This window comes from Amycolatopsis panacis (genome assembly GCF_003600245.1).
GTDB classification, from domain to species: Bacteria; Actinomycetota; Actinomycetes; order Mycobacteriales; family Pseudonocardiaceae; genus Amycolatopsis; species Amycolatopsis sulphurea.
Window position 1 is genome coordinate 1 of the sequence record NZ_QZFV01000077.1, and the last position, 57,671, is coordinate 57,671.

Annotated in this window: 44 protein-coding genes and 3 pseudogenes (1 of these 47 running past the window's edge); 13 read left to right on the forward strand and 34 right to left on the reverse strand. The window is 69.8% G+C overall.

The window, feature by feature from the left end; all coding sequences use genetic code 11:
- Positions 1–452: 452 nt before the first annotated feature.
- The 3 genes from kdgD to D5S19_RS13400 all read right to left on the reverse strand — a co-directional run bounded on the left by kdgD (position 453) and on the right by D5S19_RS13400 (position 3,836).
- Positions 453–1,388: a 5-dehydro-4-deoxyglucarate dehydratase gene (gene kdgD, locus D5S19_RS13390; protein WP_120023674.1), complete on the reverse strand. Its 936-nt coding sequence runs from the start codon at positions 1,386–1,388 to the stop codon at positions 453–455.
- Between the two features lie 158 nt (positions 1,389–1,546).
- Positions 1,547–2,455: a LysR family transcriptional regulator gene (locus tag D5S19_RS13395; protein WP_120023731.1), complete on the reverse strand. Its 909-nt coding sequence runs from the start codon at positions 2,453–2,455 to the stop codon at positions 1,547–1,549.
- Between the two features lie 52 nt (positions 2,456–2,507).
- On the reverse strand, positions 2,508–3,836 hold the full coding sequence (locus D5S19_RS13400; protein WP_120023675.1) for an MFS transporter: 1,329 nt from the start codon (positions 3,834–3,836) through the stop codon (positions 2,508–2,510).
- A 143-nt stretch (positions 3,837–3,979) separates the two neighbouring features.
- On the opposite strand from D5S19_RS13400, the gene D5S19_RS13405 reads away from it, so the two are divergent.
- From D5S19_RS13405 to D5S19_RS13415, 3 genes are all read left to right on the forward strand, one after another.
- The gene (locus D5S19_RS13405) at positions 3,980–4,870 is read left to right on the forward strand and encodes a carbon-nitrogen hydrolase family protein (RefSeq protein ID WP_233573878.1); all 891 of its coding nucleotides are present in this window, start codon (positions 3,980–3,982) and stop codon (positions 4,868–4,870) included.
- A 60-nt stretch (positions 4,871–4,930) separates the two neighbouring features.
- Positions 4,931–5,602, forward strand: coding sequence for a GntR family transcriptional regulator (locus tag D5S19_RS13410; protein ID WP_120023677.1), 672 nt, complete (start codon positions 4,931–4,933; stop codon positions 5,600–5,602).
- Between the two features lie 117 nt (positions 5,603–5,719).
- Positions 5,720–5,968, forward strand: a complete 249-nt coding sequence (locus D5S19_RS13415) for a hypothetical protein (protein ID WP_120023678.1) — start codon at positions 5,720–5,722, stop codon at positions 5,966–5,968.
- 4 nt (positions 5,969–5,972) lie between these two features.
- Here D5S19_RS13415 and D5S19_RS13420 read toward each other — a convergent pair whose 3' ends face one another.
- From D5S19_RS13420 to D5S19_RS13455, 8 genes are all read right to left on the reverse strand, one after another.
- A complete protein-coding gene (locus D5S19_RS13420) occupies positions 5,973–7,076 on the reverse strand; it encodes a pentapeptide repeat-containing protein (protein WP_120023679.1) in 1,104 nt (367 codons plus the stop codon).
- A 40-nt stretch (positions 7,077–7,116) separates the two neighbouring features.
- Positions 7,117–8,367, reverse strand: coding sequence for an alpha/beta fold hydrolase (locus D5S19_RS13425; protein WP_120023680.1), 1,251 nt, complete (start codon positions 8,365–8,367; stop codon positions 7,117–7,119).
- Complete coding sequence (locus D5S19_RS13430; protein ID WP_120023732.1) at positions 8,364–8,612, reverse strand: hypothetical protein; 249 nt, start codon at positions 8,610–8,612, stop codon at positions 8,364–8,366. Before D5S19_RS13430 ends, D5S19_RS13425 begins: the two co-directional genes overlap by 4 nt.
- Positions 8,609–9,250 (reverse strand): VOC family protein, encoded by a 642-nt coding sequence (locus D5S19_RS13435; protein WP_120023681.1) that lies wholly within the window; start codon positions 9,248–9,250, stop codon positions 8,609–8,611. Before D5S19_RS13435 ends, D5S19_RS13430 begins: the two co-directional genes overlap by 4 nt.
- Positions 9,251–9,653: 403 nt before the next feature.
- A complete protein-coding gene (locus D5S19_RS13440; protein WP_120023682.1) occupies positions 9,654–10,361 on the reverse strand; it encodes a TetR/AcrR family transcriptional regulator in 708 nt (235 codons plus the stop codon).
- Positions 10,362–10,383: 22 nt separating this feature from the next.
- Positions 10,384–11,106: a maleate cis-trans isomerase family protein gene (locus D5S19_RS13445; protein WP_120023683.1), complete on the reverse strand. Its 723-nt coding sequence runs from the start codon at positions 11,104–11,106 to the stop codon at positions 10,384–10,386.
- The gene (locus D5S19_RS13450; protein ID WP_120023684.1) at positions 11,103–12,734 is read right to left on the reverse strand and encodes a (2,3-dihydroxybenzoyl)adenylate synthase; all 1,632 of its coding nucleotides are present in this window, start codon (positions 12,732–12,734) and stop codon (positions 11,103–11,105) included. Before D5S19_RS13450 ends, D5S19_RS13445 begins: the two co-directional genes overlap by 4 nt.
- Positions 12,731–14,245: an FAD-dependent monooxygenase gene (locus D5S19_RS13455; RefSeq protein ID WP_120023685.1), complete on the reverse strand. Its 1,515-nt coding sequence runs from the start codon at positions 14,243–14,245 to the stop codon at positions 12,731–12,733. Before D5S19_RS13455 ends, D5S19_RS13450 begins: the two co-directional genes overlap by 4 nt.
- A gap of 144 nt (positions 14,246–14,389) precedes the next feature.
- Between D5S19_RS13455 and D5S19_RS13460 the strand changes: the two genes are divergently transcribed.
- The 4 genes and pseudogenes from D5S19_RS13460 to D5S19_RS13475 all read left to right on the forward strand — a co-directional run bounded on the left by D5S19_RS13460 (position 14,390) and on the right by D5S19_RS13475 (position 20,394).
- Positions 14,390–16,489, forward strand: coding sequence for a hydantoinase/oxoprolinase family protein (locus D5S19_RS13460; protein ID WP_120023686.1), 2,100 nt, complete (start codon positions 14,390–14,392; stop codon positions 16,487–16,489).
- A complete protein-coding gene (locus D5S19_RS13465) occupies positions 16,486–18,789 on the forward strand; it encodes a hydantoinase B/oxoprolinase family protein (protein WP_120023687.1) in 2,304 nt (767 codons plus the stop codon). The genes D5S19_RS13460 and D5S19_RS13465 overlap by 4 nt, the downstream gene beginning before the upstream one ends.
- A 323-nt stretch (positions 18,790–19,112) precedes the next feature.
- Positions 19,113–19,547 carry a VOC family protein gene (locus D5S19_RS13470; protein ID WP_120023688.1) on the forward strand — a complete coding sequence of 145 codons (435 nt, stop codon included), beginning with the start codon at positions 19,113–19,115 and terminating at the stop codon, positions 19,545–19,547.
- A 332-nt stretch (positions 19,548–19,879) separates the two neighbouring features.
- A pseudogene (locus tag D5S19_RS13475) lies at positions 19,880–20,394 on the forward strand (fasciclin domain-containing protein).
- A gap of 233 nt (positions 20,395–20,627) precedes the next feature.
- Here the strand turns inward: D5S19_RS13475 and D5S19_RS13480 are convergent.
- On the reverse strand, positions 20,628–20,960 hold the full coding sequence (locus tag D5S19_RS13480) for a VOC family protein (protein WP_120023689.1): 333 nt from the start codon (positions 20,958–20,960) through the stop codon (positions 20,628–20,630).
- A gap of 111 nt (positions 20,961–21,071) precedes the next feature.
- On the opposite strand from D5S19_RS13480, the gene D5S19_RS13485 reads away from it, so the two are divergent.
- Complete coding sequence (locus tag D5S19_RS13485; protein WP_120023690.1) at positions 21,072–21,581, forward strand: winged helix-turn-helix transcriptional regulator; 510 nt, start codon at positions 21,072–21,074, stop codon at positions 21,579–21,581.
- A 42-nt stretch (positions 21,582–21,623) separates the two neighbouring features.
- Here the strand turns inward: D5S19_RS13485 and D5S19_RS13490 are convergent, their stop codons facing one another.
- Positions 21,624–22,583: a LysR family transcriptional regulator gene (locus D5S19_RS13490; protein WP_120023691.1), complete on the reverse strand. Its 960-nt coding sequence runs from the start codon at positions 22,581–22,583 to the stop codon at positions 21,624–21,626.
- A gap of 92 nt (positions 22,584–22,675) precedes the next feature.
- On the opposite strand from D5S19_RS13490, the gene D5S19_RS13495 reads away from it, so the two are divergent.
- A complete protein-coding gene (locus tag D5S19_RS13495; protein ID WP_120023692.1) occupies positions 22,676–23,653 on the forward strand; it encodes a M64 family metallopeptidase in 978 nt (325 codons plus the stop codon).
- A 197-nt stretch (positions 23,654–23,850) separates the two neighbouring features.
- Here the strand turns inward: D5S19_RS13495 and D5S19_RS13500 are convergent, their stop codons facing one another.
- From D5S19_RS13500 to D5S19_RS13550, 11 genes and pseudogenes are all read right to left on the reverse strand, one after another.
- Positions 23,851–25,224, reverse strand: coding sequence for an alkaline phosphatase family protein (locus tag D5S19_RS13500; RefSeq protein ID WP_120023693.1), 1,374 nt, complete (start codon positions 25,222–25,224; stop codon positions 23,851–23,853).
- Positions 25,221–26,297 (reverse strand): metabolite traffic protein EboE, encoded by a 1,077-nt coding sequence (eboE, locus tag D5S19_RS13505; RefSeq protein WP_120023694.1) that lies wholly within the window; start codon positions 26,295–26,297, stop codon positions 25,221–25,223. Before eboE ends, D5S19_RS13500 begins: the two co-directional genes overlap by 4 nt.
- A complete protein-coding gene (locus tag D5S19_RS13510; protein ID WP_120023695.1) occupies positions 26,294–27,157 on the reverse strand; it encodes a TatD family hydrolase in 864 nt (287 codons plus the stop codon). Before D5S19_RS13510 ends, eboE begins: the two co-directional genes overlap by 4 nt.
- Positions 27,158–27,159: 2 nt before the next feature.
- Complete coding sequence (locus D5S19_RS13515) at positions 27,160–28,572, reverse strand: EboA domain-containing protein (RefSeq protein WP_120023696.1); 1,413 nt, start codon at positions 28,570–28,572, stop codon at positions 27,160–27,162.
- On the reverse strand, positions 28,569–29,417 hold the full coding sequence (locus D5S19_RS13520) for an SCO3242 family prenyltransferase (RefSeq protein ID WP_120023697.1): 849 nt from the start codon (positions 29,415–29,417) through the stop codon (positions 28,569–28,571). Before D5S19_RS13520 ends, D5S19_RS13515 begins: the two co-directional genes overlap by 4 nt.
- Positions 29,414–30,571 (reverse strand): inositol-3-phosphate synthase, encoded by a 1,158-nt coding sequence (locus tag D5S19_RS13525; RefSeq protein WP_120023698.1) that lies wholly within the window; start codon positions 30,569–30,571, stop codon positions 29,414–29,416. The genes D5S19_RS13520 and D5S19_RS13525 overlap by 4 nt, the downstream gene beginning before the upstream one ends.
- Before the next feature lie 28 nt (positions 30,572–30,599).
- On the reverse strand, positions 30,600–31,751 hold the full coding sequence (locus D5S19_RS13530; RefSeq protein WP_120023699.1) for a Gfo/Idh/MocA family protein: 1,152 nt from the start codon (positions 31,749–31,751) through the stop codon (positions 30,600–30,602).
- A gap of 34 nt (positions 31,752–31,785) precedes the next feature.
- Positions 31,786–31,953 (reverse strand): annotated as a pseudogene (locus tag D5S19_RS13535) (sugar ABC transporter substrate-binding protein); the annotation flags it as partial.
- Positions 31,952–32,374 (reverse strand): annotated as a pseudogene (locus tag D5S19_RS13540) (ATP-binding cassette domain-containing protein); the annotation flags it as partial. The pseudogenes D5S19_RS13540 and D5S19_RS13535, both read right to left, overlap by 2 nt.
- Positions 32,371–33,594, reverse strand: a complete 1,224-nt coding sequence (locus tag D5S19_RS13545) for an ROK family protein (RefSeq protein ID WP_120023700.1) — start codon at positions 33,592–33,594, stop codon at positions 32,371–32,373. The gene D5S19_RS13545 and the pseudogene D5S19_RS13540, both read right to left, overlap by 4 nt.
- A 516-nt stretch (positions 33,595–34,110) precedes the next feature.
- Positions 34,111–35,313: an ROK family transcriptional regulator gene (locus D5S19_RS13550; protein ID WP_120023701.1), complete on the reverse strand. Its 1,203-nt coding sequence runs from the start codon at positions 35,311–35,313 to the stop codon at positions 34,111–34,113.
- Between the two features lie 183 nt (positions 35,314–35,496).
- Between D5S19_RS13550 and D5S19_RS13555 the strand changes: the two genes are divergently transcribed.
- Positions 35,497–36,042 carry a GNAT family N-acetyltransferase gene (locus D5S19_RS13555; RefSeq protein WP_120023702.1) on the forward strand — a complete coding sequence of 182 codons (546 nt, stop codon included), beginning with the start codon at positions 35,497–35,499 and terminating at the stop codon, positions 36,040–36,042.
- A 312-nt stretch (positions 36,043–36,354) separates the two neighbouring features.
- A complete protein-coding gene (locus tag D5S19_RS13560) occupies positions 36,355–37,194 on the forward strand; it encodes an LLM class F420-dependent oxidoreductase (RefSeq protein ID WP_120023703.1) in 840 nt (279 codons plus the stop codon).
- A 429-nt stretch (positions 37,195–37,623) separates the two neighbouring features.
- On the opposite strand, the gene D5S19_RS13565 is transcribed toward D5S19_RS13560, so the two are convergent.
- Positions 37,624–38,850 (reverse strand): metal-dependent hydrolase family protein, encoded by a 1,227-nt coding sequence (locus D5S19_RS13565; protein WP_120023704.1) that lies wholly within the window; start codon positions 38,848–38,850, stop codon positions 37,624–37,626.
- 146 nt (positions 38,851–38,996) lie between these two features.
- Between D5S19_RS13565 and D5S19_RS13570 the strand changes: the two genes are divergently transcribed.
- Positions 38,997–40,493 carry a S10 family peptidase gene (locus D5S19_RS13570; RefSeq protein ID WP_120023705.1) on the forward strand — a complete coding sequence of 499 codons (1,497 nt, stop codon included), beginning with the start codon at positions 38,997–38,999 and terminating at the stop codon, positions 40,491–40,493.
- Positions 40,494–40,548: 55 nt separating this feature from the next.
- On the opposite strand, the gene D5S19_RS13575 is transcribed toward D5S19_RS13570, so the two are convergent.
- The 5 genes from D5S19_RS13575 to D5S19_RS13595 all read right to left on the reverse strand — a co-directional run bounded on the left by D5S19_RS13575 (position 40,549) and on the right by D5S19_RS13595 (position 47,517).
- A complete protein-coding gene (locus D5S19_RS13575; protein ID WP_120023706.1) occupies positions 40,549–42,438 on the reverse strand; it encodes a S9 family peptidase in 1,890 nt (629 codons plus the stop codon).
- Complete coding sequence (locus D5S19_RS13580; RefSeq protein WP_120023707.1) at positions 42,438–44,369, reverse strand: S9 family peptidase; 1,932 nt, start codon at positions 44,367–44,369, stop codon at positions 42,438–42,440. Before D5S19_RS13580 ends, D5S19_RS13575 begins: the two co-directional genes overlap by 1 nt.
- Positions 44,370–44,384: 15 nt before the next feature.
- A complete protein-coding gene (locus D5S19_RS13585; protein WP_158605526.1) occupies positions 44,385–46,211 on the reverse strand; it encodes a S9 family peptidase in 1,827 nt (608 codons plus the stop codon).
- Between the two features lie 152 nt (positions 46,212–46,363).
- Entirely contained in the window at positions 46,364–46,867 is a 504-nt protein-coding gene (locus tag D5S19_RS13590; protein ID WP_158605527.1) for a GbsR/MarR family transcriptional regulator, read from the reverse strand.
- A gap of 194 nt (positions 46,868–47,061) precedes the next feature.
- The gene (locus D5S19_RS13595; protein ID WP_158605528.1) at positions 47,062–47,517 is read right to left on the reverse strand and encodes a hypothetical protein; all 456 of its coding nucleotides are present in this window, start codon (positions 47,515–47,517) and stop codon (positions 47,062–47,064) included.
- A 278-nt stretch (positions 47,518–47,795) separates the two neighbouring features.
- Here D5S19_RS13595 and D5S19_RS13600 point away from each other — a divergent pair, with 278 nt between their 5' ends.
- Positions 47,796–49,544, forward strand: a complete 1,749-nt coding sequence (locus D5S19_RS13600; protein ID WP_120023711.1) for a hypothetical protein — start codon at positions 47,796–47,798, stop codon at positions 49,542–49,544.
- Here D5S19_RS13600 and D5S19_RS13605 read toward each other — a convergent pair.
- From D5S19_RS13605 to D5S19_RS13620, 4 genes are all read right to left on the reverse strand, one after another.
- The gene (locus D5S19_RS13605) at positions 49,519–51,435 is read right to left on the reverse strand and encodes an NB-ARC domain-containing protein (protein ID WP_120023712.1); all 1,917 of its coding nucleotides are present in this window, start codon (positions 51,433–51,435) and stop codon (positions 49,519–49,521) included. The two genes, D5S19_RS13600 and D5S19_RS13605, sit on opposite strands and share 26 nt — an antisense overlap.
- A gap of 73 nt (positions 51,436–51,508) precedes the next feature.
- Positions 51,509–52,513 carry a glycosyltransferase gene (locus D5S19_RS13610; protein ID WP_147397383.1) on the reverse strand — a complete coding sequence of 335 codons (1,005 nt, stop codon included), beginning with the start codon at positions 52,511–52,513 and terminating at the stop codon, positions 51,509–51,511.
- Between the two features lie 963 nt (positions 52,514–53,476).
- Positions 53,477–56,827, reverse strand: a complete 3,351-nt coding sequence (locus D5S19_RS13615) for a TM0106 family RecB-like putative nuclease (protein ID WP_120023714.1) — start codon at positions 56,825–56,827, stop codon at positions 53,477–53,479.
- Positions 56,828–56,887: 60 nt separating this feature from the next.
- Positions 56,888–57,671: the 3' portion of a ribonuclease Z gene (locus tag D5S19_RS13620; RefSeq protein WP_120023733.1), read on the reverse strand. Its footprint extends 125 nt past the window's final position; 784 of the gene's 909 nt are visible here — the last part of the coding sequence; its start codon lies beyond the right edge, outside the window; its stop codon occupies positions 56,888–56,890.

Below are 57,671 nucleotides of genomic sequence, written 5' to 3' on the forward strand. Positions count from 1 at the left end.
GTGGGTGCGCCGAGGGATGGGGGGTGCGGCGGGGTGGTGCGCCGAGGTGGGCTGCTGAGGGATGGGGGTGCGGCAGGATGGCGAGCACCGGGGTGGCGGGTGCGGCGGTATGGCGAGCCTCGGCCTGGCGGAAGGTAGTGAAGGGCACCTTCACGGACTCAGAGTCCGTGAAGGTGCCCTTCACGGACCCGTCGGCGTCCCCGGACCGCCCGGCCACGGGCTCGATGCCCGTGAAGGGAACCTTCACAGTCTCAAAGTCCGTGAAGGGTCCCTTCACAGCGCCGCCAGCCGCACCGGACCGCCGCGCCACCGGTCCAATGTCCGTGAAGGGTCCCTTCACAGCACCACCAGCCGCACCGGACCGCCGCGCCACCGCCACCGCCGCCGGCCCAAGGTCCGTGAAGGGAACCTTCACAGCACCACCACCGTCCCCGGACCGCCCGGCCATCGGCTCAGGCGGCCCGGCCGAGGACGGTCCCGGCCCGTTCGACGATCGCCGCCAGGCGGGTCCGTTCGTCCTGGTTCAGGCTGGTCAGCGGGGGGCGGACCGGGCCGGCCGGGAAGCCGGTGACGTCCATGCCCGCCTTGACGATGCTCACCGCGTAGCCGGGTTTGCGGTCGCGGATCGCGGTGTAGGGCAGCACCACCTCGGCGAGCAAGTGCCGGACCCGCGCACGGTCGCCGGCCCGCACCGCGGCGTAGAAATCGAGCGCGAAGCCGGGCAGGAAATTGAAGATCGCCGAGCTGTAGGTCGTCACCCCCAATTCCAGATACGGCAGGGCGAAGGTCTCCGCGGTCGGCAGGCCGCCGATGTAGACCAGCCGGTCGCCGAGCAGCGCGTGGATCCGGGTGATGGCCTCCAGGTCGCCGACGCCGTCCTTGAAACCGACCAGGTTCGGGCATTCCGCGGCGAGGGTGGCCACCGTCTCGGGCGCGTAGATCGCGTTCGCCCGGCTGTACACGACGACCCCGAGCGAGGTGGCCGCGCAGACCGCGCGCACGTGCTCGGCCAAGCCCTCCTGCGACGACTCGGTGAGGTACGGCGGGAACAGCAGCACGCCGTCAGCACCGGCCTCCTCGGCGTCCTTCACCAGGGAGATCGCGTGCGCGGTGCCGTACCCGGCGGGGGCGAGGATGGGCGTGCCCGCCGGGGCGCTGGCGACCGCAGCCCGGACCACCGCGCCGATCTCGGCGGGAGTGAGCGAGAAGAACTCGCCCGTCCCGCCCGCGGCGAACAGTCCGGCGACGTCGTACCGACCGAGCCTCGCGATGTTCTCCCGGTAACCGGATTCATCGAACAGCAACTCGCGAGTGAAATGGGTCACCGGGAACGACAACAGCCCGGAACCGAGTTTCTCGGCCAGTTCGGCCGGGGTGAACGCGGGCATCGGCTTTGCTCTCCTCTGCGATCGGCAAGATTGTCCGCGGAAGCCGGACCGGGCACGGATCCGCGTGTTCGGCTGAGCCTAGATAAATGAAGCGAATGCCGTCCAACACCATTTTCAGCGCTACCGATACAAGGAATGAATCACCGGGATCGGGCACGTCAACCGGCTACCGGCACACCGTGCAGAGGCGGGCGCAGCGTGTCCAGGGCGGCGGCCAGCGCGGGGTTGCCGTTGTCCCGCCGCCAGGCGATCGCCAGCTCGACGCGGCCCCAGTCGGGCAGCCGGACCGGGCGGAACTCGACCCCGGGGTAGCGCACCTCGGCCGCGGTCTCGGGCACCAGCGCCGCGCCGAGACCGACGTTGACCAGGGCCAGCATCGAGTGGATCTGGGCGAGGTGGTGCGGATAGTGCGGGGTGGCCCCGGCGTCGTGGAAGATCCGGGTGATCAGATCATGGAAATACCGCGCCTCCGGCGGCCGGTACATGATCAGATCACGTCCGTCGAAATCGGCCGGGGTCAGCGGTTCCCCGCTGCGCGCGAGGTCGCTGCCGCGCGGAATCGCGGCGACCAGCCCCTCCCGGTGCAGGATCCGTGACTCGATGTCGTCACGGCGCACCGGCGGGCGGATCATGGCCAGGTCCAGCTCCCCGTTGGAGAGCGCGTCCAGCTGGACCCCGCTGACCATCTCCCGCAGGGAGATCTCCACCTCCGGCAGCCGTTGCTGGATCGGCAGCAGGACCTGCCCGAGGTTGCGATACGCACTCGCCGCGGTGAATCCCATGGACAGCCTGCCGCGCCGGCCGGTGCACACCAGCCGGGCGGTCTCGGCCGCCCGCTCCGCGCCGCGCAGCAGCCGGCGCGCCTCGTCGAGGAACGCCGCACCCGCCCGAGTCAGCCGGACCGAGCGACGCGAGCGGTCGAACAGGACGACCTTCAGTTCCTGTTCCAGCAACGCGATCTGCCTGCTCAACGGCGGCTGGGTCATCTGCAGCCGATGGGCGGCGCGGCCGAAATGCAATTCCTCGGCGACCGCGACGAAACAGCGCAGCTGGGCGAATGACATCATTTCCGGATCCTCCGATCCCCCGTGATCACGCAGTGCGGCGACGGCCGGAAAATCACTTCCGTAGATCACTTTCCAGCCGCGCCGAATCGGCTTTGCGGGCGGCGCCGTGGCGGAGCGCCATCGCGAGCGCGGCGGCGAGCACGAGCAGCACCACGACAATCCACAAACCCGAAGCGGGATCGCCGGTCGAGTTTTCGGCCAGCCCCATCAGATAGGGGCCGGCGAAGCCGCCGAGGATTCCGCAGGAGTTCACGAAGGCCAGCCCGCCCGCCAGCGCGGCACCGGTGAGCCGGGAGGACGGGAAGGTGAAGATCGTGGAGTTGACGCACCAGAACACGAAGCCGGACCCGCACAGTCCGAGCAGCCCGAGCACCGGACCGGCGAGCAAGCCCACCAGGAAGCCGCCCGCCATCACCAGCAGCGCGATCGCGATCAGCAGCCGGGCGCGGCCGGCCGTGGTGGCCAGCCTCGGCAGCACCAGCGCGCCGATCCCGGAGGCGAGCCAGGGCAGCATCGCGAGCAGCCCGGTCTGGAACGGGCTCAGCGACCCGGCCCGCCCGATGATCCCGGGGAGGAAGTAGGCCACCGCGTAGATCGCGACCTGGTGGCAGAAATAGACCACGATCGCCAGCACGATCTGGGGGTCGCGCAGCACCTGCCGGACCGGGTGCCGCGCCGGCTCGGGACCGGCCTCGGCGTCGAGCCGCGCCTGCAGATCACGCGCCTCCTCCGCACTGACCCAGGAGGCTTTCGCCGGGGAATCGGGCAGTACGCGGAGGATCACGAAGGCGAGCACGACGGCGGGCGCACCCTCGGTGAGGAACAGCCACTGCCAGCCGTGCAGCCCGCCCGCGCCGTCGATGCTCAGCAACGCCCCGGCGAGCGGGGAGCCGACGATGTTGGCGATGGAAGCGCCCAGCAGGAAGTACCCGTTGGCCTTGGCTCGCTCAGCGCGCGTGAACCAGTACGTGAAGTACAGGATGACGCCGGGGAACAGCCCAGCCTCCGCCGCGCCGAGCAGCAACCGCAGCACGTAGAACGAGACCTCGCCCCGCACGAAGGCCGTCGCCGCGGACAGCAGGCCCCAGGTGATCATGATCCGGGCGATCCACCATCGCGCGCCTACCTTGCGCAGCACCAGATTGCTCGGCACTTCGAGCAACGCGTAGGTCAGGAAGAACAGACCGGCGCCCAGTCCGTAGGCAGCCGCGGAAATCCCGAGATCGGCCTGGAGACGGTCCTTCGCGAACCCGATGTTGGTCCGGTCCAGGAAGCTGATCACGTACACCAGGCAGAGCAGGGGCACGATTCGGCGGAAGGCGCGCTTCGAGAACTCGCGGCGCTGCTCGTCGGTCCGTGCGGCGGTACTCAACTCGGTCACCTTTCCGTGGGCCTGCTGGTGACGGACTGGGGCATCCCGCCCGCGCTCCGCGCGACGCGAAGGAGCATCTTCGCGACTGTTACATGCTGCATGCAGCACGTCAATCCTTGACATGTTGCATGCAGCACTCCAGAGTGGTAACGGTGAGCCGTCCAGCCCACTCCGATCCAGGCACCACGCGGGTGGCCGTGGTCCAGCGAGGCAGCGCGCTCGGCGATCTCGCGGCCAATCTGGCGGTGGCGGTCCGCGAAATCGGCCACGCCGCCGCGCAGGGCATCGAGCTGCTCGTCTTCCCCGAATGCTTCCTGCACGGCTATCTGTTCGAGACCGCCGAGGACGTGCATCGCGTGGCCGTGGCGCTCGACGACCCGGTGCTCGACCCGCTCCACTCCGCCATAAGCCGGACCAGGTTGTCCGTGGTGATCGGCCTCTTGGAACACGGCGCCGACGGCCGCGTCTACAACACCGCGCTGGCGCTCGGCCCGGCCGGGCGGCTGGGCCACTACCGCAAGCAGCACTTGCCGTTCATGGGTGCCGACCGGTTCGTCGCGCCGGGGGACGACGGCGCACCGCGGGTGTTCGACATCCCGGCCGGCCGGATCGGCCTGATGATCTGCTTCGATCTGCGGTTCCCGGAATCCGCCCGCGAACTCGCGCTCACCGGGGCGGATCTGATCGCCATGCCGGCCGCGTGGCCGGACACGGCGACCACGCTGGCCGACCTCGTCCCCCGGGTGCGGGCCTGGGAAAACCACGTCTTCCTGGCCATCGCCGACCGGCCGGACGAGGAGGCGGGGATGCGGTTCCTCGGCCGGAGCCAACTCGTCGGTCCGGAGGCCGAGGTGGTGCTGGACGCCGGTGCCACGCCCGGCACGTTCGCCGCGGACCTGGACCTCACCCGTGCCCGCACGAAGACCATGACGTTCATCCCCGGCGAGTACGAGGTGCGCATCTTCGGCGCACGCCGTCCCGGATCCTACGGCGCGCTCACCGACCCCGACCTACCCGCGCAAGGGAGGGAGCACCTGGCTTAAAGCAACCGCAAGTGCCGCTACGCTCTGCTTCATCCCGTACCACAGACGTGAAGGATCCCGTTGAGGCCACTCACCGACGACGTTCCGCTTGTGCAGCGCGTGCACGACGAACTGCGCGCCGCGATGATCCGCGGTGAGCTGGAACCGGGCAAGCTCTACTCGGTCGTCGAGATCTCCCGGCAGCTGGGCGTTTCCCGCACGCCGGTGCGCGAGGCCCTGCTCGGGTTCGCTTCCGAGGGCCTTGTCTCCTTCGAGCGCAGCAAGGGCGTGCGCATCCTCGAAGCGTCGCTCACCGATATCCGCAATCTCTTCGGGCTCCGGCTGCTGCTCGAAGTCCCGTCCGCCGCACTTGCCGCCGCGTCCGAGGACAGCGCCCAGCTCGACGCGATGCACCGGGCATTCCAGGCCATGGAAGCAGCCTGCGCCGCCGACGACGAAGCCGCCTTCCAGGACCACGACACGACTTTCCACGACGCGCTGCTCCGCGCCGCGGGCAACGCGCAAGTCGCCGACGCAGTCCGCCGCGCCCGGGGGCAGGTGCACGTACAGCGCCTCTCGACCACGCGCACGCGCAGTCTCGGCGAAGTGCTGGAAGTACATCGGAGAATCCACGATGCGGTCCGCTCGGGCAATGCGACCGAAGCCTCCGCGGCCGTCGAAGCCCATCTCACCGAGACACGGGACATTCTGCTCGCCCAGATCTCCGGCACCCGGAAGTCCACTGTGGACTGAAGGATGCCCGGGCTTGTCGACCTGCCCGGAAATGCCGGTGGAAAACGGATTCCTGACTCCCGAATCCTGATCCCCGCACATCTGCCAGGCCCGCGCGAGGCCTGGCAGGATCGGGCCATGACTTCCGAAGCCGATCTCGTGACCCGCGCACTGCGGCGGGTCCGCCCGTCCGTCTACCGGCTCGGCGGCACCCCGGATAGCCCGACGCTGCTGCTCACCGTCGCGGCGAGCGCGAGTGGGCGGCGCAACGCCGCGGACCGCGTGGTGGCCGCGCTGGCCGACAGCGGGTTCGCCCTCGACGCCGGCGATCCGGTCGGCGAACTCGCGGACGGAACCGAACTTCCGATCCGGCGCGCGAGGACGTGACCGGTCAGCTTTTCTTGCCCGCGAACAGAGAGATGTCGATACCGTCGATGTGGGCGCCGTTGACCTTGCCGAAGGTGATGTCCGCGATGGCCGCATCCTCGAAGGTGGACCACTTCTCGAACTTCGCGCTGTAGAAGCTCGCCTTCGGGCGCAGGACGGCCGAGACGAACGAGGCACCGCCCTTGAACTTCGCCAGGCTGAAGTCGGCCCGGGTGGAGAAGGAACTCTGGTGGAACCAGCTGCGGCGGCTGAAGACCGCTTTACGGAAGGACGCCCACTCGAATTTCGATTCGTTGAACCGCGATTGGCCTTCCACCAGCAGGCCTTCGAAGACCGCGTGCCCGGAGAAGGACGCCCCGGTGAAGTCCAGCTCCCGCACCCGGCAGTCGCGGAAATCCAGCCCCACCAGGCGGGCGTACCGCAGGTCCAGGTCGATGTCCGCCCAGAAGGCCACCGGGGGCTCGGCCTCCTGCCTCGGCCAGCGCAGGTGCTTGGAGACGATCCGTTGCGCCGTCAGACGGACCTCGGACTCGGCCGGGTCCGGTTTTTCGTCCAACGGCGCCCGCAGGTACGCGCAGATCACGTTCACGACGGTCTGCCGCTGCGCCGGATTCTCCTGCGCCACACGTTCGAGCGCATACAACCCGCCGTGCCGGACAGCGGGTTTGTCCGCACCGAGTTGTTCGACCGCCTTGACGTAGAGATCCGTGATCCGGCGCTCGGCGGCGTCGTGCTCGGTGGCGGCCGCGACCCGCTCCAGATGGCGGCGGTTCTCCTCGGCGAGCCGCTCCTGAAAGGCGAACGATCGGTCCGTCGCCTGCTGATCCACCGCTTTCTGGTTGAGCGCGATCTCCTGGGTGCGCTGCCGCCGCGCCGCCAGCCAGAGCGCGGCCGCGCCCCCGGTCCCGAGCACGATCGTGCCCGCCGTCTTGACCGCTTCCAGCCGTTCGACGTGCTGCCCGTCGCCGAACAGCACGAGCAGCAGGACGGCGAGCCCCACCCCCAGCGTCACCAGGCCGGCCGCGAACCAGCCGATCGTACGGTTGGACAACACCGGATACCGGCTGCCCGACGCCCGTTCGTGTTCAGGTGACTCCCCCGTTCCCATCCAGGCATCTTACTGACCGCACAACCCCTGTCGCGGCCCGTTACCGGGCGAGGGGAAATCGGCTGCCCAGCCAGTCCACGATCTGCGCGGCGGCGAGTGCGTTTCCCGTCGGCTCGCCTTCGCCGATCGGACCGCCGAAGTGCAGGCCACGAACGCTCACCACCGTGCGGTCCTCGGCGCCGAGCGCCTCGGTCATGCGCCGGGTGTCGGCGGGGAACGCGGCTTGGTCACCGGTCAGCGCCAGGAACAGCGTCGGCGCGATGACTCCCGGCGCGCAGCGGACGAAGTCGGCGTTCGAGCTGAGGCCCGACCAGGTGGACAGCCAGGCCTCCGGGGTGCTCAGCCTGCCGAAACCGACCTGGCCGTAGTCGATGAGGTCCGGTCGTTTGCCGAACAGCGAACCGTAGGGACGTTCGCTGGGGTCAAGCGACAGGTCGACGCACCGGGGATCGGCGTCGGTGCGGAAAACCGTCATGATCCTCGGGGCAAGGCTGCGCCGTCGGTCGGCCGCGGCACCGGACGCGCGGAAGGCCGCACGGGCTTCCGCGGTGTGCGCGAGCGCTTCGCGGGCGATCGCGTCGAGCCGGGCGACGCGGGCGTGCTGCGCGGCGCGGTAGCGCTTGAGGAACTCCGCCGGATAGCGGGTCTCGCCCGGCGGCTCCGCGAAACCGTTGGCCGGGCTCCACGGATCCAGTTCGGGCACCACCGAGAGCGGATCGGCCTCGTCGGCGACCGACGGGTCGATGCAGGCCAGCAAGAGCCTGCCCTGCCCGGGGTGCGGGGCGAGAAAGACCAGTCCGTCCGGGGAGGGGAGGACGGACTCGGCGAGCGGCACCGGGCGCCCGCCCGGGGTGGTCGCGACCCGCTCGGCCGGGGCGAGCCCGGCCTGTTCGGCGTAGTAGGCCAGCAGCGTCCCGCCACCGGAGTGGCCCAGCCCGACGAGATGGTCGAAACCCTTGTCCCTCAAGAAGATCTGCCCCGCGGCGAGATCCAGCAGGGCTTGTTCGTGGAGCAGGTTCAGATCGTTGTTGACCGAACGGGTGTGCTGTGTCCATACCGCGACACCGGCCTGCAGCAGCAGCGGCACGAGCGGATGATGCGTCAGGTCCTGACGCGGATGCATGAGGCACACCACGGTCCGCGCGCCCGGAATCGTGGCGAGCACACCGGTGACCGTCGCACCGTCCGATGTGGTCAGTTCGTGCACGGAAGTGACCGTGGCCGAAGGGCGGTGCCCGGCCTGCAGGTAGCGGCCTTCACCGAGCCGGGCCGGGGACGCCGGGGCGCTCACCGCCGCTCCACGCGCAGCGCGTCCTTGTCGTGCTGGGCGATCCGGGAGTCGCGGGAGACCCCGGCGATGCACGAGTACCAGACGGCGTGACGGCAGCCGGTGGCCCGGCGGTCGATCACGATCGACCCTTCCGCACTGATCGCGAAGTACGGCCCGATCCGGCCGACGGTCACCGCCAGATCCTCCGCGGCGACCTTCGCGACCGGAGTGTTCTCCGGGACATCGAGGACGTAGAGCACGGTCATCGGCCCGCCTCCGACGGCGCCGTCCACTCCGCGGCTCGCTCGACGATCAGTTCGGCCTTGCGCGCCAGCAGTTTCCCGAAGTCCGGGTCCGGCTCCGAGACCACGTCCAGCAGCGCTTCGATGGTCAGGTTCGCGTCGAGATCCTCCTGCGGCGTGACCGGCCGCATGGCGCGGGTGATCTCGAAAAAGTAGCCGTTCGGGTCGTGGGTGTAGATCGATTCGATGGTCTCGTGCTGGATCTGCATCTCCACCGGCCACGAGCTGGCATCCAGCCGGCGGCGGTATTCGAGCAGGTCCTCCTCGCTCTCCACGTGGATGGCGAGGTGCCGGGAGCGCACGAAGTAGTCCGGCACGTCCGCGCCGAACCGGCCGTAGACATCGCCCTTCGCCCCGGCCGGTCCGCCGACCTCGGGCGTGGCGCCGAAGTAGTAGAAGAACGCGATCCGGTCGTCGTTGCCCAGATCGAAGAAGAAGTGGATGAAGTCCGGATGGTCCTGCGGCCCCCAGCCGGCCGCGCAGATCGAGTGGACCACCGGGAAGCCCAGCACGTCCCGGTAGAAGCGCACGGTCGCGGCCGGGTCGAAGGTCGGGAAGGCGACGTGGTCGACCCCCCGCACCCGGTGCTCGAGCTCAGTCACTTGCTACCTCCAAGGGTGGTCTCGCGATGGCACCGACCCTACGCGGCATTTAACGACTGAGTCAATAGTTTGACGAGTGAGACAGCCATCGCGCCGCCCCGCGCCCGGCTGACCGCTCGGCTCTCCAGACCCAAAGATCCGTGAAGGGTCCCTTCACGGACTTTGAGTCCAGGGCCCCGGCAAAGTTGGTCGGGGGCCCGGCAGTGGGCGATGCGGAGGTGTGTGTGCGACCACCTCGTGGCGTGCGCCGGACCGGTTTCGGGTCTGTGAAGGGACCCTTCACGGACTCAGAGTCCGTGAAGGGTCCCTTCACAGACCTCCACACCGACTTTGCCGACACCCTGGACGCAGAGGCTGTGAAGGGACCCTTCACAGCCCTTGCTGCCCGGACGGGGCGACCGGGTCAGCGGTCCAGCAGGCGTTCCAGATGGTCGAGATCGGCCCGGAGCTGCTTGATCACGGCGGCCGGGCCGGTCTCGCCGGGCGCCTCGCCGGGGCGTTGCAGCGCGCCGACGGCCATGTCGGCGAGCTGTTCGGTCACGCCCTCGGCGGTGTCCCGGCCGCCGGGGTGGAACCACCACGCCACCCAGTTGCACATGCCGAGCACGCCGAGCGCCGCGACCCGCGCGTCCACCGGGCGGAAGCGGCCGGCGTGCACCCCGTCGTCGATCACCCCGGCGATGGTCTTGAGCACGGCCCGGCGGTCGGTGTCGTAGGCCTCGGTCAGCTCCGCGGGCAGCTCGGCCTCGGAGCGGATGAGCAGCCGGAACCGTTCGGGCTGGGTCGCCCGGCGCCCGACGAGCACCGCGACGATGCGACGCAGAGTGTCCACCGGGTCGGCGTGCTGTGCGGCGAGCGCGTTCAGTTCGTCGAGCGGGCCGCTGGTCACCTCCGTGACGAGCTTGGCCAGCAGCTCGTCCTTGCTCTTGACGTAGTGGTAGAGCGCGGGCCGGGTGATCCCGAGCGCGTCGGCGATGTCCTGCAGGCTGGTGCCCGCGAAACCGCGTTCGGCGAACAACCGGGTGGCATGCTCGTACAGCTCGTTCTCCACCAGCTCCCGGCGCGTGGTGCTGGCTGCGCCGCGTTTGCGGCCGGACCCGTTCGCACTCATGACGCTGATCGTAGGGCGGGACTCACCGCGGCGCGGCGAGGAGGCGGCCGGCGTCGGGTATCACCGGGTCGAGACCGAGCCAGGTGAGCAGCGCGTAGGCGCCTGCGGTGGCGGCCGAGAGCACCGGAATCCCGAACTCCTCCTCCGCAGGTGCGACCAGGTCGAGCGAAGGCATCTGCACGCAGGCGGAGATGATCAACGCGTCCGCCGACGTCAGATCCAGCCCCCGCGCAGCCGCCAGCACGCGCTCGCCCGGGATGCAGCCGACCTCGGTGTTGTCGCCGACTTCCAGCGCGGCCCAGTCGAGAACGGTGAACCCCTCTGCCTCCAGATAGGACACGACCTGTTCGGCCAGCGGCCGCAGATACGGCGTCACCAGCGCGATCCGCGAAGCACCGAGCGCCCGCAGACCGGCGACGAGCGCACCGGCGCTGGACAGGATCGCGGTGTCTGCGAGCTGTGTACGAAGCTCCGCTTCGACACGCTGGTGCTCCCCGGGGCCTTGCGCCATCAGCGCGACCAGGCAGGCGTAGAGCAGCGCGTCCACGTGCGCGTCGGCCAGCTCGGCGACGCACCGTTCGCGTTGCGCGTTCATCGCCTTCAGCGCTTCCGGAGACACCTGGTGCATCCGCATCCGGCTGGAGTGGAAGGAGAACCGCTCCGGATGCCGGGCGAGCAGCGCGGGCAGCTCCGTCTCCACGGTGACGTTGGAGCTGGGCACGATCAGGCCGATCCGATGCGTCACGGCGCACTCACTTTCGTTGCGATGTCGGCGGTCAGGCGCTTCTTGTCCGCCTTGCCGACGAGCGTGCGGGGGATCTCGGGGAGGTGCTCGATGCGTTCGGGCCACTTGAACTTCGCCACTTCGAGCGCGGCGAAATGTGCCTGGATCTCCGGCAGCGTCAGTTCGGGCCCGTCCACCACGAGGTAGGCGCAGGCCCGTTCTCCCAGGCGCGGATCCGGCATCGGCACGACGGCGGCGCCGGTGATCCGCGGGTGCCGCAGGAGCAGCAGCTCGACCTCTTCGGCGCTGATCTTCTCGCCGCCGCGGTTGATGAGGTCCTTCAGCCGCCCTTCGATCGAGACGTAGTACGCGCCTTCGATCTCCGTCAACGTGGCCAAATCGCCGGTCCGGTAGAAACCGTCCGAAGTGAACGCGCGGGCGTTGTGCTCGCGGGCGTCGAAGTAGCCGTGCAGCGTGTAGGGACCGCGGGCGCACAGCTCACCGACCGCGCCGGGGGCGACCTCTTTTTCCGTCCCTGGTTCCAGGATCCGCACTTCGTCCCATTCGGACAGTGGCGTGCCGACGGTCTCAAGCCGGGCACGACGCGGTGCGCCCGGCCGGGTGGTGAGGAAAAGACCTTCCCCCATCCCGAAAAGCTGACCGGACCAAAGTCCGCGGGCTTCGAGAGCTTCGAACAACGCGGGTGGCACCTTGGCCCCGGACAGCACGACCTGGGTGACGGCCTTCGTCGCCGCACCGAACTCCGGATGGTCCGCCGCGCGATAGTGGCCGTGTCCGAAAAGGACGTGCGTGGCGGCTTCACGGGCCATCAGCGGCAACGACTCGTCGAGATCGGGGCTGCCGAGCACCAGGCAGCCGCCGACGCTGTGCGGAGCGTGCAGACCGCAGACGATTCCGGCGTTGTGGATGATCGGGATCAGATGCGCGACCCGCGTCTGTTCGGTCCAGCCCCACGAGCGCGCGTACTCGGCCGCGTTGAACCAGTACTCGGCGTGCATGCGCGGGATCACCTTCGGTACCCCGGTGGTGCCGCCGGAAAGCTGATACACCGCGACGCCGTCCGGATCGAGGCCGTACTGGATGCGTTCGACCAGCACACGAGCTTCGGCCGGGGACACGCCTTCGCCGACGTCCTCAATGGACGGTCCGCGCGGATCCTCGCCCAGCACGAAGAACTCCCGCAGCGTCGGATGCCCTTCCTTCTGCTGCCCGGCGAACTCGACCAGGTCGAAGCCGCGGGTACCGGCCTCGACCAGGTGCGCGACCGCGCCGACCCGTCTGCTGATCTCCCCGATCTCGTGCCCGCGATGTGCGGAGAGCGTGGCGACCGGGATCAGTCCGGCCTTGAGCGCGCCGTACCACGCGACAACCGCGCCGAGCCGGTTGGTGACCTGCAACAGGATCGGCTCCCCTGGCCGTAGGCCCCGTCCGGCGAGCCCGGCGGCGACGAGATCGCTCCGCCGGTCGAGTTCGGCGAAGCCGAGCCGCCCGTCCAGCGCGACCACCGCGTCACGACGCGGATGGGCGACCGCGATCCGGTGGAACTCGGTGGCGATCGTCGCAGTCCCCCACAGCCCCGCCGCGCGGTAGCGGCGGACGTCGGCAGCCGGATAGGGAACGACGCTCATACCTGCTCCTCGGTGAGCGATACCAGGTCCGTACGGCCGCTGACCAGCCCTGCCGCGAGATCCTCACGCAGGGCGGCCGGGCCTTCCACCGCGGTCAGCTCCCCGGTTTCGAGCCGGATGCGCTCGGCGAGGTCGAGCCGGGTGAGCACATCGGACCGCGCCGCCGGGCCGGTGACCAGCACGCCCCCGCTCCCCCGGCCGCGCGCGACCAGCGCATCGGCCTCAGGCGACCAAGGATTGCGCAGGTCGGCGTGCACCCGTTTCAGCTCCGGCACCGTGACCCGGTCCGGGAAGGTGCGCCCACCGTGCGTGAGCGGGCGATCGAGCACCCACTGGACGAGGTCCCCGTGCGGCTGCGTGCCGCCGTACTGGCGCAAGGCCACGCCCACCGCGTCCGGGCTGCTGCCCGCGAACCGGTCCAGGGAAACGTTTCCCGCCCGAGACATGTAAGCCACCATAAGCCGTTCCACCGGCAGGTCGAGCCGGGACGGAAACGATTCCCACCACAGCTGGCTGCGGCGGGCGAGTTCCTGCAGGCGTTCCACCGCCGGCCGGCGCAGCGCCTCGTACCGGGCGAAAGCCGTGGCGAGATCCGGCGAATCCCGCAGCACCGCGACGAGCCCGATGGCGTCCTCCATGGCCAGCTTCGTGCCGGAACCGATCGAGAAGTGCGCGGTGTGCGCCGCATCGCCGAGCAGCACGACGTTCCCGTCGGACCAGCGCTCGCAACGCACGGTCCGGAACCTCAGCCAGCGGGTCCGGTTGCCGATCAACCGGTGCCTACGCAGTTGTCCGGCGAAGATCTTCTCCAGGTACCGCAATGATTCCTCGTCGGACGCGCTGGGCGGAGCGCCCTCCAGCGCGACGGTCGTCCGGTCGAAGCCGGCATTGCGCCAAGTCCGCTCGTCGGTTTCGATCAGGAAGGTGGACCGGCCGCCGGAATAGGGGTAGGCATGGGCGACGAAGGTGCCGTACTCGGTCTCCACCGGCGCGAAAACCGCGTCGGGCAAGGAAAAGTCCGCACCGCACCACAGGTAGAGCCCTTCGCCGGTCTCCACGTGCGCGCCGAACGATCCCTCCTCGCGCGTCGCGCTGCTCACCCCGTCGGCCGCGACGACGAGATCGGCGTCCAACTCGGCGGAGGAGGGCCGCACCCCGAATTCCAGCTGCACCCCGGCCTTCTCCGCGTGCCGCTGCAGCACGGCCAGCAGCTCCGTGCGGGCGACGCCGATCAGGCGGTCGTTGCGCACCCGGACGCGCTGGCCCCGGACCTGCATCGTCATGTCGTGCCGTACGCCCGTGGCGACCAGCTCGCGCAGGGTGTCCGGGTCCGCGCTTTCCAGGTTGCGCTGGGTGCCCGACGCGAGGCCGACCCCGAAGCCGAACGTGGCGTCCGGCTCGCCCTGCTCGTGGACCTGCACCTCGCAGGCGGGATACGCGAGCTTGAGCAGGCGGGCGGCGTAGAGCCCACCAGGCCCACCCCCGAGCACCGCGACCCGTCGTGGCTGCATCACGGACCTCCGAAGACCTGAATTGACGGTTGCGTCGACTATTTGACGTCATGGATACCCAGGAGTCAAGGTTGACTCTTGTCACCACCGTTGAATAGTCTACTCAAACGTCAACACCTCGCCTCGCGCAAAGGAGCGCCTGCCATGGCCTACGTCATCGGCGTGGACGTGGGCGGCACGTTCACCGACGCCGTCCTCGACGACGACGCCGGGACGGTGCTCGCCGCCAAGTCCCCCTCCACCCCGCCGGACTACTCCCGGGGTGTGCTCGACGTCCTGACCCTGCTCGCCGAGCAGCTTGGCCACACCCTGCCGGAAATGCTGGCGCAGACCCACCACATCGCGCACGGGACGACGTCCTCGCTCAACGCTCTGGTGACGGGCAACGTGCCGCCGGTCGGGTTCCTCACCACCAAGGGCCACCGGGATTCGATCTTCATCATGAACGTCGAGGGCCGCTACCTCGGCCGGTCCCCGCACGAGCTGCAGCACGTGCTCGCGCAGGACAAGGACCACTCGCTGCTGCCGAAACGGCACGCGCTGGAGATCACCGAGCGCATCGACCGGGACGGCACCGTGGTCGTCGCGCTGGACGAAGCAGGGGCACGCGCGGCGATCCGCAGCCTCGTCGACGAGGGCGTGCAGGCGATCGCCGTCTCGCTGCTGTGGTCGTTCCGCAATCCGGCGCACGAGCATCGGCTGCGGGAGCTGATCGCCGAGGAGGCGCCGGGGCTGTTCGTCGCGCTGTCGTCCGAGGTGAGCCCGCGCATCCGTGAGTTCGCCCGCAACGCGACCACGATCATGTCCACCCAGATCGGCCCCGGCCTGCGCGATTACCTCGGCACGCTGGAATCCTCGCTACGCGAGCACGGGCTCGTCGGCCCGCTGCTGGTCATGCAGTCCAACGGCGGCGCGATCGCGGCCGCGCAGGCACCGGCGGCGGCGATCAGCACGGTCGGTTCGGTGCTGACCGGCGGCGTGGTCGGCTCGGTGGCACTCGGGCGTCAGCTCGGCCACCGCAACATCATCTCCACCGACGTCGGTGGCACCACGTTCCTGGCCGGCCTGGTGGTGGACGGCGAACCGGTCCGTGACACCGGCACGGTGATCAACCACCACCCGATCAACGTGCCCACGCTGCGGGTCGACGCAATCGGCTCCGGCGGCGGCGCGATCGCCTGGCTCGACGCCGGCGGGAACCTCCGTATCGGGCCGCGCAGCGCCCAGGCCGTGCCCGGTCCGGCCTGCTACGGCAACGGCGGTACCGAACCGACCAACACAGACGCCAACCTCGTCCTCGGGATCCTGCCCGAGCGCGGGCTGCTCGGCGGGCGCAAGCCGTTGTCGAAAGACCTTGCGCGCCAAGCCATCGAGACCCGGATCGCGAAACCGCTGGGGCTTTCGGTGGAGGAGGCCGCCGCGGCGATCTACACCGTGCAGAACGCACAGACCGGCGACCTGCTGCGCAAGACCGTGGTCGAATCCGGCCACGACCCGCGCACCTTTGTGCTCTACGCCTTCGGCGGGGCCGGACCCGCGCACTGCGCCGGTTACGCCGCGGAAGTCGGGTGCGACGAAGTGGTCGTGCCGCTCGGCCCGGTCGCGTCGGCGTTCTCCGCGTTCGGGCTGGCCTCGTCGGACATCGCGCTCGCCGCGGAGCTGTCCGACCCGACCGTGGTCCCGTTCGATCCGCAGCGTGCCGAACAGAACTTCGCCGAGCTGGAACAGCGGGTCCGGAATGGCCTGCAACGGCAAGGCGTGCAGTTCGAACGCGTCGAGCTGTATCGCGAGATCGACATGCGCTACACCATGCAGCTGGCCGAGGTCACCACTCCGGTCGCGAGCGGGCCGCTGGACATGGCGGCGATCGAAGCCGCCGCGGCCGGATTCGAGAAGCGCTACGCGGAATTGTTCGGCGCCGGCGCCGGTTTCCGCGAAGCCGGGATCCAGGCGATCACCTTCCGGGTCCGCGGCGTCGGCATCCTGCCGTTCAGCCCGGAGTTGCCCGGCGTGCCCGCGGCCGAACGCGACCCGGAACCCATCGCCACCCGGCCGGTGTGTCTCGACGCCGCCACCGGCTACGTCGACACCGCGATCTACGACTACCAGGAACTGCGCGCCGGGCACGTCCTGACCGGCCCGGCCGTGGTCGAGGTGCCGACCACCACCGTCGTGGTGCCCGCCGGCACCACCGGCACCGTCGACCACCTCGGCAACCTGACCATCCGGAGGAGCACGCGATGACCATGCCGATCCCCGGCTCGGAGGCCTTCTCCAGCCGTCCCGTCGACCCGGCGGAACTCGCGCGTTCGCTGCCGACGTCGCTGCCCGTGCACACCGTCACCGACGAGCAGGTCGCCGCGCTCGACCCGCTCACCTACGAGGTGATCCGGCACCGGCTCTGGTCGGTCACCGACGAGATGGGCGAGGCGCTCAAGCGGATGTCCGGCTCGCCGATCGTCACCGACGCCAACGACTTCGACTTCGCCATCTCCGACGAGCTGGGCCAGGAGGTCCAGGTCGGGCTCTACAACACGATGCTGGTCGGCGCGGTCGACCTGGCCATCTACTGGACCCTGCGCAACCGCGCGGACAATCCGGGCATCGAGCCCGGGGACATGTTCCTGTGCAACGATCCCTGGGTCGGCGGCGGACTGCACCAGAACGACGTGATCGTCTACCAGCCGGTATTCCACGACGGGAAACTGTTCGCCTGGACCAGCGCCATCGCGCATCAGCCGGACCTCGGCGGCGTCGGGCTCGGCTCGTTCTCCCCCGCCGCGCAGGACGTGTTCTCCGAATCCCTGCCCACCCCACCGGTCAAGGTGGTCCGCGACGGCAGGCTGCAACGCGACGTCGCCGACCTGTGGGTACGCCGATCGCGGGTGCCGATGCTGGTCGGGCTCGACCTGCGGGCCAAGATCGGCGCGAACAACGTCGGCGCCGAACGGATGCACGCGCTGATCCGGCAGTACGGCGCGGACACCGTCAAAGCCGTGATGAAACGAATGATGTCCGACGCCGAATCCCGCCTGCGCGGGAAACTCGCCACCCTGCCCGACGGCAGCTGGACCGCGACCGGCTACCAGGACCAGTCCCACGAAGGCGACCGGAACCTGCACAAGATCACGGTCACCACCACCAAAACCGGCGAGCACCTCACGTTCGACTTCACCGGCACCGATCCACAGGCCGGCGTGGTCAACTGCACCTACGCCGGGATGCGCGGCGGCGTCATGCTCGCCCTGCTGCCCATCCTGGCCGGCGACATCCCGTGGTCGGCCGGCGGGCTGATGCGCTGCTTCGACCTGATCACCGAGGAAGGCACGCTGAACAACGCGACCTTCCCCGCCGCGGTGGGCCGCGGCCCGATCGGCCCGGCCTGGCTGACCGGCAGCCTGGTCGCGGACTGCCTGTCCCAGATGCTCGACCGCGATCTGGAACTCGGCAAGAACGTGCAGGCGACCTGTTGCGGCACTTGGGATACCGCCGTCATCGCCGGACTCGACGAACGCGGTGCGCAGCCCGCGCCGTTCCTGTCGATCATGATGGAGCCGATGGCCGGCGGCTACGGCGCACGCCCGCACGCCGACGGCGTGGACACCGGCGGCCTGTTCTGCATCCCGATGGGCCGGATCCCGGACGTCGAGATGACCGAATTCCTCTACCCCGTGCTGGCGCTGTGGCGGCGCGAGGTCCCCGATTCCGGCGGGCCGGGGCGGCATCGCGGCGGACTCGGCGCGTCGATGGCCTTCACCCCGCACGGCACCAGCGTGCCGATGGGGCTGGTGCTCGCATCCGCGGGCAAGGCCGTCGCGCAGAACAGCGGGCTGTCCGGCGGCCTGCCCGGCAACAGCGGCCTCGACGTGGTCGCCCGCACCAGCCGCGTGAAGGAACTCTTCGCGGCCGGCGAAATGCCGGCCGAGCTGTCCGAGGTCAGCGGCACCCTGGTACCGGGCCAGAACTACGCCTCCAGCTACCTGGCGCCCGGCGAGGTGTTCGCCATGACCTGGCAGGGCGGCGGTGGCTACGGCGACCCACTCCTGCGTGACCCTTCGGCCGTGGCCCGGGATCTGCGCGAGGAGAAGATCACTGCCGAGGCCGCCTGTTCGGTTTACGGCGTGGTGCTGGAATCGGGCACTGTGGACGCTGCGGCGACCGAAGCCGTCCGCGCCCGCCGTCGCGACACGCGACGTACTCGCTCCCGCGTCACCGGCCGGACCGGTGGCCAGGCGGACCTGTCCACCGCCCGCCGCATCGACGACAACCTCGTCGAATCCGGCGACCGCATCGCCTGCGGCCACTGCGGCGAAATCCTCGGCGACACCAGCGAAACCCCACTGGCACTGGCGGTCTACGACGGCCCGCCGACCGAGGCCGGCCCGCAGATCCTCGCCACCGCGACCGACTACGTCGACACCCCGGTGGTGTTCCGGCAATACAGCTGCCCGTCGTGCTGGACCGCCCTGTGGTCCGGGGTCGTCCCGGCCGACCACCCCGACTTGGCGACCAGCCTCGGCCGCCTAACCGTCACCACCGGCTGATCCCGCCCGACCCCGCCCCGAAAGGGCTGTGAAGGGACCCTTCACGGACTCAGCGTCCGTGAAGGGTCCCTTCACAGCCTTCAAACCTGCTCGACTGCGGCCCGGACCGCGGCGAGTGCGTGGCGTCTTCGAGTCAGGGATCCCTCGGCTCGCCACCGGGGGTAGCGGCCGGACGGAAAGCCGGATTATCGCAGACCACGGACAGTTCACCGCGCACGTTACACACAATTCCCCCAGAACACAGAATCACATTCGGAGCTATTCGCGGGACCAGGGCAAAAAATTTCGCGGGATAAATTGACGGCCTGCGCTAGAGTAGCCGGATGACATCGGTCAAGCAGGTCCAGATCACCTTCGACTGCGCGGAGCCCGAGCGGGTCGCCCGTTTCTGGTGCGCGGCGCTGGGCTACGTCGTCCCCCCGCCGCCGGCCGGATTCGCCGACTGGGCGGATTTCGACCGCGCGCAGCCGCCGGAGAAACAAGGCGCCGCGTTCGCCTGCGTCGACCCCACCGGAGCCGGGCCGCGGCTGTACTTCCAGCGCGTTCCCGAACGAAAGGTCGTCAAGAACCGCGTGCACCTGGACGTGCGGGCGGGCACCGGCCTCACCGGGCAGGCCCGCGTCGCGGCGCTCGAAGCCGAATGCGCCCGCCTGATACCCCTCGGCGCGACACGCGTGCAACTGCTCATGGCCGACGACGGGAACGAGTCCTGCCTGCTGATGCAAGACGTCGAGGGCAACGAGTTCTGCCTCGACTGAAGTGTCGCCTGTGGACAGATGGTGCCAAAGCCCCGGTTCGGAGCCCCGCTCACCCCGGATTGGTATGCCACGCATTTTCCTGACGAGTTCACCCACCCGAGGGATATTCGGCCCGGGACCCATCCGTTCCGGCGCGGGTGCCGAATCACCGGCATCAGCGCAGTTCCCCAGCGGACTGCCTCCGCCGCTCTCGAGGAGTGAACACCCGTGAACAAGTTCCGCGTCCCGGTCTCGGCTTCACCGCAGTCGCCGCGATCGCCTTGTCCGCCTGTAGCAGCAACGACCAGGCCTCGTCCGGTGGTGCCTCCAGCAGCGGCCCCGCGCCGTCGTCGATGTCCGCGCCGATGTCGAGTGCTTCCGGCGACGGGATGACCACCAAACCGACGTGTTCGGGCCTGCCTGCAGCCGGCTGCCGCAGGGCAACGCCCCCGGTTCGCTGGACTCGATGGGCCCGCAGCCGGTCGCCGGCGCCGCCTCGACCAACCCGCTGCTGACCAAGCTGGTCGCCGCGGTCAAGGCCACCAACCTGGTCGACACCTTCAACAGCCAGCAGGCGATCACCGTGTTCGCCCCTGCCGACAGCGCCTTCCAGGCCGTCGGTGACGCGAAGTTCACCGAGCTGGCGAAGAACCCGCCCGATCTCGCAGCACCACGTCCTCGGCAAGCGCTACGACGCCAAGGGCCTGTCCGCCGCAGGTACGGTCACCTCGCTCAACACCGCGGGCGGCCCGATCAAGATCGGGGGGCTCGGGCGAGGGCATGACCGTGAACGGCGCGAAGGTGCCCGACCAAGAACGCCACGGTCTTCGTGATCGACAAGGTGCTCACCCCGGGCACCGGCAAGTAGCCTCCCGCCCCGGGCAGCCGACCCCTCCCTTGCGGGCGGCCCGGCACACGGCGGGCGCCGTGGTTCCGCGATCACCCGGAAACCGCGGCGCCCGCCTTCGGCTGCCGAGACAGCCTCCCGATCCGGGGGTGGCGCCACCCCCGGGGACGCGACAGTGGCAGCGTCCCGCCGGGCCGTCACGACCGTGACGGCCCGGCTTATTCTGTCCACAGTGGATGACTGCCGGAAGACGCTCAGGCCCCGGTCAGCACGACCCGGTTGCCGTCCGGATCGGTGAGCGGCAGGATCCGCGCGCCGCCGCCCGGCTGCGCCGCCTCGTGCCCGAGGCCGGCCGCGCGCAGGTGCGCCGCGGCGGCATCGAGGTCGGTCTCTTCCAGTACCACCGTCGACGCCCCGGCCCGGCCGGGTTCCGACCACACCTGCAGGCCGTAGGTCTCCCCCAGATGCCATTCGAGCAGGCCCGCCATCGGACGGGCGTCCGGGCCGCGGCCGAAGAGCCGGGTGTACCAGTCCTCCGCACGGCCGAGGTCGGTCACCGTGCTCTGCGCGAGTATCCGGCGGATCATGAGCGGGCCTCCCAGGTGGTGAACGCAAGTGCTGGTGAAATGCAAGCACCTTGAGGGAACCACGAGTGGTGGTAAATTGCAAGCAGTCGGTCCCCCGGCGAAGGGAAGGCGATGACAGGCACACCCCGGACAGGCACGCCCCGCTCGGGTTGCGCGATCAACGCCGCGATCGAGGTGCTCGGCGATCGCTGGAGCGTGATCGTGCTGCGCGACCTCATGTTCGGCGAGAACCGGCATTTCCGGACGTTGCAGCGCGCGTCGATGGAGGGCATCGCCTCGAACATCCTGGCCGCCCGGCTGCGCGATCTGGTCGCGGCGGGCCTGCTCACCCGGGAAGACGCCGGCTCCGGCAAGCGCGCCGCCTACAGTCTCACCGAGGCCGCCATCCAGCTGGTCCCCGTGCTCGCCGAACTCGGCTGGTGGGGCCTGAACCACCAGCCGACCTCCGAACCACTGCGAACCCGCGCGCAGATCCTGTACGAGGGCGGCCGTCCGCTGTGGGAGGACTTCATGAACGAGCTGCGCGAAGAGCACCTCGGCATCCCCGCCCCGGACACCGGGCGGCCGACGGTCCGCGAACAGCTCGAAGCAGCGTACGCCGAGGCCTCCGTGAAAGCCTGAATCCGCTGTGTCCACATCGGACGGACCGCTGCCGCTGAAGCGTCAGCCCAAGACGAGATCGCCGCGGGCCGCACGCCAATCCCGGTAGGCGGGACTGGCGGCGGTGTCGCAGCGGTACGCGTCCCCGGCCGCGGCGAGCAGCGCCTCCGGTTCGCGGCCGAACACCCCGTCGGTCCGCCAGGCGATCAGGTAACGCATCCACAGTGGATCCCCCGACAGCGGGCGGATCGCGATCTCGGGGGTCGCCGGGAAAGTGACCCGGCACGGGGAAATCGCCCGGCCGGCCGCGATCAACCGGTGCAGGGCCTGCAGTTCGGTGCTGCGGTGCGCGACCCGCGGCCGGAACCCGGCCCGTCCGCAGGCGTCTTCGAACGACTCCGGCCAGCCCGCGCCGTCGGAGGGGCCGAGCACCCAGCGTTCCGCGGCCAGCGCGGACAGGTCGATCTCCGTCGCGGCGGCCGCGGGATGATCGGCCGCGAGCGCCACGAACACCGGCTGCATACCCAGCGGCCGCCGCCGCACACCCGGGGCCGGCGGCAGCTCGTGGCCCGGGTAGTCGGACACCACCGCGGCGTCGAACTGGCCCGCGGAAAGCAGCTCCAGCAGCCGTATCGGGGAGAATTCCGTGCGCACGGAAACCGTGGGGACGTGCTCGGGCCGCGCGATCCGATCGGCCAGTTCGACCACCAGTGAAGACCCGATCCCGCCGAGCGCGATCGGCCGTTCGGCCCCGTTCACCAGCCATCGCGCGGCATCGCGGCGCATGGTCTCCGCCGCGGTCAGCACCGCCCGCGCGCGGGCGAGCACGCATTCGCCGAACTCGGTCGGCACGACCCCGCTGCGGCTGCGCACGAACAGTTTTCCGCCGAAGACCCGTTCGATTCTCTGCACCGAAGCCGTCAGCGCGGGCTGACTGCTGCCGATTCCGGCCGCGGCCCGGGAAATGCTGCCCGTGTCGGCTACGTCGCACAGGATTCGCAAATGCCGGAGCTCGACTTCCATAACACCGATGTTAAGACCGGTTGGGATGTCCCGGAAGCCGCCGAAAGTCGGATCGTGAGAGGTCTCTTCCTTCGTCCCCGCAAGGAGTACCCATGCGACGAGCGTGTCTCGTGGCCGCGCTGGCCGGTGTGCTCGCACTCGGCTCCGCCCCGGCCGCGCCGGCCGCCCAGGCCGCCCATTTCACCGCTTCGATGGAGGTTTTCGACCCCGGTGGCACCATTCACCGGGCCAAGGTGACCCGCCCGGTCGCCGACCGGGCGGCCGCGCGGCTCACCCGCCCGGCGGACGTGGTGCCGATCGAGACGAACGGCCCCAGCGAAAACCACTTCGACCTCGTGGTGGTCGGTGACGGCTACACCGCGGCCGATCTGGGCACCTATTCCCAGCATGTCCGATCCAGTATCGACGCATTGTTCTCGGTCGAGCCGTACCAGAGCTATCGCAAGCAGTTCAACATTTGGCAGGTAAACGTCGTTTCGCCGGATTCGGGCGTGAGCAACGATCCGGACCAGGGAATCCAGCGCAACACCGCACTGGGCTCGTATTTCTGGTGTGACGGCATCGAGCGGCTCCTCTGCGTGAACGAGACCAAGGCGAACCAATACGCGGCCGCCGCGCCGGACGTGGATCAGGTTCTCGTGCTCGCGAACAGCACCAAGTACGGCGGGGCGGGCGGCGGAGTCGCGACGTCGTCCGGCGGCAATGCCTCGTCCAGCCAGATCGTCGCGCACGAACTCGGTCACTCCATCGGCGGTCTGGCCGACGAGTACGACTACGGCGACTGCGATCCGCGTGAGCCCGCCGAGCCGAACGCGACCGCGCTGACCGAGGATCAGATGCGCAGTCAGCAGGCGAAGTGGTACCAGTACCTCGGAAAGCCCTCGCCGGACGGCAGCACCGTCGGCGCCTACGAGGGCTCCAGGTACTGCCAGACCGGGATGTACCGGCCCAGCGCGGACTCGCTGATGCGCACGCTCGGCAAGCCGTTCAACCCGCCGAGCACCGATGCGATGATCGCCGGATTCTACCGGGAGGCGCCCAGCCTGGCCCCGCATCGCCCGGCCGCCTGACCCACCGCGCCGCGGTCACCGGACCGAGTGATCCGGAACAGACGGCGTGCACACAGTGGACACCCGAGCCGCAGGGCTGTGAAGGGTCCCTTCACGGACTGTGGGGCTGTGAAGGGACCCTTCACAGCCCCAGAGCCGAGCCGAGCGGCCACTGGCCGGTGAACAAGGTGATCGGACGGCTCATCGGGTTCTTCCTCCTACTTCAGTCCTTGCAACGACAACAGCAGAGGACGCACGCCGGTGGCCGCGATGCGGCCGGACGGTGCCCCCGCCGGATCCGAGCAGAGCAACACCGGGCCGTCCGCGGCGGAATCGGGCAGCCGGCCGTGTGAGCCGCGTACCCAGCGCGGATCGGTCGGCACGACGTCCATCGTGTACCGCAGCCCGGCGAACTTCTTCGCCAGGTTCAGCCCGGCCCTGGCTTTGGCGAACCGGTCCCGCGGATCGAAGAACAGTTCGGCCGGGTCGTAGCCGGGCTTGCGGTGGATTTCGACGCTCCGCGCGAAATCGGGCCGGCGGTCTTCGTCCAGCCAGTAGTAGTAGGTGAACCAGGAATCCGGCTGGGCGACGGCGACCAGCTCACCGGCACGCTCGTGGTCCAGCCCGTACCTCGCCTGGTCCTCCCGGTCCAGGACTTCGTCCACACCCCTCAGCCCGGCCGCGATCGCGCGAACCCGGTCCACATCGGACTCATCGCGCACGTAGAGGTGCGCGACCTGGTGGTCTGCGACGGCGAACGCCCGCGAGGTCCACGGGTCCAGGTACTCCATCCCGTCCTGGGTGTAGACCTCGAGCAAACCCTCGCGACGCAAGGCCCGGTTGAGGTCGATCGGCCGGTGCACGTTGGTAATGCCGTACTCACTGAGCGCGACCACGGTCGCCCCCGCGTTCCGGGCGTCGTTCAGCAGCGGTGTCATGGTTTTGTCCAGCTCTCGGGCCGCCTTCACCGCCTGCGGGCCGTCTGGGCCGAAACGCTGCAGGTCGTAGTCGAGATGCGGGACGTAGGCCAGCAGCAGATCCGGACGGCGTTCCCGGAGGAGCTGCCGGGCCGCGCCGACCACCCACTTACTGGACTTCAGCGAGGCGGTTGGACCCCAGTACTGGAACAGCGGGAACTCCCCCAGCTCGCCGGTGAGCCTGTCGTGCAACTCCGGCGGGCGCACGTAGGCGTCCGGCGACTTGCGCCCGTCGGCGTGGTAGATCGGCCGCGGGGTCACCGTGACGTCGGTGGACATCCCCATCGCGTACCACCAGCAGACGTTCGCCGAGGTGTAGCCGGGGTGCGCGGCACGCGCTGTCTCCCACAGCTTCTCACCGCGGACAAGCCGGTTGTGCTGGCGCCACAGGTGGATCTCGCCGAGGTCCCGGAAGTACCAGCCGTTGCCGACTATGCCGTGCTGTGCGGGCAAGAGCCCGGTGAGGAAAGTGGACTGTGCGCTGCAGGTGACCGCGGGCAGTACGGTGCCCAGCTCGGCCTGCCAGCCCTCGCGGGCGAGGCTGGACAGCTCGGGCATGTGCCGCAACGCCTTCGGGGTCAGCCCGACGACGTCGATGACCACCAGTGGCTTCACGCCGAGACCCCTTCCAGGTTCGCTTGTGCCCACGCGAGTTCCGCGGCGATCCCGCCGACGAGGTCGCCGGCATCCGGGAGCACGCTCCAGGTGTAGGTCTCCACCTCGACATGCGACTGTCCGGACAGCCCTGCGGCCACCGCACGCAGCACGTCGGTGGTGGTATCCAGCGGCGGCTCCGGGGCCTGGTGCAGCGGCAGGTGGAAGTGCACCCGCCACGGTCCTTCCCCGGGCAATTCGGCCCACGCCTCGGGCAGGTCGTCGGCCCGATGCACCACGCCGTCCGCGCCGAGTTCCCGAACCTGGTGCAGGTAGCGGCGCTCGGCGAAAGCAGCCAGCTCGGCACAGGCTTGCGCCGGATCGGCGACGTGCAGGGCCGCGGAGGCTTGCACCTTGACAATGTCCACTCCGGACTCGACGATGGTCGCCAGGGTGGTCACCGGATCCGCGAAGGACACCGCCAGATGGCACGTGTCCAAGCACAGCCCGACGTACTCCGGGTCGACCCGGCGGGACAGCCAGACCACCGCATCGTCCACAGTGTCCAGTACACAGCCGGGCTCGGGCTCGACCGCCAGCCGGATCGGCCGGTCGCCGCTCTGCCGGATCGCCTGGACCACCTGGCCGAACGCTTCGGCCGCACGCCGGTCGTCGTCGTCGGTCCACGGCTCGCGCCAGCCGAGCGGCAAGGTGGAAATGCTGCCGTACGAAGCATCCTCGGCGAGCAACTCCGCCAGAACGGTCACGCAGTCGACGGTGTAGGCGACCCGCTCATGGTCGGTCCACCGTGGACGGTAGACCGCGTGCTTGACGACCTCCTCGTGGAAACCGCCGTACGGAAAGGCATTCAGCGTGTACACCGACAGGCCGCGCACGTCGAGTTCGGCGCGAAGAGACTTGCGCGCGGATGCGTCACCGGCGAGACCGCGGGCCACCGGCGCGGACAACCACAGTCCGACGCCGAGCCGGTCCGCGCCGAGCCGTTCCCGCACCGGCAGCGCATACCGTTCCAGCTGGGTGACAATGCCGTCGACGTCTTCGGCAGGGTGGACGTTCGTGCAGTAGGAGATCATGCGCGGGCACCTCGCAGTACCGAGTTTCCCGCGAATTCGGCGGCTTCGCCGGTGAAACCGGGCAGCGGGTCGAGAATCAGACGACCGCTTTGATCGTAGAATTCGACCGGGTTCTGCCACAGCACCCGATCGACATCGGCATCGGTGAAGCCGTCGTCGAGCATCGCCTGGCCGGTCTTCGCGGTCTTCAACGGATCCGAACGGCCCCAATCGGCGGCGGAGTTGACGATCATCCGATCCAGACCGTATCGGCGCAGCAGCGCGACCATCCGGTGTTCGTCCATTTTGGTGTCCGGATAGATGGAGAAGCCCAGCCAGCACCCGGAATCCTTGACCAGCTCCACGGTCACCTCGTTGAGATGGTCGACCACCACCCGCTCGGCCGCGATCCCGGACTCGCGCACCACGTCGAGCGTCCGCTTGGTACCCTCCACTTTGTCCCTATGTGGAGTGTGCACCAGCACCGGCAGGTCGTGCTCGACGGCAAGCTCCAGCTGGCGGGCGAAAACCTCGTCCTCCTCGCGGGTCATCGAGTCGTATCCGACCTCGCCGACCGCGACCACGCCGTCCTTGGCCAGGTACCTCGGCAGCACACCGAGCACCTCCCGGCAGCGCGGATCGTTGGCCTCCTTGGGATTGAGCGCGATCGTGCAGTGGTGCCGGATACCGAACCGGCTCGCCCGGAACCGTTCCCAGCCGATCAGCCCGTCGAAGTAGTCGGTGAACGAACCGACCCCGGTACGCGGCTGGCCGAGCCAGAACGCCGGCTCGACGAGTGCGCGGACGCCCGCCGCGTACATCGCCTCGTAGTCGTCGGTGGTCCGGGAGGTCATGTGGATATGAGGGTCGAAGATGCGCACCGCTAAATACCTTTCTCGAGCAGCTCCAGTGCGTCGGCGGGGACGGCGCGATCAGCGGCACGGCGTTCTTCGGCGAAATCGGCGAGCATCCGGATCAGCTCACCGTCCACCCGGGACTTCAGATCCGCCACGGCCGCCAGCGAAACCTCCACGAATACGCACTTCAGCACCCCGTGCCGCCAGCCGTGGTCATCGAGGAACCGCGCGGCGAACTCGCCCATGGCGGCGGCGACCAGCCGGATATCGTTGGTGCGCAAGGCGTCTTCAACCAGCACCCGGCCGGCTCGGACGACTTCGGTACCCGGGGAGACCATCGAGTTGAGCGCGCGGAGCACGCCACGTCGTTCGGCATCGTCGCCGTACCGATAGAGGTCGTTCAACTCCGTGGCCAAGGCAGCGTCGTCCACAACCTCGGCCAACGTCGCTACCAGCCGGATCCGGGCACGATCGTCCACAGTGCCATGCACAAGTCCCTCTGGATCGTCCGCCGGTTGCAACGACGCACGTCCGACGGCGCGCCCGGCGGCGGGGAAGAGCGCGCCGATATTGGACGGTTTCGCGCGAATCTGCCGCTCCGCCTCGGCCTGCCACGGCAACGCGGCGGTAAGGGCAGCGAAAGCGCGACGGGCGGCGTCCGGCGCGGCGTGGCTGTGCCGGGGCAGCTCGACCGCGGCCAGACCCTCGTAGCCGATTTCTTCCAGTGCCGCGAGGGTCGCCGTGAGATCCAGCTCACCGTCGCCGAACTCCAAGTGCTCATGCACGTTCGGCAGCATGTCGTCGAGCTGGACGTTCCACAGCAGCGGACCGGCGAGACGCACGCATTCGGCCGCGTCGAACGGTTCCACGGCAACGCAATGCCCGACGTCGAGCGTGACCCCGAACAGCTCCGGCTCGCCGAGTTCCTTACGCAGGTCCATGACCTGGCTCAGGTGCGCGACGAGATGCCCCGGTTCGGGTTCCATCGCGAGCCGGACCTGCCGCCGCTCCGCGTGCTCCAGCACCGTCGCTACCCCGTCCCGCAACCGGGACCAGGCGATATCGACCTCCACAGTGGACACACCGGACCAGAAGGACACGCAGTCCGCGCCGAGGTCCGCGGCGATGTCGACTGCGCGCACCAGGAAATCGATTCGCGGCGCAGGGTCGGCGGAGAGCAACGTCGGCGAGTGCTTGCGCCATGGGTCCAGGAGGTAGCGGGCGCCGGTTTCGAGCACGACCCGGCGCAAGCCGAGCGTGGAGAGCCGGGCGGCGATCCGGTCCACGCGCCGGGCCAAGCCGTCCGCGAACGGGTTGAGGTGGTCGTGGTCCAGCGTCAGCGCCACCCCCGCGTACCCGAGGCCGGCGATGACCGTGAGCGCTTCATCGAGGCGGTGATTGGCGAAACCATTGGTGCCGTAGCCGAGATGGAGGCTCATGTCGGGCTCACCTTTCGTGAAAGCCTGCGCGCCAGCGGCAAAGCGGCCACGACCAGTGCCGCGCCGGCGACCGACCGCTTCGCGGCGAGAGCTGCCTGCAACGGAACCATGCCGTGGATGCCGGTCACCGTCGCCTTGCGCACAGCACCGGCGGACGGATCACGGACCGCACCGGCCTGCGCCCGGCCGACCAGACCGGCGTAACCGGTACAGGCCGCCAGCGAAGCCAGGCGGTACCAGCCGCCACGAACCGGACCGGTCAGTGCCAACGTTGTCGCCGCACAGCTGGTAGCCAAGGCCGCACTCGCCGTATTCGCATTGGCCCCATGGACTTCCCCGGCCGACAACGCGGCGACCCCGAGCGTGTGCACCCCGACCGCCGCGGCGGCGCCGGCGGCTTTCGCCGGTTCGTCACCGGCGCCGAGCAGCACATCGAGGGTCCGGCAGACCGCCATCGCGACCGGCCCGGCCGCGGTCGGTTTGAACACGGTGTCGTAGGCCCAGACCGCTGCGGCCAGCGGAACCGCCATCCGCAGCGCGGTCCGGCCGCCGCCGAGCGCGGCCAGCCCCAGTCCGGCGGCGGTCAACGCGGTCCCGGTGGCCAGCGCCGCATCCGCGCTCACCCGCCCGGACGGGATCGGCCGCTCCGGGCGTTCCACCGCGTCGAGCTTCCGGTCCGCCCAGTCGTTGAGCGCCATTCCGGCCCAGTAGAAGGCCGTCGAGGACAACGGGAGGAGCAGGCGCCGCCCGGTCATCCGCAACCCCGCCGCGGCGGACCCGGCGACCGTGTCACCCAGCACCGTCAGCGCGGCCGGTGCGCGAACCAGCTCCGCATAGGCCTTCACAGCGACCCCGCCCAGCTGATCAGGCGGGCAGTCTGCTCCGCGAACCGATGTTCGTCGCTCCCCAGTGGATCTTTGAAGAAGAAGCCGAGTTCGGTCAGCGCGCCGCGCTGTCCGGCGGCGTGGGCCGCGGCCACCAGCCGGGCGAGGTCCAGCACCAGCGGTGCGGCGAGCGCGGAATCGTAACCGGTCCAAGTGAACTGGAGATTCATCTGCGCGCCGAGGAAGCCTTCGAAGGATACGTGGTCCCACGCGGTCTTGACTTCACCGAGGTCCGGCACGTGGTCGATGTGCAGCGGCGCGGTGACATCCTCACCGAGCAAGGCCGTGAGACCCCTTGCCTTCGATTCCAGTTTGCTGGCCACGGTCACCGGATCCGCCAGCGTCACGCCGTCGCCGCCGCCCAGCAGATTGGTCCCCGACCAGGAACGAACCTTCAACGCCCGCGCGCTGAACATCGGCGCCAGCACCGTACGCAGCAACGTTTCACCGGTCTTACCGTCGCAACCCGCATACGGCAGGCCCTGTCGTTCGGCGAGTTTCCGCAACGCTGGCAACGTGATTCCCGCAGACGGCGTGAACCCGACATACGGGCACCCCGCATGCAATGCCGCGTACGCCGCGAGCGAGCTGGGCGGCAAGACAGACCGGGCGGGGTCGGCTAGCGCCGCTTCGAGCGCGTCGAGGTCGTCGTGCTCCGGCAGGTGCGGACACGGCGCCTCGGTGGAGGACACGTCGACGACGACCACCCGCGCCAGCTCGTGCCGCTGTGCGAACGTGCGGAGATCCGCGGAGAGCCGCTCGACGGCGGACGCCTGCGCGCCGGTGTGCGTTGCCGGGTGGTAGCCGTCGCGGATCTCGGACTCCACTTCGGACAGTCCAGAACGGACAGCGGCGATCACCGCGGAACCGAACATGCCGGCGTGGGCAAGCTGTTCCGCCCGTTTCTCCAGCGGCGTGTGCACCAGATCGTGCCCGCCGAGGACGAGTTCGTCCCAGCAGGGCAGCGGTGTCCCGGCGAACGCGGGCAGCTCGGTGACACAGCCGGTCGGCCCGGCCACCCTCGCGCGCAGGGCGAGCAGGCCGACCGCCGCCGTCGTGGCGACCGAGCCCCGTGCGCCGATCAGCCACAGGCCGGTTCGTTGCTGGGCAGGCATTTGTCCACCTTTCGGCCGGATTCGCCGGTCAGTTGCCTTCGGTCGTGGTCCATCGGGACTGCCCGGCCGCGCTGCGCCCGGCCGCGTCCAGCACCCGCTGGACCCCCAGACCGTCCGCAAAGGACGGTGCGGGATCCCGGCCCTCGCCGAGCGCGGTGAGCAGATCGGCGATCTCGTGGGTGAAGGTGTGCTCGTAGCCGAGCAGATGGCCGGGCGGCCACCACGCGGCGAGGTAGGGATGCGCCGGCTCGGTGACCAGGATCCGGCGGAACCCGGCCTCGGTCACCGGATCCCCGCCGTCGAACCAGGACAGCTCGTTCATCGATTCGGAGTCGAACGCCAGGCTCGCCTTCGACCCGTTGACCTCCAGCCGCATGGAGTTCTTGCGGCCGAGCGCGTACCGGGTGGCCTCGAAACTGGCTACCCCGCCGCCGGAGAGCCGGCCGAGGAACAGCGCGCAATCGTCCACAGTGACCTGTCCGGTCCCGCCACTGCCGTCCGGCCGCTCGCCGACGAAGGTCTCGGTCAGCGCGGACACCCCGGTCACGGTCTCTCCGGTGACGAACTGCGTGGCATCGACGATGTGCGCGCCGAGATCGCCGAGAGCACCCGAACCGGCCTTGTCCTTGTCCAGCCGCCAGCTCATCGGCGAGTCCGAAGAGGACAGCCAATCCTGGAGATACACCGTCCGCACGTGCCGGATCCGTCCGAGCGCCCCGCTCGCCACCAGCTTGCGGGCGTGCGCCAGCGCGGGCACCCGGCGGTAGTTGAAGGCCACCATCGACCGGACGCCGTTCTCCCGCGCCTTCTCCGCCGCTGTGGTCATCGCCTCGGCCTCGGCCAGGGTGTTGGCCAGCGGTTTCTCGCACAGGACGTGCTTACCGGCTTCGAGTGCCGCGATCGCGATCTCCGCATGGGTGTCGCCGGGGGTGCAGATGTCCACCAGGTCGACGTCGTCCCGGGCGATCAGCGCGCGCCAGTCCGTCTCGACCGCGGCCCAGCCGAACCGCTCCGCCGCGGCCTTCGCCCGCGCCTCGTCCCGGCCGCCGAGCGCGGCGAGCCGCGGGATCGGTGCCACCGGAAAGAACCGGTGGACGTTGCGCCAGGCGTGCGAATGCACCGCACCCATGAACGCATGCCCCACCATGCCGATCCCGATGGTCTCCCGTGCCGTGCTCATGCCCCTCCTTGTTCTTCGCGGTATCGATTCCCGGTCAGGAATCGAATCCGACATCCAGATATTGACCCACGTTCTCTTTGGTCACGACCGCGGAGTACGTGGTGATCTCGGCCGGGATCTCGTGTTCGGCGAAATCCCCGGCACCCTTGCCCTGACCGAGCTGCCGTGCCAGCGCGATCGCGGTGGCGGCCATCGACGGGCTGGCCGGCCGCGGGCAGGCGACCGACCTCTGTGGACGGAGCGATCTCGGGGTGACCGAGCCGGGCGAGCAGCCGCGCGGACCGCGCTCGGGACTCGGCGATCCGGGTGAACCCGAACCTGGCCCGTTCCCGGCCGAGGAAGATGTTGTCCGCCACGGAAAGCCCCGGCACCAGGTCGAGTTCCTGATACATGGTGGCGATGCCGAGCCGGAGCGCGGCGACCGGCGAGGCGGGCGCGACCGGCTGGCCCTGCCAGCGGATCTCCCCCGCGTCCGGCCGGTGCGCCCCGGCCAGCGTCTTGATCAAAGTGGACTTCCCCGCGGCGTTCTGCCCGAGCAGGCAGTGCACTTCGCCGGGCTCGACCTCGAAGTCGACCCCGTCGAGTGCGCGGACCCCGGTCCCGCGGACGGCGAGCAACCTCATTCCAGCGCCTCCTGATCGGCGAGCAGAACGAGCGCCGGATCGGCGAAGAGCCGTTCGACGGCCAGGTGCGCGGCCCCCCGCAACGGCGCCGCAGTGCCCAAAGTGGACACTTCGACCCGGCAGATCGAGCCCGGCCCGAGCGTGCGGGCGGCCAGTTCCCGGCGGATCGGCTCGACCAGCCAGGCCCCGAGCCCGGCGAAGGAGCCGCCGAGCACCACGACGTCCGGATCGAGCACATCGACCACAGTGGACACTGCGACGCCGAGCGCGATCCCCAGCTCCGCGACGGCCGCGAGCGCACGCTGGTCCCCCGCCTGCACGCGGTTGCGCAGCAAGCCGACCCGGCCTTCGACGCCGAGCGCCGGATCGTGCAGCGGATCTCCCGGCGGCGCGGCGGCGCGCAGCAGGGCGTTGAGCCCGGCTTTGGTCTCTAGGCATCCGGCGCGCCCGCACGGGCACTGCTCGCCGGCCGGATCGACGGCGATATGCCCCACCTCGCCGGCGAAACCCCGGGCGCCGCGCAGGATCGTGCCCCCGACGACGAGCCCGCCGCCGACGCCCATGCCGCCGCTGAGGTAGAACAGCTCGCGCGCCCCGGCGCACGTCCCGGCAACGGCTTCGCCGATCGCGCCGAGGTTCGCCTCGTTGTCGACGGTGATCGCCTCCGCGGCCAGCCCGAGCCGGGCGGCGAGCAGGTCGGCGATTTCGGCGTCGCGCCAACGCAAGGCCGGAGCAAACCGCAGCACCGCGGCTGCCGGATCGACCAAGCCGGGCACCGAGACCGTGACCCCGACCGGACTGTCGTGCCGCCGTACCTGCCCGGCGAGGACGGCGAGTTCGTCCACACTCCGCGCCGGCCCGAGCGACGCGACATCCGCGCTTTCGTGACGCTCCGCAATCACCGCTCCGACGAGGTTCGCCGCGACCGCCGCGAATCCGTCCGCCTCGACCGAGAGGGCGAGCCCGTACGCACTGTCACCGCTTAGCTCGACAAGACGGCTGGGACGGCCGCTGCCCCCGTTCAGTACCCCCGCCGCACGGACGAGCCCGCGCTCGGACAGCTCGGTCAGCGACCCGGCGACCGTCGCCTTGGTCAGCTGGCACCGAGCCGCGAGCTGGGTACGCGACAGCGGCCCGGCACGCAGCGCCCGCAAGAGCGCGGCGAGGTTCGCCGTGCGTGCTCTGCCCGGGTCCACAGACCCGGATCGCGTCGCGGCCACGCTGCCCTCACAACCTCGGTCGACGATGGGGAACTTTGGTACCCGGCCAGCGAAAGTAGGGAGATCCGCGTCACTCGTCAAGCTGACAACGAGCCGGAAATCCCGGTTTTCACCCGAATAGGCGCCTGACATTCAGCTCACTTTTGCACTTTTCGAGCAAAACTGTGATCGATTTTGACGTTACTCCGCGAACTTGAACGGACGCGGAGCGTGGCGAACGGCCCGTGCGCGGAAGCTGATCGAGGGGTGCGGAAGTCTCGGGAGGGGCGCCGGGACGGCACCGCCACGACTTGTCACGCGACCCGCCGTGACGGCCCGCCACCCGACTCCGCCACAGATGCCACGGGAGGCTGACTGACGCCCAACCCGCGACGGTTTCCGGCACCCGGTCACCAATCGGGCAGCGGACGGAGCGAGACGGCAAAACGCCGTTCGGCAACGGTCGGGTGAACCCCCTTGCCGCGTGCAGCGTCCGGGAAACCCCCACGCCGGATGACCGGCGTGCCATGCCCGAAGTCAGCTACTGAACGTGAATGCGCGATCGGTCGCCGACCAGGCCGCGCCGATCACCCCCGCGGTGTCGCCGAGTTCGGAGAGCACGATCGGGAGGTTGCCGGTCGCGAGCGGCAGCGAACGCCGATAGACCGAGCCGCGGATCTCGGCGAGCAGCTGATGCCCGAGCCGCGCGACACCCCCGCCGATCACGACCATGCCGGGATTCACGAAGCTGACCAGCGACGCGACCACCTGGCCCAGCCGACGACCGCCGTCACGGATCAGGTTCACCGCACCGAAATCGCCCGCGGCGGCAGCCCGGCCGACGTCCTGCGCGGTGATCGCGCCACGTTCGGCGGCGACCTCGGCCAGGAAGGTCGAACGGCCACTACGGGCCAGCGTCAGGCCATCGCGGGCCAGCGCGGCGCCGCCGAAGTACGCCTCCAGGCAGCCGACTTCGCCGCAGGAACAGGTGGGACCGTAGTCGTCGAGCCGGATGTGCCCGATGTCGCCCGCGGTGCCGGCGACCCCGCGGTAGACCTTGCCGCCGAGCACGATCCCGCAGCCGATCCCGGTGCCGATCTTGACGAACACCAGGTCGTCGGTGGAGCGGGCGACCCCGGCGTGCCGCTCGCCCAGTGCCATCGAGTTCACGTCATTGTCCACAGTGACCGGAGAGCCCAGCAGCCCGCCGAGGTGATCACGCACGGAGAACCGGTCCCAGCCGGGCATTATCGGCGGCGCGACGGCCATGCCCTCGGCGAAGCTGACCGGCCCGGGCAACCCGATGCCCACCCCGATCAGCCGCCCCGGCGACTCGTGCCGGATTCCTCCGGCCAGCTCGGCCACCCGCTTGAGCACCACGTGCGGCCCCTGCCGGACATCGCAGTCCTCGATGGTGTGCGCCAGTACCTCGCACGACGCGTCGGTGAGCGCGACACCGACCGAGGTGGCCCCGACGTCCACCGACACCACGCGCAGCGCGCCGGCCAGCCGCACCAGCGTGGAACGCCGTCCGCCGCGGCTGGCCGACGGGCCTGCCGTCTCCACCAGCCCGGCCTGGGCCAGCCGGGTGACCTCGGCACTCACCCGCGCACGCGGCAGCTCCAGCCGCTCCCCCAGCTCGACCCGGGACATCGGTCCCTCGTCGCGCAACAGGGTGAGCAGGCGGGTCTGGTGCCGGGTTTCGACCATCGGATACTCCGCGGTGGATGCCGTGCTCATTCACCCGAGCCTACGACCTCCTGGCCGCACCTCTCGACCTGCCGCAGCCTATGCCGTGCGTGGCAGATCGATTCCGGCCGCCACCGGGACCGACGAATCCGGCCGGATGACACGGATTTTCCCACCGTCCGCCCAACGGACCGGATCTTCCCGGGGGCCGATACGGTCGGCTAGCCTCGCCGGATGCACCTGCGGCTGCGCCCCGCCACCGAAGCCGATCTCGACGCGTTGATCGCCATCCTGAACACGACGATCCCCTGGCTGCGCGAGCGCTGCCTGGATCAGTGGTACGGAATCCCGTGGCACGCCGCGGAACTGGCCCCCGGCCTCGCCGCGGGAATCGTTTACCTCGCGACCGACGACGACGTTCCGGCCGCGACCATGACCCTGGATCCCGAGCCCGATCCGGCATTCTGGACCCCGGCCGACGACCCGCACTCCGCGCTGTACCTCACCCACTTCGCGGTCGACCGCGGCCATGGCGGGCGAGGCATCGGCACGTGGATGATCGACCAGGCACTGCACCAGGCCGCCGCGCGCGGCAAGCGCTCGGTGCGGCTGGACGCGTGGAAGACCAACCCCGGCCTGCAGGACTACTACCGAGGGCAGGGCTTCCGGCACGTCCGGACGGTGGAAGCAGCCGGGCGCGGCAGCGGAGCGTTGTTCGAACGGCCGGTTCCCCGCGTGCCTCCCGATTCGTCCACAATGGACTCCCCTCGCCGGTTGTGACGTCCGCGAAGAGGCGGCCGATCTTCCATCGCACCGCGGGCGAGCTGATGTCCGCAGGGTCGGATGGTCGTGGTCGAGCCTGCGGGCACCTCATCCCGCAGGAGTCGCCCCTCCGCCGTGCGCGAGGCCGTTTCGAGGTGCCGGCCGCGGCCAGCCGCCGAGTGAAGGCCGTCCGGCGCGGAGTGGGTGACCGAGCGGCGGGAACCCGGAGCGCAGGGCCGCACCCGAGCGTCGACCTTGGAATCCTTGTCCCGCAAGCGAACCGAAAATCGGCACCCGCGCCGGAGTTACTCCAGGTCTACCCTCGGAACCATGCGATTCGCCATCAAGACCTCACCGCAGGACACCACCTGGGCCGACATGCTCGCGGTCTGGCAGGCCGCAGACGAGATCGAGCTGTTCGAATCCGGCTGGACCTTCGACCACTTCTACCCGATTTTCTCCGATCCGACCGGCCCCTGCCTGGAAGGCTGGGTCACGCTCACCGCGCTCGCCCAGGCCACCCGGCGGCTGCGGCTGGGCACCCTGGTCAGTGGCATCCACTACCGGCACCCGGCGCTGCTGGCGAACATGGCCACCACGCTCGACATCGTCTCCGGCGGGCGGCTCGAAATCGGCATCGGCGCGGGCTGGAACGAGGAGGAATCCGGCGCGTACGGGATGCGGCTCGGCCCGGTCAAGGAACGCAGCGACCGGTTCGAGGAGGCCTGCGAGGTGCTCGTCGGCCTGCTCACCCAGGAGACCACCACGTTCCACGGCGAGTACTACCAGCTGACCGACGCGCGCTGCGAACCGAAGGCGGTGCAGACCCCGCACCCGCCACTGTGCATCGGTGGCAGCGGCGAGAAACGCACCCTGCGCACCGCCGCGAAGTACGCCCAGCACTGGAACTTCGTCGGCGGCACCCCGGAAGAGTTCACCCACAAGCGGGACGTGCTGTATCGGCACTGCGCGGACGTCGGCCGCGATCCACGCGAGATCACGCTGTCCTCGCACGTGCGCTACTCCCCGGAAGCGGGCGTCGCCAAACTCGCCGCGGACGCCGAAGCACTCGGCGAGGCGGGTGTTGACCTGGCGATCGTCTACCTGCCGCCGCCGCACACCCCGGCGGTACTGGAGCCGATCGCCAAAGCCCTCGAACCCCTACGCTGACCAGCTCGCGCCGGGGCGGAGAACACGTCACGCCCCGGCGCGGCGACCGCGGGCACCCTGCGCTCCGGGCCAGGAGCACCTGCTCCCGGTCAGGACGGCGAGTGCGCACCTTCCCGCTCCGCATCACGAACACCACCGCCCTCGGCGAGGACGGACAGATCCGCCGGCGGGTCCCCGGCCGACGGACCAGCTTCCAGCCACGACAGCGAGTACACGACCTCGCCGCCGCACAACACCAACTCCGCCCCAGGCGAGAGTGGACAGGTCGAAGTCCACAACCTCCCCACCCCAACTCACGAACTCCGGCACCCGGGCGAGAACGGACAAGCCCGCCAACGAGCCACCAGACCCGCCCCCATCACGACGGCGAGCCCACAACCTCGCCGCCCCACAGACCCGCCCAACCGACGAATCCACCACACCGCCCCGTCACGACGGCGAATGCACAACCTCCCCACCCTGCATCACGAACTCCACCCCGCCGTTGACGAGAACCGACAGATCCGCCAGCGGATCCCCGTCCACCAGCAGGAGATCCGCGCACGCGCCCGGCGCGACGACGCCGAGTTCGCCGGTCCGGTCGAGCAGTTCGGCGTTCACCACGGTCGCCGAGCGCAGTACGTCCAGTGGGGACTGAACCCGCCCGCGCAGCAGGAATTCGCGGCTCTGCGCCGGATGCGACTCGCCGAGCAGATCGGTGCCGAACCCGAGGCGGACCCCGGCGTCCACGGCGAGCCGCACGGCCCGTGCGCCCTCGGCCTGGACTCGTTCCAGCTTCTCCAGGCTCCGGCTCGGGTAGTTCCACCGGCGTCCGATTTCCGCCAGCTGCTCGAAGACGACGAGGGTCGGCACCAGGAAGGCGTCGTGTTCGGCCATCACCTGGGCGGCCTTCGCGTCCAGGAGGTTCCCGTGCTCGATCGACCGGACCCCGGCGGTGACCGCCTGCACGATCGCGTCCGGCACGAAGGCGTGGGCCAGCACGTAGGTGCCCCGGGAGCGCGCTTCGCCGACCGCGGCGCGCAGCTCGTCGCTGGTGTACTGGACCATGTCGACCGAGTCGGCGGGCGAGGAGACACCGCCGCTGGCCATCACCTTGATCTGGTGCGCGCCGTTCTTCAATTCCTCGCGGACCGCGCGGCGAACCGCGTCCGCACCGTCCGCGACCTGCGCGAACCAGGTGGTACGGAGGTTGCAGGCGCAGGAGGGCGACTCGTCGTCCTCGGGAGCGAGGTCGCCGTGCCCGCCGGTCTGGCTGATCACCCGGCCGGAGCGGAACACCCGCGGGCCGGGGATCACCCCGGTGTCGAGCGCCTCGGCGATACCGCGATCGAGCCCACCGGCGTCGCGGACGGTGGTGAACCCGCGCCGGAGCATCCCGGACAGGATCCCGGCCGCTTCGATGGCCCGCCGGGTGGTCGGCCGCCGCATCATCACCGGCAGGTCGAGAGTGGACACCGTGGCGTGCACGTGTGCGTCGATGAAGCCCGGCAGCAAGGTGCGGCCCCCGGCGTCGAAGGCGGGCGCGGTGCCTGTGAGGCGACGCCCGGGAGCCACCTCGACGATCCGGTCGCCCGCCACCCGCACCGAGGATCCCGGCACCGACTCGCCCGTCGCCAGGTCCGCCAATGTCGCGCCGTGGATGATCAGATCCGTCATGAAACCGTCCTCCCGGGCCGAATTTTTGCCATAGTAGACTAGGTTTAAGTCAGCTTCCAGGGTTTACACCGATCCCTTGTGCCCTATTTACCTAGGGCATATCTTGGCCTAAGTCAGGTATCACGGACGATCAAGGGAGCGCGAACGTGACCGACGAGGACAAGCAGCCCACCGGCGGGCACGAGCCACCGGTCGGCGCGTCGACCACCGGCACCTGGGGCGAACTCGGCTACACGGCAACGGCGAAATGGCTTGTGCTGCACAAGGACGACAAGCCTGCGGCCGAGGTCTTCACGACCTCCTACGTGGCCGAGAGCGACGGGCCGCGGCCGGTCACGTTCGTCTTCAACGGCGGGCCCGGCGCCGCTTCCGCCTATCTGCACCTGGGCCTGGTCGGCCCCCAGCGCGTGGAGTTCCCGCCGGACGGCACGATGCCGGCGTCGCCGCCGCGGCTGGTGCCCAACGAGGAGTCCTGGCTGGCCTTCACCGACCTGGTCTTCCTCGATCCGGTCGGCACCGGGTTCAGCCGGGTGATCGAGCCCGACGGGAAGGGCGAGGACGGCAAACCACGCAGCAAGGGCGTGGAATCGGACGAGTACTACGGCGTCGCCCGCGACCTGGCGGCGATGGGCGAGGCGATCGGGCGCTGGCTCTCGGAGAACAAGCGCTGGGGCTCGCCGATCTTCGTCGCCGGCGAGAGCTACGGCGGGTACCGCGCCGGCCGGCTCACCCGGCTCCTGCAGGAGCAGTCCGGGATCGCGCTCTGCGGCACGATCCTGATCTCCCCGGCGCTCGAACCCGCCTACCTCGCCGCCACCTTCGAGGGCACGGGTGACTACGACATCGTGCCGTGGATCGACTACGTGCCGACGATGGCCGCGGCAGCCGCGTTCCACGGCCGTTCGCGGGCCTTCCCAGCCGGTACTCCGGTCGAAGAAGTGCAGCGGGGCGCCGAGGAGTTCGCCACCGGCGACTACACCACCTTCCTCGCCCGCGGCGCCGCGATGCCCGCGGACGAACGCGAGCGCACGCTGAACCGGCTGGCCGACCTGCTCGGCCTGGACCCGGAGTTCGTCACCCGCTCCGAGGGCCGGATCGGCGTCTTTCAGTTCATGCGGCAGCTGCTGCGCGACGAGCAGAAGGTGGTCGGCGCCTACGACGCGGCGGTCACCTCGTCCGACCCGTTCCCCGGCCGCGCGAACTTCCACGGCGCGGACCCGACCCTCACCGGGCTGGGCGCGGTCTATACCACCGCGATCAACCAGCAGCTGCGCGTCAATATCGGGGTGCGGACCGACCGCGAGTACCGGCTGCTCAACAGCGAGATCACCCTGGCCTGGAAGGACGACGAGGCCTTCCACTACGTCCAGTCCACCCGCGGGGCGGCCGACGACTTCCGCTACGGCCTCGCGATGAACCCGCACATGCGCGCGTTCATCACCCACGGACGCTACGACCTGATCACCCCGTATTACACGACCGACCGGCTGCGCAACCTGATGCGGCTCGACCCCGGCATGGCCGACCGGCTGACCGTCCAGCACTTCGACGGCGGGCACATGTTCTACGCCTGGCAGGAGAGCAGGCGGGCGTTCACCACGGCGATCGCCGAGTTCGTCGCCACGGCCATTCCCCGGAACTGACCACACGGCGGAGGGGGGCGGCCCGCGCCGGCCGCCCCCTTTCGCCATGCCCGGCTCAGGCGCCGCGTCCGCCGAGGTGCTCGGCGAAATGCCGCTCCACCGCGCGGAAGAAGGCGAACTGGTTCTCCGGATTCTGGAACCCGTGCCCCTCGTCCTCGGCGACCAGGTACTCCACCGGGGTCCCGCGTTCCCGCAGGGAGGCCACGATGTTGTCCGCCTCCGCCTGGACCACCCGGGCGTCGTTCGCGCCCTGGGCCACCAGCAGCGGGGTGCGGATCCGGTCCACCATGGTGATCGGCGACCGGGTCAGCATCTCGGCTTCCTGCTCCGGATCCTCCGGGTCGCCGACGTAGAGGTACCAGCTGTTGACCATCTGCGGCTTGATGAAGTCCGGCAGCGTGCGCATGAAGTTGGGCAGGCTGGAGATCCCGCAGTAGTCGACGGCCGCGGCGAAGTAGTCCGGCGTGACCGTGACCCCGACCAGCGCCGAGTAGCCGCCGTAGGACCCGCCGTGGATGGCGATCCGCTCCGGATCCGCGTAACCCTGCTCGACCGCCCAGTCCGCGGCGTCGATCAGGTCGTCGTGCATTTTCCCGGCGAGTTCCTTGATCGCCGAGGTGATGTGCTTCTTCCCGTACCCGGAGGAACCGCGGAAGTTCACCTGCAGCACGGCGTAACCCCGGTTGGCCAGGAACTGCGCCTGGGGGTCGTAACCCCACATGTCGTGGCACCAGGGGCCGCCGTGCACCTTCAGCACGAGCGGCAGATTCTTCGGCTCCACACCCACCGGCAAGGTCAGGAAACCGTGCAACGGCAGGCCATCCCGCGCCGGGAACCCGACCGGGGTCATCGGCGCCAGATCAGCCGGATCCAGCTGCGGATACGGCCGGAACAGCAGCCGGCTCTCCCGGGTGGAGTGGTCGTAGTAGTAGGTGAGACCGGGTTCGCGATCATGCGCGAAGGTGGCCACCCACCGTTGTTCGGTTTCGTCCGAAGTGGCCGACGCGAGCACCCCATCGGACAATGTGGACAGTTCGGCGTAGACCTCCGCGAAATGCGGGTCGAGCGGCTGCACGACCGGCCGGTCCCCGGTGAACCGGGCCGAGATCACCTCACCGGTACGCCTGCTGAAAAGCAGGGTCGGCGGCAGGGTCGGCATCACGTACCCCATGGTGCACAGGCTGTGCCCGTCGAGCGCGGCGACCACCGTCTCCTCGCCGGTCGCGGCATCCACACGCACCAGGCGCAGGTCGTCACCGTCCTGATAGGACCCGACCAGCAGGGCCTTCCCGTCCGGGGTCAGGTGCGCCGGGTAGCTGCCCACTGGGTGCTCCGGACCGTTCAGCCGGAAGAACGGCCGATCGCCGTCCGGGCCGTCGAGCACGCGGTACTCCCATGACCCGTCGGCGGCCAGCGAGCAGCTGACCACCTCGCCCGAGCGGCCAAACAGGTAGCTCGTCGTCATCGACGGGTTTTCCCGGTACAGCGTGGTCTTCCCGGTGGCGACCTCGATCAGGAACGCGTCCATGAACAGCGGGCGGCGGTTCATCACGACCAGCACGGTGCCCGGCATCGACTTCATCGGCTCGATGCCGTACACCCGCGAGCCCGGAGCCATCGGGGTCAGGTCCACCGCGGGCTCGTCCGGCGCTTCGAGGTCCACCCGGTACAGGTGCCAGTCCTCGTTGCCGTCGGTGTCCTGCTGGTACAGCAGCCAGCGCGGATCGTCGGTCCAGTGGTAGGTCCGGATACCGCGGCGGGTGTCGTGGGTGACACAGACCGCGTCCTCGTGCTCCTCGTCCACCCCGCGCACCCAGACGTTGGTCCGGCCGCCTTTCGGTGCCAGGTAGGCGATCTTCGTCCCGTCCTGGGAGATCGAGGCCCCGGAGAACACCGGGTCCGCGAAGATCTCCTCGACGTCGAACAGTCTCGGTGGCCCGCTCATCAGAAGTCCTTTTCGGACTGCCGGCCGCCCAGGTGCTCGGCGAAGTGCCGCTCGATGGCACGGTACATCCGGTTCAGGTTCTCGGGGTTCTTGAAGTCGTGCCCCTCGTCCTCGGCGACCAGGTACTGCACCGGCACGCCGCGCTCGCGCAGCCCGTCGACGATCGCGTCGGATTCGGACTGCGGCACCCGGGCGTCGTTCGCGCCCTGCACCACCAGCAACGGGGTGCGGATCCGGTCCACCATGGTGATCGGCGACCGGGCGAGCATGTCCGCCCGGTCCTGCGGGTCCTCCGGGTCACCGGCGTAGGCCAGCCAGTTGTTCACCAGCGTCGGCTTGACGAACTCCGGCAGCTTGGCCATGAAGCCCAGCAGGCTGGAGATACCGACATAGTCCACCGCGGCCGCGAAGGTGTCCGGCGTGACGGCCACCCCGACCAGAGTGGAGTACCCGCCGTAGGAACCGCCGTAGATACCGAGCCGCTTCGGGTCCGCGTAACCCTGCTCGACCGCCCAGTTCACCGCATCGATCAGGTCGTCGTGCATCTTCCCGGCGAGTTCCTTCACCGCCGAGGTGATGTGCTTCTTCCCGTACCCGGACGAACCGCGGAAGTTCACCTGCAACACCGCATAACCCCGGTTCGCCAGCAACTGCACTTCGCGGTGGTAACTCCACAGATCGTGCGCCCACGGTCCACCGTGGACATACAGCACGAGCGGCAGGTTCTTCGGCTCCACACCCACCGGCAGGGTCAGGAAACCGTGCAACGGCAAGCCATCCCGCGCGGGGAACCCGACCGCGGTCATCGGCGCCAGCTCCGCCGGGTCCAGCTCCGGGTGATCGCGGAACAACAGCCTGCTCTCCCGCGTTGCACGGTCGTAGTAGTAGGTGACGCCGGGATCGCGGTCGTGGATGAAACTCACCACCCATCGCTGCTCGGCCTTGTCCGAGGACACCGAGAAGATCTCGCCCTCGGACAGCGCGGCCAGTTCGGCGTAGATCTCGGCGTACTCCGGGTTGATCACCTTCAGGACCGGCCGGTCACCGACGAACCGGACCGCGACCACCTCGCCCGTGCGGCTGCTGAGCATCACCGAGGGCGGGTATCCGAAGTCGGCGGTCAACATGCCCATTGCGCACACGCTCTGCCCGGGCTCCGCGGCGATCACCGTCTGCTCCCCGGTGTTCGCGTCCACCCGCACCAGGCGCAAATCGTCACCGTCCTGGTAGGACCCGACGATCAGGCTGCCGCCATCCGGCGCCGGCAGCTCCGGGTAGAGGCCCACGGGGTAGGCCGGTCCGCCCTCGGCGAGGATCAGGCGCTCGGTACCGTCCGGGTCGATCGCGTGGTACTCGGTGATGCCGTCCGGCTTGAGCTGCAGGCGGAAGCGCAGCGCGCCGTCCGGCGTGGACAGCACGTTGGCCAGCGGATTGGGCTGCTCCCACACCAGCTTCTGGTCCCCGGTCGCCAGGTCGACCTCGAACAGGTCGAAGTAGAGCCCCCGCGGGTTCATCGAGATCTGCACCGTGCCGGGCCGGTCCTTCAGCACCTGGAAGGCCATCGCCCGGCCGCCCGGCTCCAGTGGGGTCAGGTCGAGCGCGGGCTCGTCCGGCGCTTCAAGGTCCACCCGGTAGAGGCGCCAGTCCTCGTTGCCGCCACTGTCCTTGCGGTACAGCAGCCAGCGTGGGTCCTCGGTCCAGGAGAAGCTGTTCACCGCGCGGTCGGTGCTGTGCGTGACGCACACGGCGTCCTCGTGCCCCTCCTCGACCCCGCGGATCCACACGTTCAGCCGGCCGTGCTTTTCCGCCAGGTAGGCCAGCTTCGTCCCGTCCGGGGAGATGGACGCGGACGAGAACTCCGGGTCGGCGAACAGCTCCTCGACCGAGATCAGCCGGGGCAGGTTTTCCGCGGGTGCTACGTCTTCGGGCATCCGGCGCTCCGATCATCAGGTGGAAAGGACGTGCTCGGTGTAAAAGGCATGCTCGGCTTCGAGTGCGTGGACGAGATTCTCGGCATGGGCGAACAGATGCCCTTCCCCGCGGTACACGTGGTGCTCGTGCGCGACCCCGCGTTCGGCGAGCACTTCGGCGATCACCTCGGCCTGATCCGCGGGCACAACCTCGTCGACTTCGCCCTGCAACAGGATCAGCGGGGCCGTGATCCGCTCGGCCCCGGTGATCGCCGAACGCTCGTCGTAGAGCGCGCGCGCGTCCGGCAGTGGGCCGATCAGGGAATCCAGGTACCGGGACTCGAATTTGTGCGTGTCCGCGGCCATTTTCGCCGCGTCGGCCACCCCGTTCATGCTGCCACCCGCGGCGAACACGTCCCGGAAGGCCATGGCGCACAAGGTAAGCCAGCCGCCGCCGCTGAGCCCGCGGACGATCAGTTTGCCCGGATCGGCGAGCCCGCGCTCGACCAGGTACTGCGCCCCGGCCACCGCGTCGTCGACGTCGACCACGCCCCATTCGCCCTTGAGCGCGTCCCGGTAGGGCCGGCCGTATCCGGTGCTGCCGCGGAAATTCAGCTCCAGATACCCGTAACCGCGGCTGGTCCAGTACTGCTGGCGCAGATCCAGCGCCGGCACTACGTGCGAAGTCGGCCCGCCGTGGCAGTTCACGATCAGCGGCACCGGCCCCTCGGCAGGCACGGACGGCGGGTACCAGAACGCGTGCGCGACGGCCCCGCCGGTGGTCGGGTAGGTGATCGGCTCCGGCACGGAAACCCGGCTCGGGGCCGTGACCCCGCTGGCCCGCACCACGGTCCCGGGACCGCCTTCGGCCGGATCCAGCAGCACCACCGTCTGCGGATGTTCCGGACCGCCGACGAGCACGGCGATCCGGTCGCCCAGCACGGTCGGCGACCGGAACTGGGTGTACGGCGTCCGTACTTCCTCGATCGTGCCGTCCGTGCCGAGGATCCCGAGGTGTTCGAAGCCCCGCTCGATCCACTTGCACACGATGCGGCCGTCTTCGAAGACGTCGAAATTGCGCAGGCCGAGGAACCACAGCGGCTCGCCCATTTCCGCGTCCATGGTGATCAGCGGCTCCGGCTCGCCCTGCCGGTACAGGTTCCACCAGCCCCGCCGGTCGCTCAGGTAGAGCAGCCGCCCGTCCGGCGTCCAGGTCGGCTCGACCACCGACTCGGTGGCCGACCCGGCCACCCGCTCGACGTTGCGGACGCCTTCGGCGACGACGTCGGCGACCCACAACGTGGTGCCGTCCCAGGGCATCTGCGGGTGGTCCCAGGTGAGCCAGGCCAGCCGCGTGCCGTCCGGCGAAAGCCGCGGCGCGCCGACGAAGTCGTGTGCGCTGTCGAGCACCACCTGCTCGTGCGGCGCGGCAAACGCGACCCGCACCAGCTCGTTCGCGATCCGGCCGGGCAGGCGGTGGTCCTCCCGGACCGCGTAGAAATACTCGTCACCCGCGACGAAATCGGCCCACCGCAACGCTTTTTCCGCCGCCTCGGGGGTCAGCGGGGTGCCGTCGGACAGGCTGCGCACCCGCTGGTCCTCGCCGTCGCAGGCGAGCACGTCGCCGTCCGGCGTCACGCAGAACGGGATCCCGCCGTAGCCGACTCCGTTGCTGCACGAACGATCTTTCTCGGTCAGGTCCGCGGGCTCGGTGCCCGGCTGCCAGCCGACCAGCACCGCCCGGCCCTCACTGGGCCTGCTCTCGATCCAGGCGAGTCCGTCACCGGCGCGCCGCAGCCAGGTGAACCCCCGCGCAGCGCCGAACACCTCCGCCGCGGGCACCGCGGCCGTCGATTCATCCACTCGGAGTAACTCCATCTCGACCAGCGGGATAGTTCCCCGTTTACAACCTAGCCAGCTGGGCCGAAACCGTCAATCTCCATGGGCAGAGATAGTTCCACGGAGATGTGTCAATAAAGGACGAATATTTCCGAGCGGCGCCCCTGCCGGCCGGTTCAGGCACCCGGCTCACGGTACTGCCCGGCCCGCCACTTCTCGTAGCGTTCCAGGACCTCCGGCAGCTCCCGGTACACGAACCGGTAAAAATCGCGCATCTCGCGGATCTTCTGCCCGGCGGGCCCCTCCGGCCGCGTGCCGCCGCGGGTTTCGTCGAGGGTTTCGTCCAGCAGCGCCAAGGTGTCCTCGACGATCGCGAAGGAGCCGCGGAACATCCGGGGCCACACGTTCTCGCGCAGCCGGTAATGATCGCGCCGGGTCTCCGGAGAGACCGTTCGGTCTACCAAGTCCATTTGCAGCAACAGCCGCCCCGAGTTCGACACCGCCGCCGGGCTCAGCCCGAGCAGCTCCACCAGCTGCCTGCTGGACAGATCCGGTTCGCCGGTGGCCACCAGCGCCCCCAGCATCCGCGCCGCGGCCTTCGGCATCCGGCTGCCGAACCGCTCGGCCAGCTGCTCGATGAACTCCTGCGGCCAGGCCGGATCGGCTTCACCCCGCCGCATGCCGTCACGGTACCAGGATGCGTCATTCATCCCGCGGTAAACGTCATCCATCCGTGTGTGACGGGTCGGGAGCAGCGCGCGAGCACCGCCTGTGCCCGCAGCACCACCGGCCGATCGATCATCTGCCCCTGAAACACCGCGACCAATCCGTTGGCCGCGGCGAGAACCCCTTGCGCCCACTAGATTTCCGCGGCCTACGGGGTGAAGCCCCGGCGCACCGCGGGTACCTGGCGGGGGTGGATGCGGATCTTTCCGGTGAAGCCCAGCCGCACCGCTTCGGCGACGTCTGCGGCCAGCGCGTCCGCATCGTCCAGCGCCGTGGTCACCCGTCGATCGGGCCGGCCTCCCTGCGGCAGCCGCGGCCAGCACGACGGCGGACCGTGCGTACCGGAGCGCCTCGTGCACCCGATGGTCCACCCCGAGCTGCCGAACCCCGGCCGCACCACCGACGGCACCGCGCACACCGCGATCGCCTGCGCAATCCCCAACGCCGTTTCCAGCAGCGGGATCAGCGGGGTCCCGGGCGGCTCCACCCGGGAGAGCACTTCCGGATCTTCGGCCTTGGGCACCATCACCGCCGCCGCCCGCGTCCCGACCGCGGCGACGACGACGCCGACGGACCACGACGTGCCCGGAGCGTTGATCCGCACCACGGCCGGATGTCCCGACGTTCCCCGACCACCGGCACGCCCGCCTGTCTGCTCGATCCCGACAGCTCGGGCAGCACGCCGGCCTGCCCATCGACCTTGCCCCTCAACGAAGGAGCCGCACCCATGTCTCGTCCATCCGCGGCCGCGTCGATCGCCTCGGCCCATCCGTGGTGCGCCTGTTACTCCGTCCACTGTGGTCATTTCGAGGGCCGGTCGGCACCCTGGCCCGGTCGGCTAGGATGCCAGCCGGACGAACCGGATCGGCGAGGGGACCGAAGGTGACTGCGCAGGACCCCGTCTCGGTGCCGATCGGCCCGCACGCCGCGCGCTGGCGGACACTCCCGACCCGGCGCAGCGTGGTACTGGTGGCACACAACATCACCACGCTCACCAGGCTGCTCGACATCGTGCCCACGTTCGAGAACGATCCACGCGTCCAGCTCGTCCTCACCGACGCCCAGGCGGACCCGTTCCGCGACGGGCTCCCGGCCGCACTCGCCGCCACCGGGCTCGTGACCATTCCCTGGAGCCAGGCGAAGCTCACGCCATTCGACCTCGCCATCAGCGCGAGTCATCACGGCGACCTCACCGATCTGCCCGCGCGGCGGGCAATTCTGTCGCACGGCATCGGATATACTAAGTATCCTCCGCGGAGACCGGAGACCGGAGACCGGAGACCGGAGACCGGAGACCGGAGACCGGAGACCGGAGACCGGAGACCGGAGACCGAGGCGTTCGGGCTGTCCGTCGAGACGCTGCTCAGCGCCGGTGTCCCGCGGGCGGACGCGTTCGTGTTGTCCCATCCCGATCAGCAGCGCCTGCTCGCCGCGCGGGCGCCGTCGGCGGCCGGTGCCGCGGTCGTCGCCGGTGATCCCTGTTTCGACCGGCTGCTCGCGAGTCTCCCGCTCCGCGAGCGGTACCGGCGCGCGCTCGGGATCGGCGACCGCAAGCTGATCGTGCTGAGTTCCACCTGGTCCGGGGATTCCCTGCTCGGTACCCGTCCCGAGCTGCCCCGCGAACTGGTCGCCGAGCTGTCGCCCGAAGAAGCCGTGTGCGCGCTGATCCTGCATCCCAACCTGACCCACGGCCACGGAGCCGGCGCTGTCCGCGGCTGGTACGCCGACTGCCTGCGCGCGGGCATGCTCATTCTCGACGAAATCCACGGCTGGCGGGCCGGGCTGATCGCCGCTGATCTGGTCGTCGGCGACCACGGCTCCGTAACCGGGTACTCGGCCGCCCTGGGCGTTCCGACGTTGCTGGGCAGTTTCACCGAGGTACCACCGGAAACCGCGATCTCCGCACTCGGCGAACTCGCGCCGCGGCTCCCCCTGCACGGCCCTTACCTGCCCGTCCTCACCGAAGCCATTACAGACCCGCCCCGTTTCGACCTTGTGGCGGACCGGACGACTTCCGCACCCGGACAAGCCTTATCCTTGCTACGCAAGGCTTTCTATCGCCTGCTGGACCTGGACGAGCCGACGGCCGAGATCTCCGCAGCCCCCGTTCCCGTGGTCTCCTCCCTGCCCGGCAGCGGTGGTGGCACCGCCGATTTCGTCTCGTCCGAGATCGACCCGGCAGCACGGATCGTCCGGCTGTCCCGCCGTCCGGCCGAGGTACAACGGCCGCCTCGCGGCATCCACCCGGAATCGACGGCGACCACCCACCTCGGCTGCTCGATCGACTATCCCCGCACGGCGCTGCGCACCGGCGCCGCAGTGCTCACCGCGCCGTATTCCGATCTCGGATCCGACCCGGATGCCTGGCATGAATCGATTTTCCGGCAACATCCGGTATGCGCGGTGAGCGTGGCATGGTCGGAAGATTCGGTGACCGCGCGAGCCCGTGCGGGGCACGAATACCTGCTCACTGCACCCGGGATCGCCCCGCCGCTGCTGGGTGCGGTGGTCCACACGTGGCTCTCCGCGGGGTTGCCGCCGGAAGCGCTCGCACCCGAGGTCACCGTGGACCTCGGCGGCCGACGTTACCCGGTCGCCATCCGCGTCATTCGTACTCAGCGGCGCGCTTGAGATAGGTATCCGCGTCCGCGATCCGGTCTTGCCGCCGGGCCAGCTCGGCCAGCTTGCGGAATGCCGCGTTCGCCTGCCGGTGCATTCCGGCCCGGCCGTACCCGGTGGCGGCGCTCTGCCACTTCTCTTCCGCCGCCTGCGCATCGCCTCGCTCGTCGCTCAGCTGGGCAAGCCAATCATCGCACCGCGCCACGTTTCCATCTTCGTGCGCGGCGGCAAAGTACTCCCGCGCTTCGGAAAACGCGGACCACGCCTGTTCGGGCTGCTTCGACTTCGCCGCGATGCGGCCGTAGTGCATCATCAGCAATGTCCTGGCCCGAACCTGCTGCGCGGGATCCTCCATCAGCGCCACGGCGGCGATGCCGGAATCCAGCGCGGCGAGCGCCTCCGGCATCCGGCCGAGTAGCTCGTAACCCAGCGCCAGCCACGTGTATGCGCTTTCCCGGCCCGGCTCGTACCCGGTCTCCAGCGCCAACGTCGCGTAGCGCACGGTGTTCTCGCCATCGCCCATACCTTCGGACAGCTGGGCGAGATCACGCAACAGCTGCCAGCGCACACGCACCGGCGACGACAGCTCCACCGCACGTTCGTAATGACCGATGAGGGTGTCCGAACGATGGGTCTGGTACGCGAACGAGCACAGCGCCATCGGGGCGACCAGCGCCAGCTGCTTGATCTGCCGATCCGCGCAGAATTCCGCCGCGGCAAGCAGATTCGGCCATTCGACCGCGTACTCCCGGGCCGCCTGGGCAACCGAATCCTGCTGTCCCGGTGCGTAGGCGGGCGGAATCGTGGCGTAGAGATCCTCTCCACCGCAGGGCGCAGGCCGCGGCAGATAGCTCTGTTCGAGCGCGATCGAGCGGTGCACCAGCCACTTGGCCGCGGCGTACTCCGCTTCCTCGGCCGCCGCCGGTTCGTGCTCGAAGGACATCCCGATCGCGTGTTCGCGCAGCAGCATGTGCCGGAAGCGATACCGGCCGCCGTCGCGGATTCCAAGCAGGTAGCGATCGACCAGGTCGTTCATCCGGGCGACCGCGGCGCGCTCGGTACAACCGAGCACCTCGGCGGCCAGCGCAATACCGAAGTCGTTTCCGGGAATCCGGCTCAGCAGGCGGTAATCAGACTGCTGTTCCGCCGGCAGCTCATCGTGAATCACGCGGAACACGGCGGACGGCGACAGCGTACTGATACCGGGCAGATCGTGCAGGCTCAACTTGTGCACGAACTGTGCCGGATCGACCCGGCCCCGGGCGAGCTGGCCGGCGCTGGCGGAGATCAGCAGCGGCGAGCCACCGCACTTCTCCCGGAGCACCTTGACCGTCTCCTCCGACAGGTCGACCGTGTCCGCGATCGAGCGGAGCAGCTCGCCGGTCGCATCGTCGTTGAATCCGTCCAGTTCGAACTCCACGAACCGCCGGAAGCAATCGCCCTCCAACCGGCTGCGACCGGTCACCAGCACCGCACTTCCAGGCGCCTCGACCAGCAGTTTGCTCACCTGCTCGACCCGCGACACATCGTCGATCACGAGGATCGTGCGCTTGCCGTGCAGGCATCGGCGGGCCGCGGCGAGCCGCGATACCTGGTCGGCCGGGATGTCCCGCTCCGGCACACCGCGCTGGAGCAGCAACTGCCGCGCCAGTTCCCCGGCCGGCGCGGATCCGTCCGCTTCCAGGAAGAACCCGCCGTCCGGATAGTGCTCCGCGAGCAGATGCGCCAGGTAGAGCGCGAACACCGTCTTGCCGACGCCGCGTTCCCCGACAATCCGGATCAGCAGTGGCTCACCCGCCGCACACGCCTTTCGGTGCAGATCGCCGGCGTCGAGGATTTCGTCCGTTCGATTGACGAACGACGGCAGCATCGGAAAATACCAGTGTTCGGGCAGCGTCACCACGAGTCCCTCCCTCAGTTCGTGCCCTCCGCACTTTAGCGTGCCCGCGGCACAATCCGTGACCGGATCAGCACGGTCAGCCGAGTTCCGCCAAATGGAGGAGTTGCCGTGCCGCGGCACGCGGACCGGGCGCCGCGCGGACCCGCGCACGCAACTCGGCGACCTCCGCCGCCCGGCCTTCGACCAGTGTGTCCAGCCGTCCAGGAAGCCCCCGCACCGAGCCGAGCATGGTCGCGACGCCGAGACCGACCAGTCTCCGCGCGTTGCGGGCCTGTTCCCGGCTCCGTGGGTGCAGCATCATCGGGACGCCCGCCCAGGCCGCTTCGAGCAGCGAATTCATTCCGCCGTGTCCCAGGAAGACATCCACCCGTTCGAGCAGGACACGCTGCGGAACCGTCTGGAACGCAAGGACATTCGGCGGTAACGAGCCGAGCGCCGCGACCGGGGCCGACCCCGTCGCGAGCACCAGTTGCCAATCGCTGCCGGCGAATGCGTTCGCGAGTTCCCGCAGCCACCGCGTACTGTGCGCGAAGACGGTGCCGAAGGACGCGAGCGCGACCCGGCCCGGCGGCAGGTCCAGCCGTTGCGGAGACTGTTCCGGGGCGAGCAGCGGCCCATGGAACCGGACCCGCCCCGTCAGGCCGCGGGGAGGCTCGAACGTCGGCATTCCGTTGACCAGCACCGGTTCCCGCCCGGCAGCCGAACGCGGCACCGTCGTCCACAGCCAGGCGACGCGAGTGCCCGGCAACGCACGCCCCCAGCGCGTATGCGGGTCCGCGACGATGAGCCGCGGCGGGCGCCGCGCGACGTCATCACCGAACGTTCGCTCGATCGCCGTCGCGGATCGCCTCCGCTCCCGCCATCGGTCGACGCGAGTGGACAACGCCCATCCAGGGGGCACGTGGGCGCCCCGGTCGGAGCCCGCGATCAACGGAGCCACCCCGCACGCGGCGGCGACACCCGCGTAGTTCACCGGCAGCACCATCCGCACCGACACGCCCAGCCGCGCCAGCTCGGCGGCGACGGCCAGGAACGGACCGAGGTGACCACGCGCCGGGTAGGGGACGAACACAACACTCACCAGGTGAGGTTAGCGGTCCATTGTGGTCACTCCGGGCGTCCGCCGCTTACCCTCGCGCCCCTCACCCGCGCCCCTCACCCGCTCCCAAGGGCTGTGAAGGGTCCCTTCACGGACTCTGCGGCTGTGAAGGGACCCTTCACAGCCGTTCAGCCGTGCCCGGTCCGGTTCCAGGCCGCGTCCGGACGAGGCCCCGGTGCCGTGTCCGGCTCGCGATCTTCGGACCGCGGCGACCCCGGTTTGATCACGCACCGTCTAGCAACCTGCGCGGGATCCACCTTTCGTGACCATCCTTTTCAACGCCCGCGCTCCGGTGACGGAGGCGCTCCCGCAACCGGGCCGGTGGGCCAGACCACCTGGCAACCGCCGCCGTCCACGGTGCCGGGCCGGGTTCTTCAGGGCCTGTTCCACCACAACCCGCGAGGGTTCGGGACTCACCCGAACGGTCGCGATTCAGATCACTCTCCGCAGTCGGAACATTCGGGCGGATCGATCGTTGTACTGGGTGTCGGTACGTGGGTGCCCCCGGGCCTCACCTCTTGCCTGCCAGGAATACCGGTCCGGCCGGAGCCTGGTTGTGCCATTCGCCGCGAGGCGGCCCCCGTACCGGCACCGAGTACCACCCGTCGCGCGCGTTCCTCCCCTCAGGCGCGGGACGGGACCCGGTGCTCCTGCTCGCCGTCGGCCGAACCCCCAGCGGTGCGGCGGGGAGCGGGAGCACGCCCCGGGGCCTCTGCGGGAATTTTCCCGTCGTGGTCCCGGTTGAGGAGAGGATGCAGGTGGTTCGGTTCGCCGCCGTGCAATGCCGGTCGTGACGAAGTGGTGCGGGCGGCCCGGGTCCGTCGTCGCGGACTGCACCGGCCACCCCAGCTGAAGGCTGTGAAGGGAACCTTCACAGCCGCAGAGTCCGTGAAGGTTCCCTTCACAGCTGCAAGCCATTCCGCCCCACCGGGCCGAACGGGCAAGTCACCTCGGCCAGGGAACGGCATCCCCCAGCAGGCCGAGCATGCCGGACACCAGCCGCATCTGGTCGACGGTGCGGATGTCGGCCTCCAGCAGGTACGGGGAGCACACCAGGACCGCGACCGATTGTGCCCGCGACAGCGCGACGTTCAACCGGTTGCGGGAGAGCAGGAAGTCCAGTCCCCGCGGCAGGTCGACCGCGGACGAGGACGTCATCGTGGTCACCACCACCGGGGCCTCCTGGCCCTGGAACCGATCCACGGTGCCGACCCGGACGCCGTCGAATCCGGCGTCGGCCAAAGCCCTGGTGACGACGCGGGCCTGCAAGTTGTACGGCGCCACGACCAGGAAGTCCGCGTCCACCAGCGGCCGGCCCTGCCAGGTGCGGCCGTGCAGCGCGGCGACCACCGAAACGACCTCCGCGGCCTCCTCGGTTGAGCGGGTCGTGTTTCCCCGGTGCGCCACGGAAGCCAGGTAGAGTCCCGAACCGATGCCCTCGACGGAGCGGTCCGCGGACGGGTGCGAGTGCAGCAATCCGGCGTACGACAACCGGGACACCGGCGCGCAGACGGCGGGGTGCATCCGCCGGGTCTGGTCCAGGAAGTATCCCAGCTCGGGCGGGATGATGTCGGCCTCGCCGATCAGGTGCCCGAGCGCGGAGGCCTCGGCGCCCGCCGGGTGCGTGCCCTGCACCACCTGCGGCAGCTGTTGGGGATCGCCCAGCAGCACGAGGTTCTTCGCGCACATGGACACCGCCAGCGCGTCCGCGAGGGCGAACTGGCCGGCTTCGTCGATCACCAGCACGTCGAACGGTTCCTCCCGCACGGCAGCGTTCGCGAAGGTCCAGGCGGTGCCGCCGACGAGGTGGCCGGTGTTGTGCTCGGCACGCCAGCGGGCGAGTGCCGTGTTGGTCTTCGGCTGGTCCCACGGCGCGGACGGATCCGGCGTCCGCTTGGCACGTTTGGCGCAATCCAGCGCCGGCGCGTTGCCCAGCGCGGCGGAGAGTACGTTCTCCACGGCCTTGTGGCTGTTCGACGTGACCCCGACGGTCCGTCCGGATCGGACTAGATGCGCGATCAGTTTCCCTGCCAGGTAAGTCTTTCCGGCACCCGGCGGCCCTTGCACGGCGAGCACCGAACCGTCAAGGGCGTCGACTGCTTCGATCACGGTGGCGACCACGTCGTCACCGACAGGCGGAAGTCCACTGTGGAGCCGCGGGGTCCGGCGCAGTAGGTCGACCCCGGGGTGCGCGGGCAATGCGGGCAGAGTTTCCCCGGCCAGCCGCGCCAAATCGGCGACGGCTTCGTCCTTTGGAGACGGACGTACCGGGCTTCCCGGCAGCACCGCGACGGGACGGTCGTTCGCAGTCTGGTCCGGCGCGCTGCTCTCCTCGACGGTGATCTCCACCGCGGACGCCGACACCACCTTCGCATCACGCGCGTCCGCGCGATAGCGCAACCGGACATCATCGCCGGGCACGAAAGGATGCGGCCGGTCCGGGTCGCATGCGATCACGAGCGTGCGCTTGGCCGTACGCAACCGGCCCGACGGCGGCACCCATTCGCCGGCGGTGACCGAAACCGGTACCGCGCAAGTGGTATCCACTTCGAGATCCCCGACCGGCGCGGCGAGCTGACGGAAGAACTCCCACCACGCCGGATTCGTCTCACGCCGATGGTAGCCCACCGAGGCAGCGAGCAGGGCGCGGGCGCGGTCATCCGCGGTGAAGTCCGCGGGATCGTCGGGCAGGCCTTCCAAGAGCGGGTCGACGAGAGCAGCCATCGCTGCCGCTCGCTCGGCACGTCGTTGCGCGGCTTCGTCTTCTTCGGTACGCCGCAGCAGTGCGTCCACATCGGACTCAGGATCCGGCTCGGCAGGCTCGATACCCGCGTCGGCCCGGACGCGATGGAGGAACTCCAGCAGCCGCAAGGTGGACACGCAGTCGTACTCGTTGTAGTCGGCGATCCCTTGCAGCACTTCGTCTGCATGCGAGGTGTCCCCCGCCGCGGAGAGAGTCAGATACTCCTCGTACGCCTCGATGCTGGAGACGGCCGTCTGCACGTCGCCGTCGCGCGTCTCCGGCATGTACAGCGGTTCGAGATACTTGATCGAGTACGACCGTTGCCCGACCCGCAAAGCCTTACGTACCACGGCGTACAGGTCGACCATCGCGCCGGTGCGCACCAGCTCGTCGACTTCTTCCTCACGAGTACCGTGCACCGCCGCAAGCCGCTTGATGGCCGTTACCTCGTACGGCGCGTAGTGATACACATGTGCGCCAGGGCTTTCCGCGAGCCGGGCGACGGCGAAGTCGATGAACTCCTCGAAGGCCCGCTTCTCCTGTGCACGCGAGTGCGCCCAGAACGGCGTGAACCGCTGATCCGGAGTCACCGCGCCGAAGAGGTACTCCAGCCCGGTGCCGGCCAGCGCGTACGGATCGCCCTCCATGTCGAAGAAGACGTCACCCGCGTCGGCGGCAGGCAGCTCGGCGAGCGCCGCCGGATCGATGATCTCGTAGGCCAGCTCACCGGTTTCGTCCTGCCGCACCTGGATCGCAGCCTGGGCGCGCAGCGTGGTGAACGTGCCCGCGGACATGTCCCTCGGCCGGTCCTCGGGCGCCGCCGCGGCGAGCGCGTCAATCGTGCCGAGCCCGGCGGTGACCAGCTTGCGTCGCTGTTCCCCACGCATCCCCGCGACCAGCGACAGGTCCCGGTCGGCTTCGCGCGCGGATGCGCAGTGCTGCGCGAACCCACATCCGGTGCACGCCGGGCGCTCGTCGGCCCACAACAGTTCCGGCAGCTGCGCCGGCCGGGCGAGCAGACGGCCGCGCAAGCGTTCGAGCAGCGGCAGGAAGTCGTCGACCCGAAGGCTGTGCGTGCTGCCGTCGCCGAGCAGCAGGTGCATCTCCGGGCCGGACGGCCAGCCCGCGCGGCGCATCGCATCGGCGTATGCGGTGAGCTGCACGACCGCCGAAGGCTTGGCGTGCCGGGCGAGCTTGGTGTCGTAGACCTCGTACCGGCCGTCCTCGCCCCGCAACAGAAAATCGGCCCGGCCGGAGAACTCACCGTCGTGGAACACCGCCTGGTACACCACCGGCGCACCCCCGCGCAGCGCCTCCGCGGTCGCCTTCGCCGCGATGACCGGGTCCTGCTCGTCGATCTCCACCACGTGACGCCGCTCGGTGCGCAGCGTGGCGAGGGTGGCCGCCTCGTGCGCCCGGCCGTGCTTCACGGCAAGCTTGTCCGGCCCTGACCCGGGCCGTGGCGCACCCGGCAGCCCGGCGGCGAGTGCCTGCTTGAGGACGCTCCGGTGCTCGCATTCGAGCAGGTCGGCGAGATCAGACGGCGTGTACATCGTCCGGCAGTCTGACACGAGCCGATCCCCACCCTGCCGAGGAGGATCCCGACACGCCGCTCAGCGCCGCGGCGGCAGCGGGATCACGTCCAGGTCGCGGGCCACGTGGATCTCGCCGTCGAACTCCTTCGCCGCCTCCTCGCCGAAGCGGTCGGCCTCCTCGTACGGGTAGCGCTGGGAGAAGTGCGTGAGCACCAGCTTGCGCACCCCCGCCCCGGCAGCGAGCCGTCCGGCGTCGGCCGCGGTCATGTGGCCGTAGTGGCGAGCCAGGTCCGCGTCCTCGGCACGGAAGGTGGACTCGGCGACCAGCAGGTCCGCGTCGCGGGCGCAGGCGAACGCACCGTCACACAGCCGGGTGTCCATCACGAACGCCACCACCTGGCCACGGCGCGGCACACTGACCTCGGACAGCCGGACCGTGCGGCCGTCTACGGTCAGCTCTCCGTCTTCCTGCAACCGCCGGACATCGGGACCACGGACGCCGGCGGTTTCGAGGGCTTCGGGCAGCATGCGAAAACCGTCGGGCTCGGCGTAGCGGTAACCGAAGCAATCGATGCGGTGGTCGAGGGCGTAGGCGGACAACGGGCCGTCGAGCAGGCCGTCCCGCTCGACCGGCGACAGCACCAGCTCGGCCACCTCGTGGTACGCGGTGGAGTACCGCAGGCGGTCGAAGAACACCTGGCCGGAGGCCGGATAGTGGCAGCGCACCGGATGCGTGACGCCGTCCAGCGACAGCCGCTGGAGCACGCCCGCGAGGCCGAGGCTGTGGTCACCGTGGAAATGCGTGACGCACAGCCTCGTCAGCCGTCCCGCCGACACGCCGGCGTAGGTCATCTGCCGCTGG

Bases quoted from the DNA above. Each gene is read 5' to 3' on its own strand.
- D5S19_RS13560 (WP_120023703.1), top strand. From the start codon at position 36,355: ATGCGATTCGCCATCAAGACCTCACCGCAGGACACCACCTGGGCCGAC.
- eboE (WP_120023694.1), bottom strand. From the start codon at position 26,297: ATGATCTCCTACTGCACGAACGTCCACCCTGCCGAAGACGTCGACGGC.
- D5S19_RS13395 (WP_120023731.1), bottom strand. From the start codon at position 2,455: ATGATGTCATTCGCCCAGCTGCGCTGTTTCGTCGCGGTCGCCGAGGAA.
- D5S19_RS13470 (WP_120023688.1), top strand. From the start codon at position 19,113: ATGACATCGGTCAAGCAGGTCCAGATCACCTTCGACTGCGCGGAGCCC.
- D5S19_RS13515 (WP_120023696.1), bottom strand. From the start codon at position 28,572: ATGAGCCTCCATCTCGGCTACGGCACCAATGGTTTCGCCAATCACCGC.
- D5S19_RS13465 (WP_120023687.1), top strand. From the start codon at position 16,486: ATGACCATGCCGATCCCCGGCTCGGAGGCCTTCTCCAGCCGTCCCGTC.
- D5S19_RS13555 (WP_120023702.1), top strand. From the start codon at position 35,497: ATGCACCTGCGGCTGCGCCCCGCCACCGAAGCCGATCTCGACGCGTTG.
- D5S19_RS13450 (WP_120023684.1), bottom strand. From the start codon at position 12,734: ATGAGCGTCGTTCCCTATCCGGCTGCCGACGTCCGCCGCTACCGCGCG.
- D5S19_RS13575 (WP_120023706.1), bottom strand. From the start codon at position 42,438: ATGAGCGGGCCACCGAGACTGTTCGACGTCGAGGAGATCTTCGCGGAC.
- D5S19_RS13590 (WP_158605527.1), bottom strand. From the start codon at position 46,867: ATGCGGCGGGGTGAAGCCGATCCGGCCTGGCCGCAGGAGTTCATCGAG.
- D5S19_RS13480 (WP_120023689.1), bottom strand. From the start codon at position 20,960: ATGATCCGCCGGATACTCGCGCAGAGCACGGTGACCGACCTCGGCCGT.
- D5S19_RS13415 (WP_120023678.1), top strand. From the start codon at position 5,720: ATGACTTCCGAAGCCGATCTCGTGACCCGCGCACTGCGGCGGGTCCGC.
- D5S19_RS13565 (WP_120023704.1), bottom strand. From the start codon at position 38,850: ATGACGGATCTGATCATCCACGGCGCGACATTGGCGGACCTGGCGACG.
- D5S19_RS13440 (WP_120023682.1), bottom strand. From the start codon at position 10,361: ATGAGTGCGAACGGGTCCGGCCGCAAACGCGGCGCAGCCAGCACCACG.
- D5S19_RS13615 (WP_120023714.1), bottom strand. From the start codon at position 56,827: ATGTACACGCCGTCTGATCTCGCCGACCTGCTCGAATGCGAGCACCGG.
- D5S19_RS13495 (WP_120023692.1), top strand. From the start codon at position 22,676: ATGCGACGAGCGTGTCTCGTGGCCGCGCTGGCCGGTGTGCTCGCACTC.
- D5S19_RS13460 (WP_120023686.1), top strand. From the start codon at position 14,390: ATGGCCTACGTCATCGGCGTGGACGTGGGCGGCACGTTCACCGACGCC.
- D5S19_RS13455 (WP_120023685.1), bottom strand. From the start codon at position 14,245: ATGCAGCCACGACGGGTCGCGGTGCTCGGGGGTGGGCCTGGTGGGCTC.
- D5S19_RS13580 (WP_120023707.1), bottom strand. From the start codon at position 44,369: ATGCCCGAAGACGTAGCACCCGCGGAAAACCTGCCCCGGCTGATCTCG.
- kdgD (WP_120023674.1), bottom strand. From the start codon at position 1,388: ATGCCCGCGTTCACCCCGGCCGAACTGGCCGAGAAACTCGGTTCCGGG.
- D5S19_RS13485 (WP_120023690.1), top strand. From the start codon at position 21,072: ATGACAGGCACACCCCGGACAGGCACGCCCCGCTCGGGTTGCGCGATC.
- D5S19_RS13430 (WP_120023732.1), bottom strand. From the start codon at position 8,612: ATGACCGTGCTCTACGTCCTCGATGTCCCGGAGAACACTCCGGTCGCG.
- D5S19_RS13490 (WP_120023691.1), bottom strand. From the start codon at position 22,583: ATGGAAGTCGAGCTCCGGCATTTGCGAATCCTGTGCGACGTAGCCGAC.
- D5S19_RS13525 (WP_120023698.1), bottom strand. From the start codon at position 30,571: ATGCCTGCCCAGCAACGAACCGGCCTGTGGCTGATCGGCGCACGGGGC.
- D5S19_RS13550 (WP_120023701.1), bottom strand. From the start codon at position 35,313: ATGAGCACGGCATCCACCGCGGAGTATCCGATGGTCGAAACCCGGCAC.
- D5S19_RS13530 (WP_120023699.1), bottom strand. From the start codon at position 31,751: ATGAGCACGGCACGGGAGACCATCGGGATCGGCATGGTGGGGCATGCG.
- D5S19_RS13420 (WP_120023679.1), bottom strand. From the start codon at position 7,076: ATGGGAACGGGGGAGTCACCTGAACACGAACGGGCGTCGGGCAGCCGG.